Origin of the sequence: Paenibacillus lautus (assembly GCF_050482385.1) — a bacterium.
GTDB lineage: Bacteria > Bacillota > Bacilli > Paenibacillales > Paenibacillaceae > Paenibacillus_AQ > Paenibacillus_AQ lautus_B.
Genome location: NZ_JBCNHV010000021.1, coordinates 57,672 through 115,342 on the forward strand (window position 1 = coordinate 57,672; position 57,671 = coordinate 115,342).

The 57,671-nt window shown below is 50.5% G+C and carries 57 protein-coding genes (1 of these 57 only partly in view); 23 read left to right on the top strand and 34 right to left on the bottom strand.

The features are described from left to right. A protein-coding gene (gene acnA / locus ABEW73_RS24605) for an aconitate hydratase AcnA (protein WP_430173187.1) crosses the window boundary here: on the top strand, positions 1-1,517 show its 3' portion. The gene continues 1,201 nt to the left of window position 1, outside the view; only the last 1,517 of its 2,718 coding nucleotides appear in the window; the start codon falls outside the window, past its left edge; it ends in the stop codon at positions 1,515-1,517. Between the two features lie 183 nt (positions 1,518-1,700). Further along, entirely contained in the window at positions 1,701-1,856 is a 156-nt protein-coding gene (locus tag ABEW73_RS24610; RefSeq protein ID WP_430173186.1) for a hypothetical protein, read from the top strand. A gap of 283 nt (positions 1,857-2,139) precedes the next feature. Here ABEW73_RS24610 and ABEW73_RS24615 read toward each other — a convergent pair whose 3' ends face one another. Further along, positions 2,140-2,880 carry an IclR family transcriptional regulator gene (locus ABEW73_RS24615; protein ID WP_076325898.1) on the bottom strand — a complete coding sequence of 247 codons (741 nt, stop codon included), beginning with the start codon at positions 2,878-2,880 and terminating at the stop codon, positions 2,140-2,142. A 221-nt stretch (positions 2,881-3,101) separates the two neighbouring features. Between ABEW73_RS24615 and ABEW73_RS24620 the strand changes: the two genes are divergently transcribed. The 6 genes from ABEW73_RS24620 to ABEW73_RS24645 all read left to right on the top strand — a co-directional run bounded on the left by ABEW73_RS24620 (position 3,102) and on the right by ABEW73_RS24645 (position 8,134). After that, a complete protein-coding gene (locus ABEW73_RS24620; protein ID WP_430173184.1) occupies positions 3,102-4,094 on the top strand; it encodes an alpha/beta fold hydrolase in 993 nt (330 codons plus the stop codon). Positions 4,095-4,253: 159 nt separating this feature from the next. Then, positions 4,254-5,432 (top strand): Fe-Mn family superoxide dismutase, encoded by a 1,179-nt coding sequence (locus tag ABEW73_RS24625; RefSeq protein ID WP_430173182.1) that lies wholly within the window; start codon positions 4,254-4,256, stop codon positions 5,430-5,432. A gap of 152 nt (positions 5,433-5,584) precedes the next feature. Further along, on the top strand, positions 5,585-5,911 hold the full coding sequence (locus ABEW73_RS24630) for a hypothetical protein (protein WP_430173180.1): 327 nt from the start codon (positions 5,585-5,587) through the stop codon (positions 5,909-5,911). A 292-nt stretch (positions 5,912-6,203) separates the two neighbouring features. Continuing rightward, on the top strand, positions 6,204-6,482 hold the full coding sequence (locus ABEW73_RS24635) for a hypothetical protein (RefSeq protein WP_215160398.1): 279 nt from the start codon (positions 6,204-6,206) through the stop codon (positions 6,480-6,482). A gap of 72 nt (positions 6,483-6,554) precedes the next feature. Further along, complete coding sequence (locus tag ABEW73_RS24640; protein WP_430173178.1) at positions 6,555-7,829, top strand: lipase family protein; 1,275 nt, start codon at positions 6,555-6,557, stop codon at positions 7,827-7,829. 32 nt (positions 7,830-7,861) lie between these two features. Next, complete coding sequence (locus ABEW73_RS24645) at positions 7,862-8,134, top strand: hypothetical protein (protein ID WP_194540905.1); 273 nt, start codon at positions 7,862-7,864, stop codon at positions 8,132-8,134. Positions 8,135-8,240: 106 nt separating this feature from the next. Here the strand turns inward: ABEW73_RS24645 and folE are convergent, their stop codons facing one another. The 9 genes from folE to ABEW73_RS24690 all read right to left on the bottom strand — a co-directional run bounded on the left by folE (position 8,241) and on the right by ABEW73_RS24690 (position 18,732). Then, a complete protein-coding gene (gene folE / locus ABEW73_RS24650) occupies positions 8,241-8,834 on the bottom strand; it encodes a GTP cyclohydrolase I FolE (protein WP_098741935.1) in 594 nt (197 codons plus the stop codon). A 123-nt stretch (positions 8,835-8,957) separates the two neighbouring features. Then, positions 8,958-9,194 carry a YneF family protein gene (locus ABEW73_RS24655; protein ID WP_098741934.1) on the bottom strand — a complete coding sequence of 79 codons (237 nt, stop codon included), beginning with the start codon at positions 9,192-9,194 and terminating at the stop codon, positions 8,958-8,960. A 151-nt stretch (positions 9,195-9,345) separates the two neighbouring features. After that, positions 9,346-11,184, bottom strand: coding sequence for a tRNA epoxyqueuosine(34) reductase QueG (gene queG, locus ABEW73_RS24660; protein ID WP_430173176.1), 1,839 nt, complete (start codon positions 11,182-11,184; stop codon positions 9,346-9,348). Positions 11,185-11,226: 42 nt separating this feature from the next. Further along, complete coding sequence (lepB, locus tag ABEW73_RS24665) at positions 11,227-11,829, bottom strand: signal peptidase I (RefSeq protein ID WP_430173175.1); 603 nt, start codon at positions 11,827-11,829, stop codon at positions 11,227-11,229. A gap of 204 nt (positions 11,830-12,033) precedes the next feature. After that, a complete protein-coding gene (locus ABEW73_RS24670) occupies positions 12,034-12,456 on the bottom strand; it encodes a GNAT family N-acetyltransferase (RefSeq protein WP_076325907.1) in 423 nt (140 codons plus the stop codon). Positions 12,457-12,901: 445 nt separating this feature from the next. Continuing rightward, a complete protein-coding gene (locus ABEW73_RS24675) occupies positions 12,902-13,990 on the bottom strand; it encodes an efflux RND transporter periplasmic adaptor subunit (RefSeq protein WP_430173173.1) in 1,089 nt (362 codons plus the stop codon). A gap of 33 nt (positions 13,991-14,023) precedes the next feature. Then, positions 14,024-15,301, bottom strand: a complete 1,278-nt coding sequence (locus ABEW73_RS24680; RefSeq protein ID WP_430173171.1) for an ABC transporter permease — start codon at positions 15,299-15,301, stop codon at positions 14,024-14,026. A 68-nt stretch (positions 15,302-15,369) separates the two neighbouring features. Continuing rightward, positions 15,370-16,137: an ABC transporter ATP-binding protein gene (locus ABEW73_RS24685; protein ID WP_053490009.1), complete on the bottom strand. Its 768-nt coding sequence runs from the start codon at positions 16,135-16,137 to the stop codon at positions 15,370-15,372. Between the two features lie 27 nt (positions 16,138-16,164). Then, positions 16,165-18,732 (bottom strand): hypothetical protein, encoded by a 2,568-nt coding sequence (locus ABEW73_RS24690; RefSeq protein ID WP_430173169.1) that lies wholly within the window; start codon positions 18,730-18,732, stop codon positions 16,165-16,167. 318 nt (positions 18,733-19,050) lie between these two features. On the opposite strand from ABEW73_RS24690, the gene ABEW73_RS24695 reads away from it, so the two are divergent. Next, positions 19,051-19,659: a superoxide dismutase gene (locus ABEW73_RS24695; protein WP_430173167.1), complete on the top strand. Its 609-nt coding sequence runs from the start codon at positions 19,051-19,053 to the stop codon at positions 19,657-19,659. Positions 19,660-19,761: 102 nt separating this feature from the next. Here ABEW73_RS24695 and ABEW73_RS24700 read toward each other — a convergent pair whose 3' ends face one another. Genes ABEW73_RS24700 through acpS form a run of 3 tightly spaced genes read right to left on the bottom strand, consistent with a single transcriptional unit; the run spans position 19,762 to position 21,556 of the window. Next, positions 19,762-19,965: a hypothetical protein gene (locus ABEW73_RS24700; protein WP_430173165.1), complete on the bottom strand. Its 204-nt coding sequence runs from the start codon at positions 19,963-19,965 to the stop codon at positions 19,762-19,764. A gap of 21 nt (positions 19,966-19,986) precedes the next feature. After that, the gene (mutY, locus tag ABEW73_RS24705; RefSeq protein ID WP_430173163.1) at positions 19,987-21,135 is read right to left on the bottom strand and encodes an A/G-specific adenine glycosylase; all 1,149 of its coding nucleotides are present in this window, start codon (positions 21,133-21,135) and stop codon (positions 19,987-19,989) included. Positions 21,136-21,160: 25 nt separating this feature from the next. Then, complete coding sequence (acpS, locus tag ABEW73_RS24710) at positions 21,161-21,556, bottom strand: holo-ACP synthase (protein WP_430173259.1); 396 nt, start codon at positions 21,554-21,556, stop codon at positions 21,161-21,163. Between the two features lie 190 nt (positions 21,557-21,746). Between acpS and ABEW73_RS24715 the strand changes: the two genes are divergently transcribed. Beyond that, positions 21,747-22,298: a dihydrofolate reductase family protein gene (locus tag ABEW73_RS24715; RefSeq protein WP_430173161.1), complete on the top strand. Its 552-nt coding sequence runs from the start codon at positions 21,747-21,749 to the stop codon at positions 22,296-22,298. A 69-nt stretch (positions 22,299-22,367) separates the two neighbouring features. Here the strand turns inward: ABEW73_RS24715 and nadE are convergent, their stop codons facing one another. The 3 genes from nadE to ABEW73_RS24730 form a co-directional block, all read right to left on the bottom strand. Further along, a complete protein-coding gene (gene nadE, locus ABEW73_RS24720; protein WP_430173159.1) occupies positions 22,368-23,177 on the bottom strand; it encodes an ammonia-dependent NAD(+) synthetase in 810 nt (269 codons plus the stop codon). Between the two features lie 112 nt (positions 23,178-23,289). Beyond that, on the bottom strand, positions 23,290-23,724 hold the full coding sequence (locus ABEW73_RS24725) for a BrxA/BrxB family bacilliredoxin (RefSeq protein ID WP_076325917.1): 435 nt from the start codon (positions 23,722-23,724) through the stop codon (positions 23,290-23,292). A 324-nt stretch (positions 23,725-24,048) separates the two neighbouring features. Beyond that, positions 24,049-25,773, bottom strand: a complete 1,725-nt coding sequence (locus ABEW73_RS24730; RefSeq protein ID WP_430173157.1) for a two-component system sensor histidine kinase NtrB — start codon at positions 25,771-25,773, stop codon at positions 24,049-24,051. A 211-nt stretch (positions 25,774-25,984) separates the two neighbouring features. Here ABEW73_RS24730 and ABEW73_RS24735 point away from each other — a divergent pair, with 211 nt between their 5' ends. Then, positions 25,985-27,259 (top strand): NAD(P)/FAD-dependent oxidoreductase, encoded by a 1,275-nt coding sequence (locus ABEW73_RS24735; RefSeq protein WP_430173155.1) that lies wholly within the window; start codon positions 25,985-25,987, stop codon positions 27,257-27,259. A gap of 55 nt (positions 27,260-27,314) precedes the next feature. On the opposite strand, the gene ABEW73_RS24740 is transcribed toward ABEW73_RS24735, so the two are convergent. From ABEW73_RS24740 to ABEW73_RS24750, 3 genes are all read right to left on the bottom strand, one after another. Next, positions 27,315-28,577: an ABC transporter permease gene (locus tag ABEW73_RS24740; protein ID WP_430173153.1), complete on the bottom strand. Its 1,263-nt coding sequence runs from the start codon at positions 28,575-28,577 to the stop codon at positions 27,315-27,317. A 14-nt stretch (positions 28,578-28,591) separates the two neighbouring features. Continuing rightward, the gene (locus ABEW73_RS24745) at positions 28,592-29,323 is read right to left on the bottom strand and encodes an ABC transporter ATP-binding protein (protein WP_430173151.1); all 732 of its coding nucleotides are present in this window, start codon (positions 29,321-29,323) and stop codon (positions 28,592-28,594) included. Positions 29,324-29,405: 82 nt separating this feature from the next. Next, positions 29,406-30,746, bottom strand: a complete 1,341-nt coding sequence (locus ABEW73_RS24750; RefSeq protein ID WP_430173149.1) for an MFS transporter — start codon at positions 30,744-30,746, stop codon at positions 29,406-29,408. 213 nt (positions 30,747-30,959) lie between these two features. On the opposite strand from ABEW73_RS24750, the gene ABEW73_RS24755 reads away from it, so the two are divergent. Then, the gene (locus ABEW73_RS24755) at positions 30,960-31,430 is read left to right on the top strand and encodes a MarR family winged helix-turn-helix transcriptional regulator (RefSeq protein WP_430173147.1); all 471 of its coding nucleotides are present in this window, start codon (positions 30,960-30,962) and stop codon (positions 31,428-31,430) included. A gap of 72 nt (positions 31,431-31,502) precedes the next feature. Here ABEW73_RS24755 and ABEW73_RS24760 read toward each other — a convergent pair whose 3' ends face one another. The 5 genes from ABEW73_RS24760 to ABEW73_RS24780 form a co-directional block, all read right to left on the bottom strand. Continuing rightward, positions 31,503-33,023, bottom strand: a complete 1,521-nt coding sequence (locus ABEW73_RS24760) for an MDR family MFS transporter (RefSeq protein ID WP_430173145.1) — start codon at positions 33,021-33,023, stop codon at positions 31,503-31,505. A gap of 195 nt (positions 33,024-33,218) precedes the next feature. Further along, positions 33,219-34,784: an ABC transporter ATP-binding protein gene (locus ABEW73_RS24765; protein ID WP_430173144.1), complete on the bottom strand. Its 1,566-nt coding sequence runs from the start codon at positions 34,782-34,784 to the stop codon at positions 33,219-33,221. Between the two features lie 4 nt (positions 34,785-34,788). Further along, positions 34,789-35,379, bottom strand: coding sequence for an ECF transporter S component (locus ABEW73_RS24770; protein ID WP_372238824.1), 591 nt, complete (start codon positions 35,377-35,379; stop codon positions 34,789-34,791). A 120-nt stretch (positions 35,380-35,499) separates the two neighbouring features. Continuing rightward, positions 35,500-36,258, bottom strand: a complete 759-nt coding sequence (locus tag ABEW73_RS24775) for an energy-coupling factor transporter transmembrane component T family protein (protein ID WP_430173142.1) — start codon at positions 36,256-36,258, stop codon at positions 35,500-35,502. Between the two features lie 20 nt (positions 36,259-36,278). Continuing rightward, positions 36,279-36,836 carry a GNAT family N-acetyltransferase gene (locus ABEW73_RS24780; RefSeq protein ID WP_430173140.1) on the bottom strand — a complete coding sequence of 186 codons (558 nt, stop codon included), beginning with the start codon at positions 36,834-36,836 and terminating at the stop codon, positions 36,279-36,281. A gap of 224 nt (positions 36,837-37,060) precedes the next feature. Between ABEW73_RS24780 and ABEW73_RS24785 the strand changes: the two genes are divergently transcribed. Beyond that, complete coding sequence (locus ABEW73_RS24785) at positions 37,061-38,083, top strand: alpha/beta hydrolase (protein WP_430173138.1); 1,023 nt, start codon at positions 37,061-37,063, stop codon at positions 38,081-38,083. A 105-nt stretch (positions 38,084-38,188) separates the two neighbouring features. Here the strand turns inward: ABEW73_RS24785 and ABEW73_RS24790 are convergent, their stop codons facing one another. Continuing rightward, a complete protein-coding gene (locus ABEW73_RS24790; RefSeq protein WP_430173137.1) occupies positions 38,189-38,494 on the bottom strand; it encodes a hypothetical protein in 306 nt (101 codons plus the stop codon). 187 nt (positions 38,495-38,681) lie between these two features. Between ABEW73_RS24790 and ABEW73_RS24795 the strand changes: the two genes are divergently transcribed. Together ABEW73_RS24795 and ABEW73_RS24800 are read left to right on the top strand one after the other, a co-directional pair. Then, on the top strand, positions 38,682-39,167 hold the full coding sequence (locus tag ABEW73_RS24795; RefSeq protein WP_430173135.1) for a GAF domain-containing protein: 486 nt from the start codon (positions 38,682-38,684) through the stop codon (positions 39,165-39,167). Positions 39,168-39,242: 75 nt separating this feature from the next. Further along, positions 39,243-39,605 (top strand): AMP-dependent synthetase and ligase, encoded by a 363-nt coding sequence (locus ABEW73_RS24800; RefSeq protein WP_098741910.1) that lies wholly within the window; start codon positions 39,243-39,245, stop codon positions 39,603-39,605. A gap of 61 nt (positions 39,606-39,666) precedes the next feature. On the opposite strand, the gene ABEW73_RS24805 is transcribed toward ABEW73_RS24800, so the two are convergent. From ABEW73_RS24805 to ABEW73_RS24820, 4 genes are all read right to left on the bottom strand, one after another. Further along, positions 39,667-40,272, bottom strand: coding sequence for a hypothetical protein (locus tag ABEW73_RS24805; RefSeq protein WP_430173133.1), 606 nt, complete (start codon positions 40,270-40,272; stop codon positions 39,667-39,669). Positions 40,273-40,443: 171 nt separating this feature from the next. Next, entirely contained in the window at positions 40,444-40,641 is a 198-nt protein-coding gene (locus ABEW73_RS24810; protein WP_053490029.1) for a YwbE family protein, read from the bottom strand. Between the two features lie 188 nt (positions 40,642-40,829). Continuing rightward, positions 40,830-41,684, bottom strand: a complete 855-nt coding sequence (locus ABEW73_RS24815) for a C40 family peptidase (RefSeq protein WP_430173131.1) — start codon at positions 41,682-41,684, stop codon at positions 40,830-40,832. A 366-nt stretch (positions 41,685-42,050) separates the two neighbouring features. After that, positions 42,051-42,815 (bottom strand): pirin family protein, encoded by a 765-nt coding sequence (locus tag ABEW73_RS24820; RefSeq protein ID WP_430173129.1) that lies wholly within the window; start codon positions 42,813-42,815, stop codon positions 42,051-42,053. 238 nt (positions 42,816-43,053) lie between these two features. On the opposite strand from ABEW73_RS24820, the gene ABEW73_RS24825 reads away from it, so the two are divergent. From ABEW73_RS24825 to ABEW73_RS24860, 8 genes are all read left to right on the top strand, one after another. Then, entirely contained in the window at positions 43,054-43,740 is a 687-nt protein-coding gene (locus ABEW73_RS24825; RefSeq protein ID WP_430173127.1) for a response regulator transcription factor, read from the top strand. Then, positions 43,737-45,239 carry a sensor histidine kinase gene (locus ABEW73_RS24830; protein ID WP_430173126.1) on the top strand — a complete coding sequence of 501 codons (1,503 nt, stop codon included), beginning with the start codon at positions 43,737-43,739 and terminating at the stop codon, positions 45,237-45,239. Before ABEW73_RS24825 ends, ABEW73_RS24830 begins: the two co-directional genes overlap by 4 nt. 159 nt (positions 45,240-45,398) lie before the next feature. After that, positions 45,399-46,100, top strand: a complete 702-nt coding sequence (locus ABEW73_RS24835; protein WP_430173124.1) for a response regulator transcription factor — start codon at positions 45,399-45,401, stop codon at positions 46,098-46,100. Beyond that, complete coding sequence (locus ABEW73_RS24840; RefSeq protein ID WP_430173122.1) at positions 46,097-47,104, top strand: HAMP domain-containing histidine kinase; 1,008 nt, start codon at positions 46,097-46,099, stop codon at positions 47,102-47,104. Before ABEW73_RS24835 ends, ABEW73_RS24840 begins: the two co-directional genes overlap by 4 nt. 184 nt (positions 47,105-47,288) lie before the next feature. Continuing rightward, positions 47,289-48,059, top strand: a complete 771-nt coding sequence (locus ABEW73_RS24845; RefSeq protein WP_430173120.1) for an ABC transporter ATP-binding protein — start codon at positions 47,289-47,291, stop codon at positions 48,057-48,059. Further along, positions 48,034-49,983, top strand: coding sequence for an ABC transporter permease (locus tag ABEW73_RS24850; protein ID WP_430173118.1), 1,950 nt, complete (start codon positions 48,034-48,036; stop codon positions 49,981-49,983). The genes ABEW73_RS24845 and ABEW73_RS24850 overlap by 26 nt, the downstream gene beginning before the upstream one ends. A gap of 42 nt (positions 49,984-50,025) precedes the next feature. Next, positions 50,026-50,637, top strand: a complete 612-nt coding sequence (locus ABEW73_RS24855) for a DedA family protein (RefSeq protein ID WP_430173116.1) — start codon at positions 50,026-50,028, stop codon at positions 50,635-50,637. Positions 50,638-50,711: 74 nt separating this feature from the next. After that, the gene (locus ABEW73_RS24860; protein WP_430173114.1) at positions 50,712-51,554 is read left to right on the top strand and encodes an undecaprenyl-diphosphate phosphatase; all 843 of its coding nucleotides are present in this window, start codon (positions 50,712-50,714) and stop codon (positions 51,552-51,554) included. A 170-nt stretch (positions 51,555-51,724) separates the two neighbouring features. Here ABEW73_RS24860 and ABEW73_RS24865 read toward each other — a convergent pair whose 3' ends face one another. The 5 genes from ABEW73_RS24865 to ABEW73_RS24885 all read right to left on the bottom strand — a co-directional run bounded on the left by ABEW73_RS24865 (position 51,725) and on the right by ABEW73_RS24885 (position 57,549). After that, positions 51,725-52,369: an N-acetylmannosamine-6-phosphate 2-epimerase gene (locus tag ABEW73_RS24865; protein ID WP_430173113.1), complete on the bottom strand. Its 645-nt coding sequence runs from the start codon at positions 52,367-52,369 to the stop codon at positions 51,725-51,727. Positions 52,370-52,398: 29 nt separating this feature from the next. Then, positions 52,399-53,889, bottom strand: a complete 1,491-nt coding sequence (locus tag ABEW73_RS24870) for a PTS transporter subunit EIIC (protein WP_430173111.1) — start codon at positions 53,887-53,889, stop codon at positions 52,399-52,401. A gap of 234 nt (positions 53,890-54,123) precedes the next feature. Then, positions 54,124-54,936 carry a MurR/RpiR family transcriptional regulator gene (locus tag ABEW73_RS24875; protein WP_430173109.1) on the bottom strand — a complete coding sequence of 271 codons (813 nt, stop codon included), beginning with the start codon at positions 54,934-54,936 and terminating at the stop codon, positions 54,124-54,126. Positions 54,937-55,558: 622 nt separating this feature from the next. After that, positions 55,559-56,554 carry a Gfo/Idh/MocA family protein gene (locus tag ABEW73_RS24880; protein WP_430173107.1) on the bottom strand — a complete coding sequence of 332 codons (996 nt, stop codon included), beginning with the start codon at positions 56,552-56,554 and terminating at the stop codon, positions 55,559-55,561. Next, on the bottom strand, positions 56,551-57,549 hold the full coding sequence (locus tag ABEW73_RS24885; protein WP_430173105.1) for a Gfo/Idh/MocA family protein: 999 nt from the start codon (positions 57,547-57,549) through the stop codon (positions 56,551-56,553). The genes ABEW73_RS24880 and ABEW73_RS24885 overlap by 4 nt, the downstream gene beginning before the upstream one ends. Positions 57,550-57,671 lie beyond the last annotated feature (122 nt).

A 57,671-nucleotide genomic window follows, 5' to 3' on the forward strand; every position in this document is an offset into this window, starting at 1 on the left:
CGCCAATCGACAAAGGCGGATACGGCCTCAGCGATGAGAAAATCGCGGAAACCGTTAAAGTCAATCATAAAGACGGCTCTACCAGTGAAATGGGAACGGGTGCGGTTGTTATCGCAGCCATCACCAGCTGTACGAACACGTCAAACCCAAGCGTTATGCTCGGCGCAGGTCTCCTGGCGAAGAAAGCCGTTGAACGCGGCCTGACAAAGCCCGGCTATGTGAAGAGCAGCTTGACTCCAGGTTCCCTTGTCGTAACCGACTACCTTGAGAAGTCCGGTCTCTTGCACTACCTTGAAGCTCTCGGCTTCTATGTTGCAGGCTATGGCTGCGCAACTTGTATCGGTAACTCCGGTCCTTTGCCGGATGAAGTGAGCGAAGCGATTACCGACAACGACATGACGGTAGCCGCCGTATTGTCGGGTAACCGTAACTTCGAAGGCCGCGTGCATGCTCAAGTCAAAGCCAACTACCTGGCTTCGCCGCCGCTGGTTGTGGCTTACGCCCTGGCAGGCACAGTGAACATCGACCTGCAGAACGAGCCGATCGGTTACGATCCGAACAATGAGCCTGTCTATCTGAAAGACATCTGGCCAACGAGCGCGGAAATCCGCGAAGCGATCGGTCAAGCCGTTAGCCCTGACGCTTTCCGTGAGAAGTACGAGAATGTGTTTACCGCCAATGAGCGTTGGAACAAGATTCCTGTTCCTGAAGGCGAGCTGTACGAGTGGGATGATCAATCCACTTACATTCAGAACCCGCCGTTCTTCGAAAACCTCGGCAACGGCTTGAACGACATCCAGGACATCAAAGAAGCGCGCGTGCTTGCTCTCTTGGGCGATTCCGTTACAACGGACCATATCTCCCCTGCGGGTAACATTGCAACCAACAGCCCTGCCGGCAAATATCTGAGCGACCGCAACGTTGAACGCAAAGACTTCAACTCCTACGGCTCCCGCCGTGGTAACCACGAAGTCATGATGCGCGGTACCTTCGCTAACATCCGGATCCGTAACCAGGTAGCTCCAGGTACGGAAGGCGGCGTAACCACTTACCTGCCAACGGAAGAAGTGATGTCCATCTATGATGCTTCGATGAATTATCAAGCAGGCGGACAGAACCTCGTCGTTATCGCAGGTAAAGAATACGGTACAGGAAGCTCCCGTGACTGGGCGGCAAAAGGTACCTATCTCCTCGGAGTCAAAGCTGTCCTGGCTGAAAGCTTCGAGCGTATTCACCGCTCCAACCTTGTGGGCATGGGCGTTCTTCCGCTCCAGTTCCAGGAAGGTCATGGCTGGAAGAGCCTTGGTCTGAACGGCCGCGAGACATTCGATATCCTGGGCCTCAGCAATGACGTGAAGCCAGGCCAGGAATTGACGGTTATCGCTACGCGTGAAGACGGAACGCAATTTGAGTTCCCAGCCATCGCTCGTCTCGACAGCATGGTGGACGTGGACTACTACCATAATGGAGGTATCCTCCAAACGGTACTGCGTCAAATGATCGCATCGAACCAATAAGACACTCCCTATGGGCGCTTTGGCCTTAGGAACAAATCCCCATCATCCGCTAGTGGATGATGGGGATTTTGCTATGATCCGGTACTTCTTTCCTGAATATTGGAAATTTCGTTTCGAATGATGCCATGGAGGTTAATGGGTAAAAAACATTCGCGGAAATCCAGACCTGGGAGGAAGGTACCTATGATCAAAATACATACGATGACATCGCTCCATTATCAATACCAACGGCCGCAGCCGGTGGCTGCACCCAAAAGAGAGGAAGCGAAGGATAAACCCCTCACCTTTCAAGAAATCCTCAATCAGAAAATGAAGGAAAAGAATGTGAAGCTGACCTAAGCGACGCTTTCCTATTATATAGTTGAGCCGTCACAACAAAAGGACCGTGTCCCCAATCGCCAAGATTGTAGGGAACGGTCCTTTTTATTGGAATGAGGAGTGAAACCCATTTCCTTCATATTCTATGGCCTTGCCATATATCCTATCGTATCGTTTCGTTTCAATTCCCGTTTTTGAACGGTTGACCCTCGCATAAAAATAACCGGACAGCTGTATCACATGGAGCCCCCCGGTCATTCAATAACTTATAGTGATGCTGTCCGCATTCCGGCAATAGAATGAATTAAATCATCATTCCCATTTCCCGTGCCGCCTCCATCAGGATTGGCGCATGTTCGCGGAGCGTTTCCGCTGACAGACGGGTGACTGGCCCTGACATTGACAGTGCTGCCGCCACTTGACCATTCCGGTCAAAGATCGGTACGGATACCGCAGCGGCCCCAGGCTCGCGCTCTTCGATGCTGATCGCGTATCCCTTCTCCAGTATTTCGGCCAGCTGCTGCCGGTAAACGATCCTATCAACTGACTCCGGCCAATCCGGCGCATTCAGCAGCTCCTCCTGATCAGCCGGTGGCGCAAAGGCCACCAGAACCTTGCTAGAGGCGCCAACCGATAACGGCAGTCGTACTCCGACCTGGGCGACCCGCCGAATGCCCTGGTTGCTCTGAACCGCTTGAATCCGAAGACGGTCCGAACCGTCTCTTAAATACAAACTCACCGTTTCCCCAAGCCGATCCCGTAAGGCTTCCATCGCGGGCAGAAGGCGAATCGCCGGGTCGTCGCTTTGGGACAGATGCATAGACAGCTCCCATATTTTCAAGCCGAGCCGATATTTCTCCGTTTCTTTATTACGCACAACGAATCCTTTGTCTTCCAGCGTTGTTAACAGCCGATGAACCGTACTTTTATGTAAACCGATAAGGGAAGAAATCTCCGTGAGGGCAAGTTCACTTTCTTTCGTAAAACACATCAATATATCAAGCGCCCGCTCTACAGCACGCACCGTTAATTTGCGATCTTCCATCCCGACCAGCTCCTCTCCTGTTTCATTCTATGAAACCTGGTTACAAGAATTATATGAGAATTCTTCTCAAAAGTAAACCATCGAGACAGGGACTTTACAGTTGTCTTACAATCTATGGATTTGCATTGACTTTATAGGCATCCGGGCATACGATTATTATAATTTCAACTCTTTCATGTTAACGAAAAGTATCCAGACTATATGGTAAGGAGGGGCCACTTATGAGCACAACGACTGGTAGTAATGCCCCACTCTCCCAATTAAATGACACGCCGGCCGAGCTGTCGACGGGCTTGGTTCGTTTAAAGCATATTATATTAGCGTTGTTATTATCTGTCGTTTTTTTCCTTGTTTTCTGTTTTATTGCTCTTCATGCCTATATTGCTTGGGTTTTGTCGAATCCAACGGTTGCTCCGCTCTATTCCAATCCCAAGCTTGCTAAAGATATGAATTACGAGAATGTCACGTTCCACTCGATTGACGGCAAACGAAATATAAATGGATGGTATATCCCGGCCGAAAATTCCTCCAAAACCATCGTGCTCAGCCATGGTTACGGCGCTAACCGGGAGGAGACTTGGGTTCCGATGTACGATATCGCCCATTACGCGCACAACATGAATTTTAATGTGCTCATGTTTGATTACGGTTTTGCCTCCCAGACCAGCAAGGAAGTGGCGACCGGAGGCAAGGAAGAGAAGCGCCAGCTTCTTGGAGCCATTGAACATGTGAAGCAGCGCGGCGCGAAGCAAATTGTCGTTTGGGGTTTTTCCATGGGGGCTGGCACCGCACTGCAGGCAGGGCTTGAGACCAAGGATGTGGATGCCATGATTCTGGACAGCGCCTTTTTATTGGAGCCGGACACGCTTTACCATAATATTCACAACCAGATCAATCTCCCGCGTCATCCGTCCCTGGAGATTCTGGAGCTGCTCTTCCCGGTGCTCAACGGCACAAGCCTGGATCAGATCCCTTACAATGAGGTGAAGAAGCACGATTATCCGTTCCCGATCTTATTCATCCACGGAACGAAAGACGATAAGGCACCTTACCCGATCGCCGAAAAGATTGCTTCCAATCAAACCCATACGGATTCGGATTCCTGGATTGTCGAGGAAGCGCATCATGAGCTTATCTTCCGTGAGCACCCTAAAGAATATCTGCGTAGAGTATCCACCTTTCTAGGCAAGCTTGAGACTCCGGATGAATCCTGATGCTTTTACAGATGCACTCATTATATAAAAGTCATTCATCATATGATCCATCTCCCCCTGCTGCTTGATGCAGCGGGGGGATTTTTATTTTCCCCTCATAATACAGGCCGCTTGATGAATATAGTGTGTTTAGTGAACCTGATACTGGAGGGAACGGACATGTTATTTATTTATGGAGCGAAGCTCCCGGTACGATTACTTGAAGAGATTCGCTATTGGAAGCATCAGGAAAGAAAGCATACCGGACTCATCAAAGCTATTGTTCCGGATCTGGAGCCGGTCTATGTCAAGATGCTGGATCAATGGGCCGTGGTGTTCGCTGACACGGAAAAAGCGGCAGACGAACTTCTGCGCCACATTCTTCGTTATGACGCACCTCCTTCGCCTCAAGTGCTGGCCCAGGTCGAGCAGCTGTTGCGCGCTTCCTGCGACCAATCCAGAGAGTTCATCCGCCAGCTTCACGGATTGAAGGAGAATAGTGAGGCTGTTCGGAAAGTACCGCTCGCCGGCACGGTCCTGCACCATGTGATTCGGGAGTCCGAATACTTCCTGAACACGCTCGAGACGCTCAACTCCGCCGGAGCGCTGGAAAGATTCATGGATGTGGATATGCCGATGCAGTCGATGACGCTGCACGAGTCCACGTCTCCTCCGCCGTCTCACCCCGAGGCCGAGCTATCCATTCAAGGCATGGGAGACAGCGACGGCAAGGCTGTTCCGATTGGCGGGCACCGCCTTCCTCCACTGCCTTACGCTTATAATGCGCTGGAGCCTCATATTGACGAGAAAACCATGCGGATTCACCACGACATCCATCACCAAAGCTACGTCGACGGTTTGAACAAGGCAGAGAAGAAATTGGAGGAGGCCAGAAAAAGCGGCGATTTCGAGCTGGTGAAGCATTGGGAACGCGAGCTGGCATTTAACGGTGCAGGCCACTATCTGCACACGATCTTCTGGTACATTATGAACCCGCGGGGCGGTGGCGAGCCTGGCGGGGAACTGGCTCAACAAATCAAGAAGGATTTCGGAAGCTTCGATCGTTTTAAAAAGCATTTTAGCGAGGCTGCAGAAAAAGTGGAGGGCGGCGGCTGGGCAATCCTCGTCTGGAGTCCGCGCAGCCATCGACTTGAAATTTTACAGGCCGAGAAACATCAGAACCTCTCCCAGTGGGATGTTGTCCCTCTACTCGCTCTGGATGTATGGGAGCATTCCTACTACCTTAAACATCAAAGTAAACGCAAGGATTACATCAACGATTGGTGGAACGTGGTCTACTGGCCGGAGGTTGCGGAGCGCTTCAAGCATGCCAGCAAGCTGAAATGGAAGCCTTTTTAATTCAAAGCCTTACTGGGCTGCTTCACATTGGTTAATACTGGGTATGATGTCTATAGCCCTCCTTACTTCATTTTGGAGTTTAAGGAGGGCTTATCATTATTCAAGGGGGTGACTCTCTGTACACTGGAGCACATGGGATAAAGGGATCGGGATTGTTTATATTACTCATCTTCCTTTTTGTATTCGTAGGATGCGGCCATCCGTCTTCCATCAACAATGACGACCGCCTTGGCCATGAATCCGCTGATGTTGCAAGCGATGCTGCAATTCAATACTTCAAGGAGACGTACCATCTAGAGGTTCAAATAACGAACCAAAATAAATTACCTACATATGTCGCCGATGAAATTGATGTTGAAGGTTTTGTCATAGGGCATCCCGATCAGACTTTCAATATATCTGTAAACCATAGGACGCTTGAAACCGGGCACTTGGTCATGAGTCCAGAATTAAAAAAAGTAATTCAAGCTAAGGAATAACCCGATCCTATTGTTAGGTCTTTTTTACCATATATCTGGTTATTTATTCGGTTGAACGCTACCATATGCTGGATTATGATATGACAGTGAGCTTCATATGTAGCTTCTACATTGCCTAGGCAAAAGGAAGAGAATCTTATGCGATCCATGCTAAGACTGCAAGATTCAGTTTCCCTGTAAGAGCAGAACATCACCACTGAAGGGATGGGTCAGTGTGAACAGTAGGTTCAAATCACGTGTTTTTATTTTTGCTTTTGTGCTAATCATTTTAATTGTTGGAGGATGTCAGCCAGTGAACAATAACCAAGCTACAACAGACGACAGCTCGGACGAAGTCATAACGAAGGCTAAAACCACAGCCGTTGAGCATTTTAAAGAGAAATACGACTTGGATGTAGAGATCACCAAAGAAGAGATGATGCCTTCGATCGTAGCGGACAAGGTCAACCTTGAAGGGTTTGTCGTAGATCATCCTGAACAAACCTTTAAAATATCCGTTGATTTCAACACAGGCGAGACATCCAACTTCGTGATGAACCCAGAGCTCAGAAAAGCGATTAAGGGCGAGTGATGGGTTGTGGCTGCCTTTTGGCTGTAACTACAGGTTCTAATCCTGCTGAGTCATGTTAAGGAGGGAGTATATTTGAGTTCACCACAAGTGGATGACGAGACATACCGATTGATGTCAGAAGCGGCTTATCTCGATCTAAAAAAAGAAGATACGGTTGAGGACTTGCCTGGATGGGAGGTCCTTGAGGACTATAAGAGCAACAGCGTATCAGGTTTTGATGCGGTAACTTTCTACAACAAGGAAACGAACCAGGCCGTTATCGCATACCGGGGCACCGAGGCAGGCAAAGATTTATCCCATGCTCTCCCCGATTATTTGGCTGATGCGGATATTGGCATTGAAGAGATCAATCGAAAAATCCCGGAATTTCGGCCACCTTGGGCGGACCATGTGGACAAAGTCAAAGAAGTCACCGGGATTAACGATGTCACGGATTGGTTCGGTGAACAATCGAGGAAGATCGATAAAAAAACGGATATATGGGGAACTAACCAATTGTACCAAGCCGAGGATTATGCGCTGGAAATGAAGGAGAAATACAAGGGCGTTGATTTCACCCTCACGGGTCACTCCCTAGGGGGAGCTAACGCGCAATATGCTGCCGCCTATACGGGCATGTCCGCTGTCACCTTCAGTGCTCCATCGGTTATCGGAAGCCTCTCCCCTGAAGCCAGAAGAAAGGCAGAGAACGGGGAATTCGACTCTCAAATCATAAACTTCGCCCATCCTGGCGACATTATTGCCAGCGGTGCGCTCGGCGGCTTCGATGGCCACGTCGGTTCTACCTATTACATAGACTCCAGTTATAAAGACGCCAATGATGGGCTTAGCATAAAAGAAAAAATTGATAATACACTGGGCGGCCCCAATTATCATCAGCTTGACCGCTATCGATTCGAGGATGGCTACATCTCAAATCCTCTGTACGACGGCGCTACGGACAAAGCCGCTGATTCGCCCAGAATACCTGCCCATAGCAGTCTTTTGTTCGGCCTGGGTGGGCCAATGAGCGGTTTAGGTTTAGGTTTAGGCGGCTCGCTGGCAGCTGTAGCCGGTTCCGCAGGAGGCTCAGCTGGAACCATTCAGGTCAGCCCTGCCGAGCTGCGAAGCGTAGCCGAGAAATGGAGAGCACACGCCCATCAAAGTGACGCCGAAATCCAAGGGATCCGGCAGCGCCTCTCCAAATACATGTTCTCCAGCCACAGCAGACGTCTGCAGCCGATTGTCCAGCAGCTAGATACATCCATCATGTCGATGAGTCAATGGCATCTGCAGCATACCACCGACATCGTTCAATATATTAAATTCAAGGCGGATTTATTTGAACGGACAGACAACAGCGGATAAACATCAATACGCAACCACCGGGAGGGATGGAGATGAGTCGAGAGATTCTGCTGGAGCTTGATGATTTGCTTCAAGCCGAACGCGAGCTGTCAGGACTGCTGGCAGCCATTCGGGCCGATGAACAGGAGGCACGGGTCATGTACGCCCGTCTGCAGGATTGGAAGGGACAATCCGCCAATGTGCTGCGCGATCAGATTGAAACCTTCTTTATGGAGATGTCCCGCCGCATCCGGGATATCGAGGAGCAAAAACAGGCACTCATCCAGTATGTGCAATATATGAAACAAGTGGATGGGGCTTCTTGAGGAGCCCTTGCCCTGCATCGATTAACATATGAGCTCACATTCTTGTTGAGCACAAAAAAGGCTTCGCCTCCGTGGGCGAAGCCTTTTTCAATTGTCTGAATCCTATTTAGTCTTTAATCAAAGACAAAAATTCCGAACGCTGTGCAGAATCACTCTGGAAGGAACCGCGTACAGCTGACGTGACCGTCTTGCTGCCCGGCTTCTTCACACCGCGCGCGCACATGCACAGATGCTCGCCTTCCACAACGACCATTACGCCGTTTGGCTGCAGCGCCTCCACCATAATGTCCGCGATTTGCGAGGTAATGCGCTCCTGCACCTGAAGACGGCGGGTAACCGCCTCTACCAGACGTGCCAGCTTACTCAAGCCGGCAATTTTGCCGCTAGGGACATAACCGATATGGACTTTGCCAAAGAACGGCGCCATATGATGCTCGCACTGGCTGTAATATACGATATCCTTCACGATAACCAATTCCTCATGATTTTCGTCAAAGGTAACCCCCAGAACATCCTTGGGATCCACTTCGTATCCGGCAAAGATCTCTTCATACATCCGCGTTACACGGGCCGGTGTCTCAAGGAGTCCCTCACGCTGGGGATCTTCACCGATCAATTTCAATATTTGCTCTACATGATACTCGATCTGCTCCCGGTTATCGCCGACTTTATTATTTACATAATCCTTTACACCCGCCACATTACATCCCCCTTTCCGTTCCATAAAAAAAGCAAACGGTTAACTTATAGCCGCTGTTAGCGGCCTTTTTAAATAGAAATGCCCCTCCGTCATTCCATTTAGACGGGAGCGGGCTTTTTTTCATTATGATTTGCGTTTACGGCCTTGCCCTTTACCCGGCACAGGCTGATTCTTCATCATTTGCTGTGCGCGCTGCATTTGCTTGCTGTTCATGTTATAGCCCATTTGTTTGGCCATCTTCTGCAGCATTTGCGGATCATTCTGCATCTTCTCCAATTGCTTGCGGAGATAGAATACGCCGATGAAAAATCCGCCAACCAGACCCACGATCAATGTAATAATCGGAATGACTATATCCATCACTTGACCACCTTCTACTATACTAATATCTACCATTTAATGGCGCATACACGAACCTATCATAGCATGTCCTTTTCGCCACAGCAAATGAAAATAACGGATACATGGTAGCAAGCGGCCCTAGGCATGCATATTGGATCCATTACGACCCTTATCGGCCTGGCATAGCTCCTTCAATCGATAACAGAGTGCGTTTGATCTCCGGCCCGCCGGCATAGCCGATCAAGGCTCCATCGGCCCCTACCACCCGGTGGCACGGCACGATGATCGGAACGGGGTTCTTGTTGTTCGCCCCGCCTACGGCACGAACCGCTTTAGGACGCCCGATGGATTCGGCTACATCCTTATAGGAACAAACCGTTCCATAAGGAATGGACTTCAGCGCTTCCCATACCTGCAATTGGAATGAGGTCCCGCGCATGTCCAGCTGTACGTCGAACGCCTTCAGTTCCCCTGCAAAATACTGCTTCAACTGCGTGATCGCAGGAGCTAATCTTGCCTCGTCACGCTGATAGCCGCCGTTGCCGGCCCAGGTCCGTGACCACTGCTGGATGACCGCTTCCTTCACATAGAAGCTGCCAAATTCAATAAGACATAATCCCTTCTCCGTTGCGCAGACCGTCAGCGGTCCAATCGGAGATTGAAGTTCATCGTAATACAGCATTTCGGGCCCTCCCTCAGGGACGGCCATCGGCTCGACTCCCTGAATAACAGGACTTTCCTTTCCCGGCTTGTCCCCATTAGAGGAACCTGCAACAGGAGTGCTAGCGGAAGAAGCATCAGCCGCAGCCGCAGCTCCGGCAGGCGCTTCTTTCTCACTCGGTTCATTCAGTTTATTCAAGGCTTGCTGCAGCATATCTCGTACTTGGGAATCCCCTTCTGATTTCATGCTTTTCTCTAAGTTGTTCAACGCTTCTTCGCCTCCAATACGGCCCAGAGCCCATGCAGCGGTTCCCCGCAGCTCCGGGCGCGGGTCTTTCAGCAGTACTTCGCTCAGCTTCGGTACGGCTGAAATATCTTTAAAGTTGCCTAGCGCGATGACAGCATTGCGCTGAATCGGCTTTCGGCCGCGCCATGCGGCTGACGTATCTCCGAATGCCTCCTTGAATTCCCGGTTGCTCATATCCAGGATGGGCAGGAGCAGCGGCTTGGCTTTTTCAGGATCGGGCTTGAAGTCCTCTTGATGAGTCCAGCTCTTGCCCCGGTTCTTCGGACAAACAATTTGACAGGTATCGCATCCATACAGCCGGTTGCCGATCTTGCGCATGGCCTCTTCGTCCAGAAACCCTTTGGTCTGGGTCAGAAAAGAAACGCAGCGCTGGGCATTCAGCTGCCCGGGACCGACAAGGGCGCCGGTTGGGCAAGCATCGATACATTTGGTGCACTCCCCGCAATCTTCGGTTACCGGCGTATCCGGCGGAAACGGAATGTTCGTTACCATTTCGCCAAGGAATATCCAGGAACCGAATTTCGGGGAGATAATGGCGCAGTTTTTGGCGCTAAAGCCAATCCCGGCGCGCTGCGATACCGCCCGGTCGACAAGCGCGCCGGTGTCCACCATGCTTTCAAGCTTCGCATCCGGCACGCGTTCTTTAATGTACTCCTCGAGACGGCTCATGGCCTCCCGGAGCACCTGATGATAATCCCTTCCCCAAGCCGATCGCGCCATAATCCCCCTGTACTTGCCGGGCTCCGATTTGGGCGGGTTCTCCATCTTGGAGTGGTACGTTATTGCGATGGCGATGAGGGACTTCGGCTCCGTTCCGGGAAGGGCCGGAGTAACCCGCTTATCCAGATCTGACTCCTCAAAGCCCGACTCATACCCTTTATCCCGATGGTTTTGCAAAATCCCCTTCAAGGATTCGAACGGCTCCGCCGAAGCGAAGCCGATATCATCAATGCCAAGCTCCGGCGCAACGGCCTTGAGCTCCTGCTTGAGCTCCTCCCATACCGAAGGCGGAGGAGCGTACGAGCCGAGTGTGTAGGTCATTCTCCAGCGCCTCCTTTCCTGGGATGATGTTCTGTCTTTCAGTTACAGCTTTTTGATCTCGGACAACGGCCAGAAAATAAATTCGGCTCTGCCCACAATGTCGCTTTCCTTCACGCTGCCGAACATGCGGCTGTCCTTGCTCTTTCCAAGATGGCGGTTATCTCCCATAACGAAGTAGCGGCCCTCTTCCAATACTATAGGCTCAAAGCCAGGATCCTCTATCGGAACATCGGTATATCCTTCCTGCTTTGCAACCCCGTTAACGTACAGCTTCTGGCCCTTTACCTCAATGGTATCTCCAGGTACGCCCACGACACGTTTTACCAGAAACTCCTTCTTATCCGGGCCATCACTCGGGTCCTTAAGTACAATTACATCGCCATGGCTCGGTGCTGAAAAGCGATATACCACTTTATTAATAAATAGCCGCTCCGATGCTACCAGTGTCGGCTGCATAGATTCACCTTTAACCATTGACAGGTTGAACACAAACATATTTAGAAGCACCATAATAACAAATGCAATCGCAATCGTCTTTACCCAATCCCAAAGCTCGGCAGCCCAGCCGTTTTTCTTGCCAGGTTGATTCTGAGGTTCGTTGTTCTCGCCATGTTCAGTTGAATCCGGAGAAATCACTTGTCCCATGCTACACCTACTTTACTTCGATTTCACCTCCGGAAAACGAAGGCGGTACCTTCAAAAAAGGTACATTAATAGAAAAGCATATCTCCCACCCATTTGCAACGGCTGAAAGATATGCTTCATATCGAAAAAATGTCGTTTCTTATCTCTGTCGAAGCTTAAAGCCGCCGTTTGCGTCGCTCGTATGTACCGCTTTTGTCATTACGACTATTGACCAAGGATACTGAGCTTCTGGAACGACCGCAGGATTTGGCTGGCACCGTATCCCATGGCTTCATAAAATGGCATGGCTGCGGCGTTGTGCTCGTCTCCGGCTACCATAATCCGACTGACTTTCCGTGATTGAAAACGCTGTTCCATTGCCGAAATCAAAGATTTGCCAATCCCTTTTCTACGATAGTCGGGATGAATGGCAATGCGGTAATAACAACCATGATTGCGTTCGATCGTACCGATTAAGGCACCAACGATTTCACCGTTTTCTTCAGCCACCATAATCAGATCGGAGTCCCAAGCAAGCTGCCTGGAGAAAGGCTCCATCGTGTTTTCGTAGCATTCTTCCGATAAAGCAATCTGAAGTAGCTCGGTTACGGGGTTACAGTCACTCAACTGAAAGGAACGAACATGCATTTCAAAATCTCCCTTTTCGTTAGCATGATGCGGTTTACCCGGTTTACAAAAATCCAGTATTCCGTTTACGCAAACCTGACATTTATATTACTACAAAAAACCCGAAAATCCTCTTTCCTTGTCCATTAAACCACATCTTTCTCGTAAATTCACGAGTTTTCTTCTGAAAGCGCTTTATAGGAAGCGTTTTCATTATTTTGGATGGATAAAATTCCATATTTTTGTTGAATCCTAGGTTTGTTTCCTGCTGCTAAACCATTAGCTCACTGTAAAAACAGGCCCATTAATTCCCAGGTATTTTCTTTCTTATCTGAGAATTATATTTCGATAAAATAACCAAACTTTCCTAGTTCTACCGAGGATAAAGACAAGCAGTAAAAAACAACAGCGTCCTCTCGGCGATGTGCCTCTGAGGAACGCTGTGTTTTTTGATCATGATATTTACTTACTGGAGAACGACGGTGTCGCCCACTTTCAGCCCTGACAAAACCTCGACTTTATCCAGCGTCTGCAAGCCGGTCTCGATATCCTGCCGTTCAATCTGGCCGCCTCCCTTGTCCACCATGACATAGGAGGTGCCTCCGTCTGTCATAACGGCAAGTTTAGGAACTACAACCGCCTTATCCTTCCGTTTGGTTACAATGTCTCCGTTTAGCGTCAGCCCACCGATCAAACGCTCTTCCTTCGGCAGCGAGATGATCACCTTAAACTGCGGTGCCTGGGAAGTTTGCTTCTCCTGGGCCGTCGTCTCGGCGAATTTAGCTACTTCCAGCACCTTTCCCTTCAGCTTTAGATCCTTGATGGACGGCATCTTAACCTCAACCGCCATGTCCGGCTTAATACTGAATATATCGTTTTCGCCGACAAGTGCCACTAATCGAAGGGAATCCAGGTCGACGATTTTGCCGATATACTGGTTCGCCGTCACCGATTGCGGCCGCTGCTGCGTCGGGTCGAACAGAAACAGGCCTGTTGCAGGTGATAAGTATGTAGCTTTCTTCAGCCTGTCATTCAAGTCGGCCATCGTCTGGCGCTCAATATCGTTAGTAACCTCGTCCAGCTGACTGCTCAGCCGAGCATTTTCCTGATCTGCCAGCATTTTAAGGCGTTCGGCCTCCGTCGCTAAAGCCGGGGCGCTGTCGAGGTCCTGATTTAACGTAAACTCCTTCAGCTCCTTCTCCAGCTTCCGCTTCTGCAGCTCGGCTTCCTTCTGCTGAAGCTGTTGTCGAATGGCCGTTTGCTCTAATTTAAAAAGCGCATCGCCTTTCTTAATCTGCTGACCGTTCTCAACGTTCCAGGACTCCACTTTCGCTTCAAAAGGTGCGTACACATTGGTCTCCCGCCCGTATTCGGACGTTCCCTTGACCTGCACGGTCGAGACGATGGTTTCCTCCGTTACGGGAAATGTGATGACCTGCGGCTCTTCCATCATGGGAATCTCGGGTTCTTTCGGTTTTACCTGTCCGTATCCCCAATATCCCACCAAGCCCAGCACGGCAACGATAACCGTCCATTTTATGATTTTTTTTATCATACCGATTTAGCTTCCTTTCCGATGCTCATTATCCTAATCCCGCTTGATGGCCAGAAGTGCATTCGTTCTTGCTGCGCTGATCGCCGGATAGATCCCCGAGAAGATTCCGGTCATCACAGCGAATGCGATGCCGATGGGCAGCGTCTCCAGTGTAACCGCAATTTGCAGCCCTGACATGCCCGCCGAAGCCAGAATGAATGAATTCAGTCCCTTGATGATCAAAAATGCGAATACGATGCCAAGCAATCCGCCAAGCAAACCGAGCAGACTGGCTTCTACGATGAACATGTTGCGGATTTGCGGCATATTCGCCCCAAGGACCTTCATGATGCCGATTTGCCTACGGCGCTGATGCGTAGACATCGTCATGGCTACGATGATTGATATTGAGGCCAATAACAGGATAAATACGCCTATGCCGAGAGCGATCGCTTTGAATGTATCCAATTGGGAAGCGACTTGATCACGCATAGCCAGATTGTCGCTCGCATTCAGCGCAAGTTTTGAGATCAAATCCTCAAGCGGTTTAATACTCTGCAGATCATCCACTTTGATGGTTAGACTATCGTATACCCGCTGTTTCGAAGTTGTTCTATTTTGCAGGTTCAAACTGTTTGTTAGCCATTCCGCCGTATCAAAGGAAATATAGGCCTGACGATCGTAGAACGCAAACTGGGCATCTCTCCCCGTAGGCACGTCCAGCACGCCTCCAACATAAAGCTGTGGGCTAAGCTGTTTCTTGTCTGCGTCCATCGACTCCAGCTGAATATTTTTGCCGTTCAGTTCCGAAACGGTGCTCTCATACTTCTGATATTCTTCCCATATCTGCGGGTTATTAGGGTCAGAACTTATCATATTCATCAATCTTTCGCTCGTCTCTGCATCCTTCCATCCGGTTGTTGCTCCGTAATTGAGCACCATGGCACCGATCTGTCCAAGCGCGCCACCTTCCTTGAACCTGTTGCCCTGCTCTTTGAGCTTCGACAGGTCCACGGCCACGACGTTGAAGCCGTCGTTGATCAGGTTATCGGACGAAATGGCTCTAAAATACCCAAGCTGCTTGGAGGCTATAACGGATTTGACATGATCAAAGCCCTGAATCACCTGAACTTTATCATCCGTCAGCAATCCCCGGTCAGCTCCGGCCGCGGGGCCGCCGCCTTCTCCTTGCCCGCCTGAACCCTGTGGAGTCACCGTAATTTCGTCAAGCTTCATACCGCCTATAATTTCCGTTTCCAGATAACTTTGGGCGCCATTGCCAATGCTGATCGCTACGATAATAGCCGCGCAGCCAATTGAAATACCGGTCATGCACAGGGCTGTCACCACTTTACGGCGTTTGATCTGTCCCCATGCCAGCCGTATGCTGTCTAAAATTATCAGCTGACCTCACCTGCCCCCTCCGTATGAACCGGGACCCCTGGCAGGGACGAGGGGCCGTTTGGCCCCCGTTGACCTGCTGCTGGCGTTGTATAGTCCTCCGGCTGAACCAGATAACCGTCACGGAGCATAATCGTTTTTTTCATTTGGGCAGCGACTTCCATCTCGTGAGTAACGATGACAAATGTCGTTTTCATGGACTCGTTTAGCGCCATCATAATTCGGATGATTTCTTCTTCCGTTTTGGTGTCCAAGTTACCCGTCGGCTCGTCCGCAAAAATAACGGAAGGCTCGGTAATCAACGAGCGTGCAATACTAACGCGCTGCTGCTGTCCGCCTGACAGTTGGGACGGGTACAGTGAAGCCTTATCACCGATCCCCGTCATCTCCAGAAGCTCCATCGCTTTCTTCCGGCGCTTGGACGGAGAAACGGATTGAAAGACCAGGGGAAGCTCCACATTTTCACGAATCGTGAGCGTCGGGATCAGTTCATAGGCCTGAAAAATAAAGCCGATATGCTTGCGCCGGAAGACAGCTAGCTTGTTTTCCCCGTACTTGACAATATCCTGATCGGCAATATAAATATGGCCTTCCGTTGGCTTCATCAGTCCTGCCATCAAGTTGAGCAGCGTGGACTTGCCCGACCCGGAGCTGCCCAGCAGGGCAATCATCTCTCCCTTCTGGACTTCGAACTGGATATTATGGAGCACCTTTAACACTTCGTTACCGTTCTTAAAGCTGTGCGATACATTTTCCAAACGCAACATGTTCGCTATTCCTTTCCGGTTCTTAATTTAACTCTCCTCGTCAGGAACTGCTGTAGGCGTGAATATCAGATTGTAGCTTTGACTGCCCAGCGTGATCCGCTCATTCTGGAATTCATCCACCAGGGTCAAGTTAAACCAACCGCCTCGAAGTTTTTTGTATTGCTCATCCGACAGCTCGATCGACATCGACCGGGTGCCTGGGACCTGGATATCGGTTCCTGGCGTGAGCGTGCGCTCCTGTGTCTGCCCGAGGTTGTCCTTGATGATTAAAATCAGCTTGTGGCCGGAGTCCGCCGCAATGATGCTCTCGCTGCGTTTCACATCAATCGTGATATTCAGCGGAATGGAAGAGCTGCCTTCTTGCAGATGTCCTACCGCTTTCGTAACCGAAACGTGGTAAGGATACCAATCAAGGTTTGTCAGTCCAGAGCTTATGGCAGGTCTGATCGGATTCAGCATCAATTTTTTCATACCCATGACACCGGTAGCATCTTTACCCGTTTCAGCAAGCTTGCCTCCAGTCATCGCCGTACCCAGAGCAAGCCCCAGTTCGCTTGCAGCCCCCTTCGGCACTCTGGCCCAAAAGACGATCGACTGCTTGGACCCCGGCTGAAGCGAGGCTTCAGGCTGAATGGTTTCCGCTTCATAGATCTTTCCATCCGCGCTTTGGAAATACCCCTTCAGCACCGCTGCTTGAACGCGGCGCTGTTCATTGCTGGTCAGCAAGAACTCAGAATAGACAATATCGGAGTCCACACCTTCATAGATGACCGTCCGCCGTTCCTGCGCCTCTGCGCGCTTACCAATCGCGGTAACGGTATACGGCTTCCCTTTCTCCAAAGTGCTGATCGACTGCGTCATGCCGGACGTGGTCATGGTTAGGAACGACGTTTTGGCCGTATCCTGCTGCGTAAACAGCTCGAAGCGAAGAGAACGGATATCCTTGGTATACGGGATCCGCGCCATGACATATACCTCGGTTGATGACCCCGGGGAAATCAGGGAACCCTGCTCCTCCGCAATAACCTCCGAACCAGCCAGACTTGTTTTTTCGTCCGCTGTGACATTCACTTTAAGCTCAGGCAGCGGCAGCGATTTGGATTCCTGCGTATTCCGCAGACGCAGCTTCGCAACGATTAGATCCTGATCCTGCCATGGCAGGCGCTGGATGGATTCCAGCGTGTACGCAAATCCTTTGGCCGTCTGCGCGTCGTACTCCACACCGATAGATGATTTGCGTTCCGTTTGATAAGGGATGGCAAAGTATGCAATCGGCAGGGTCAATGACTCCTGGACCTCGGTGGTCGGCTCACCGGCCGGTTCACCCGAGCTCGCCGGCGGTTTAGATGAGCTGGCTGGTCCAGATGTCCCGATCATTTGCAGCTTCAATCGGTCCTGCTTGAGATCTAGAGGGAGCGTTATTTCCATCACCATCGTTTTCTCTTCCCCGGGACGCAGCGTCAAACCCGCTTTGTTATCCGGAGTGTAAGGATGGAAGGAGCCTTCGGATGCTTTAATCGCAAATTCGTAGGCCGGAACCTCCACCGATTTTTTTCCTTTATTCTTGAAGGCCATCTCGATATTCCATATGCCCTGCCCCCCTGAGGCACGCAGCGAAGCTTGGCGGATTCTGGCATCGACCGGAATCCCCTTGATGGTCAACTTCTTGGCCGCGCCCGCCGCAACATCCCACTTTGGAGCTGTTGCTGCAGGCAGCTTGAAGGATGCGACCGGCAATGACAGCTTCAGCGTTTCATCGTTTTCGGTCCACAAGAAATGCAAACCGGTCGTTTTAAGATAAGAGGGAACTTCTGTTATGTAATAAACCAGTTTCTTCTCTTTCGGCTGAACAGGCACACCCTCAGCTCCTGCCTCATGACGCAGGAGGAACGAACTGCCGCTTGCTGTCGCCAAATACGGTTCGAACCCCCGATCATTCCATACCTTTCCACCATGGTTCGTCATATACATCCCGACTTTGGCGATGACTTTGCCGTCATACTTGATGATCTCCAGAGATTCAGCCTGTACGGTAACCGGAGTGCCGCCCAGATTCAGCTTGGAGCTCGAACCAGATGGTACGGCTGCTGTATAATTGGCGGGCATTCTGTACGTTCCGACGCGCTGCAGGTAGCCTTTGACTTGCGGATTCCATACGTCCATCACCAGCTTGATGCCGGACAAGGAGCTGCTCTCAGTCTTCGCATAGTAGGTTACACTCAGGCTTTGCCCAGGCTCTACCTTCTTCTTGGTCAAATCCTTGGATATGGGATTGGCCGCCGTCACGGAACCGCCGGGAAGCACCACCTTGGGAAAATAAGATACCAGGCGCGCTGCACTTTTCCCCCCGTTTTTATAAGTCAGTGTAAATACCGCCACATTCGTGCCGGTTTGCTGCCATACGTCGGCATGGTCAAGCTTTGCCGTGACGTTGTTCCCAAGCTGCACGCTCCAGGCCAGCGCTGCACCCTTCTGTGCAGTCGACTTCGTGATTTGCGATGGCTGGGTCTTAGTTGCCGCAGCTTCCACTTGCGGTGCCGCAGCCAGAATGGCAGCCATCAGAATGGCAGTCACTCTGAGTTTTGTACTATTCATGTTATGTACCGACTCCTTTCTACCTCGACATATCCCTTCTATATCGACGTTTCGATCATAGATTTGTTCAAGACTATATATATAACGACAAATTTCACAGAAAAGTTTTCCATTAATTTTCGATGTCACAACTTTCCTTCATGCAATAAATCAGCCCTCTTGGACTTTTCAAACATAAAAGTTGATTTAATCACCCAAAACGGTTTAATATATGTATGTAGCCGGAATACATATACGTCTCCGGGATGATAAAGACTTCCTGATGAAGGAAGACCCTTTCATCATAACCAAAAACTAAATTTACAGGAGGTTTTTACTATGGCATTTCAATTACCAGCACTTCCTTACGCAAACGACGCGCTCGAGCCTCATATCGACGCACAAACGATGGAGATCCACCATGATCGCCACCATAATACCTACGTAACCAACTTGAACGCTGCTCTTGAGAACGCTCCTGAGCTTCAAGGCAAATCCCTTGAGGATTTGATCGCTAACCTTGACGCTGTACCGGAAAGCATCCGCACAGCGGTTCGCAACAACGGCGGCGGCCATGCTAACCACTCCCTGTTCTGGGAAGTTATCGGACCAAACGGCGGCGGACAACCGACTGGCGCATTGGCTGATGCCATCAACAGCGAGCTGGGCGGCTTCGATAAATTCAAAGAAGATTTCGCAAAAGCGGCTACAACCCGTTTCGGCAGCGGCTGGGCTTGGCTCGTTGTTAAAGACGGCAAACTGGCAGTAACCAGCACACCGAACCAAGACAGCCCGATCATGGAAGGTCAAACCCCTCTCCTCGGCCTGGACGTTTGGGAGCATGCTTACTACCTGAAATATCAAAACAAACGCCCTGATTACATCTCCGCATTCTGGAATGTAGTGAACTGGGACGAAGTCGGCAAACGTTACGATAACGCGAAATAATATCGCTTAACTAAAAACCGATATCATACCAAAAAAGGCTGCTTTCAGCTGTAGACCCTGTCTACTGCGAAAGCAGCCTTTTTCTATATCTATATCATGCTGTTACGTGTTATTTACCGCTGCTGAAGGGCCAGACTCATAATACCGGACCTTGGATGGTGCATAGATGACCACCAGCAGAATGACCGAGATCAGGACGGCTGCACCTGCACCGATCAGGCATATAGCCTGCAGCGGCCAGACATCGGCCGCAAAACCGAGAAGTGTTAAGAGAATCTGTAGCATCCCTTCCAACAAGCGGGTCACACTCGTAAAGCGCCCACGGCTTTAAGATGAGAAATACGCGTTTAGAATCCGAATGAACACATTCGGAAATGCGTAGCGTTCCATGTCATGAACGTGAATCCAGCGAAAGTTCTCTTCGCCTGTCTCATAAGCCGCTGCACTTTCTGCTGCTTGCAGGGCTACCGGCGGCACATCCTGCCACTTACAGCGGTACACGCCCATATTCCATTGAATATGGCTAAAGGTATGCTCGGCGTCCATCACATGGCCGATCGGCAGAACCGGAACCCCTTCTTCCAGTAGGGCATCCCTCAAGCGGCTCATCGCCGTCTCCTCGGTCATCACGGCCGGTACGCCGCTCCCTTCGGACGATACGATCACATGCGGCAGCTCCCACATCCCAGCCAATAAACCGGTGGATGGACGCTTACGGATTAGAATCTTCCCTTCGTGCACGCCAGTGCCCTCTACAATGGCCGTAAGGCGGTATTCAGGACGCGGCGGCTTGGCCTTCGTCTTAATAGGAAGGGACTCCTCTTTGCCCTCAAATCGCGCTGTACAATGCTCCATCACCGGGCATACCAGACATTTGGGGGACTTCGGCGTACAGATCAACGCTCCCAGTTCCATCAACGCCTGGGTGAAATCCGATGCTCGCCCATCCGGAACCAGCGTCAGCACCAGCTCCTCCATCTTGGTCCGGGTTTTCACCTTCATAATATCTTCTTCAATCAAAAAATAGCGGGACAGCACACGCATGACGTTACCGTCCACTGCTGCGGCAGGAATATTGAATGCAATGCTGCGAATGGCACCCGAGGTATATGGACCAATGCCCTTAAGTCCCGACACTTCATCTTTGCCGCTCGGCATAACGCCCCCATACTGCTCTGTCACCTGCCTTGCGGCAGCCTGAAGGTTGCGTGCCCGGGAATAATAGCCAAGGCCCTCCCAGCACTTCAACACATCGTCCTCCGGCGCATCCGCAAGCGACTGAATCGTTGGAAACCGCTCGATAAACCGGTGGAAATATGGGATTACCGTGTCCACCCGGGTCTGCTGCAGCATAATTTCAGATACCCATATATAATAGGGATCACGATGCCGGCGCCATGGCAAATCTCTTTTGTTGATCTCATACCAATCCAGCAGCTCGTGGCTGAAGTATTGTTTCTGTTCCGTATTATGCATCTATAAGTAATCTCCTTCGTCATCCTTACTTTATCTTCTCAACCACGGCGAAAGCGGAAGCCAGCGTGGCCTGATGCGAAATCGTCAAATGAATCGCATAATGAGCGGACTCCTCCATTCCGAGGCGATCCCAGGCTTCCTGGGATAAACGGGTCTCAGGCCTGCCAAGTGCACCCGGCAGCACTTCAATGTCACGGAACCCGATTATACCTCCGATTCCGGAGCCAAAGGCTTTGGATATCGCCTCTTTGGCAGCAAAGCGCCCGGCAACAAACTCCGTCCGATTCGCCCCCTTACCGGCGGCAATGACCTGCTCACCCTGCGTAAGCACGCGCTTCATGAATCTTTCTCCATGCGGGCCTGTCATCAACATCTCCATTCGCTTCATGTCCAGCACATCATGTCCGATTCCGTAGATCACAACCGTCCGCTCTCCTTCATGGATCCAGTCTTCCTGTCCCAAAAATATATTCCTACTTATTGTATCAGTCGATGTACATCAACGCGAGACCAACGGTGTTACAACAACATGAATTAAATAAATTTGTTGTATTTCAAATTTCATCCATATAGACTGTACAAAATAACATGATGAAAGGGGGAATCATATTATGGGCTCATTGATTTATCACGTGGCCGTTTCGCTTGACTATTTTATCGCCGATCAAGCCATGATGGATGGAAGGATCGACCGCACTCTCTTTTTATTCGATGGGGAGCATGTTCCGGACTTCTTGGCTGAAATTCAGGAGTTTGAGGCTGTGCTGATGGGCGGTAAAACGTATGAGTTTGGATTTAAGATGGGGGCTAAGCCGGGTGAGCCTGGTTACAAAGGACTCAAGCATTATATATTCTCACGGTCATTAGAATTCGAATCCAATGATGAAGTTGAATTAGTCAAGGAGGATGCCATCCCGTACATCCATAATCTTAAACAACAGACAGACGGCAAGCTGTGGCTGTGTGGCGGCGGGGAATTGGCAGGAAGCCTGCTTCAGCATCAACTGATCGATCAGCTTGTATTAAAGGTGAACCCGGTAATGGTTGGTGACGGCGTTCCGTTGTTCGGCAGTGTCAAGCCGCGGCTAAGGCTCGAACTGGTCGATATGAAGCAATATGCCAACGGCGTTCTCAAACCGACCTACAACATCATGTATACCTAGTGCCTCGATAAATAAATAGCCTTCCGGAGGGTATTCCTCCAGAAGGCTATTTGCCTGGATATTCGTATGTTAGATGCCTGGAATCGTATTGCGCTTGTGCGCGGTTTTGACGTAATAACTCTCGAGTTTCTGCTGAACATCAGGATCGATCGTCTTGCCTTCCAGATAATCGCTGTTATCCTCGTAGCTGATTCCGAGCTCTTTCTCGTCTGTCTGACCTTCCCAAAGTCCGGCAGAAGGGGCCTTGTCCAGAATCGATTTCGGAACCCCTAAATAGGATGCAAGCATACGAACCTGGCGCTTGTTCAGGGAACTCAGCGGCGTAATGTCCACTGCTCCATCGCCCCACTTGGTATAGAAGCCGGTAATCGCCTCGGAAGCATGATCCGTACCGACAACGATCAAATTCTGTTCGAATGCCAGCGCATACTGTACCACCATACGTACTCTGGCCTTCACATTGCCTTTACCGGGAATACTCATATGCTTATGGACACCGATATTTTTCAGGCCATGCTCAACCTCCAAAGCAATTTCGTTCACCGTTTCCTCGATATTCGTCTCGACGGTATGTTTCAAATCGAAGGCCTTCGCTGTCGCGTAGCTGTCGGAAATATCAGCCTGCTCGCCGTATGGCTGGAACACCCCGAGTGTCTTGTATTCCTTGCCATTCTCCTCCGTGAGCTCATCGGTGGCCCGCTTGCACAGACCGGCAGCCACGGCCGAATCAATCCCGCCGCTAATGGCGATCAGCAGTCCGGAAGTGCCCGAGTTCTTTACATAGGTTTTGAGAAAATCAACGCGCTTGCGTACCTCTTCCTCCACATTAATGGTAGGTTTGACACCCAGCTCTGCGATAATTTGTTCTTGTAGGCTCATGATATATGACTCCTTTCAGTATGTTCTCTCTATCTGAAGTACTTCCTTCCTAAAACAAAAGCCCCGCGGCTTCGGAATATGCCGAATGCTTCGGGGCCTATGTAACTGCCGATTACTGGCAGTAGCGATTGAATGCGTCGGTCAGATCCGCCGCGATTTCTTCTGCAGAACGATTCTCCACTTGATGACGCTCAATAAAGTGCACCAATTCCCCGTCCTTCAACAGAGCAATCGATGGGGAGGATGGAGGATACGGAGCAAAATACTCACGTGCTTTAGCCGTTGCTTCCTTATCCTGTCCGGCGAAAACGGTAAACAATTGGTCCGGCTTCACCTGGTTCTCAAGCGCTATGGCTACACCAGGACGCGCTTGCCCTGCTGCGCAGCCGCATACGGAGTTTACAACGACCAGCGTTGTCCCTTTCGCTGTAGGAAGAACCTCCTCCACCTCTTCAGGTGTTGTCAGCTCCTTGATTCCCAAGCTGGTCAGCTCATCCCGCATCGGTTGAACCATATCGCGCATATATCGGTCAAAAGACATACCCATAACTCTTCACTCCTTATATAAACAAGATTATTCGAATTATAACAGCTCATCGATATCTATATTATACAATCCTAAAGAGTGAAAGCAAGAAAATACAAAACGAGCAGCATCACAAAATAGGATACCGCCCGTTTTTCATTGTTCCATTGGTTGAACTAGGTAGCAGGATAGTTTACCCCATCTTTTTTCTTGTCAACGATGGGCTCTCCACGGCGATCTTTGTTTTCACGCTCCTGCTGCTCCTGTTGCTTGGAATCATTTTTACTCATCCGTATCCCTCCTTTACCCTAAGCTCTGGCTTATGATGCCTAATTACCAGTCTGTTTATTCGGAAGCGGCAGCGCTCTGGGATTCCGTCAAGCCTTGCGGGTACGAGTGAAGAGGAAGAGAAATAATGAAAACTGTTCCCTCGCCAAGCTTCGACTTCACATCAATGGTTCCATGATGACGCTGTACAATGCTCATGCACAGGGCGAGTCCAAGCCCCGTTCCCTTGCTCTTCGTCGTAAAGAATGGTTCAAACAAACGCTCCAGCTCATTCTCCGAGATGCCGATTCCGGTATCCGCAACGTACAGCTGCGCCCGATCTCCTACCATCCGAGTTTCAATTGTCAACGTTCCCTTATCGTTCATAGCCTCCATCCCGTTTCGGCATAAATTCAGAATCAGCTGTTTCATTTCCTTGGTATTCAGGTACAGATGGGGAATTTCGGTTCCGAGTTTCAGCTCAATGCTCTGTCCGCGCAAATTCGCATCGGCCCACAAGAGCGGATTGAGCTCATGGATAATGTCATGAAGGTGACACTCTTCTTTTTCTGCCACCCGGTTTTGGGCGAGGGATAAAAAATCGCTGATGATACCGTTGGCCCGATCAAGCTCCTCCATGACGATCCGGTAATAATGGTCCAGCGTATCCGGACTCTTCTCCTGCATCAGCTGTAAAAATCCGCGCACGACAGCCATCGGATTGCGAATCTCATGGGTAATGCTTGCCGCCATTTGGCCAACCAAACTTAAACGCTCTACATTCATAAATTCCGTGCGAAGCCTCTCCAGCTCCGTAATGTCTTCCATAATGCCTACCGCACCCAAGATGTTCCCGTTCCCATGATGTATAAGCGGATAGATTCCGGTGGAATACACCCGGGTAGCACTTCGCATAATCTCGCCGGTGCTTTCGATTCCATCTATGGCTCTCTGAAACCGGCTGCGCAGATGCTCCTTTTGAATCATGCCGTCCAATAAGTCGAATAATGGTCTGCCGATGACATCCTTGGTCGTCAGATTAGGAAAGACGTTTCGAAAGCTGCGGATAAGTGGTTGATTAAAGGCAATGATATTGCCGCTTCGATCCACCGCAACCATTCCTAAAGGAATCATCTCCATCATTTTTGTTAAAGATGACCACTCTTTGACCTTCACATCGTATTGACCTGCGCCTAGGCGCTCACATGTTAATTCGATCCAGTACACAATCATTCCAGAATAAAAAATACCGATCAGCATATACAGAATGGTTACCAGAATTGTATCCGGATTCAGAGCATCCTGGTTAACCTTTCCTTCAATCGCGTGGGAGGCTACAATAATCAGCATGGCCGGAATAAGTGCGCTCCACAGCCAACAAATCTTTTCGGTCATGGAGCCTTTCTTGAAATTGGAGGTAATCCAGGGTAATAGCGAGTACCCTAGAACCAGCATATACAGAATGAGGCCGATCGTGGACCAGCCGTTCATCAGCCCATAGCTTGTGATATATATAGCTGCAAGACATAGACCTGAACGCCGACTTCCATATAATATGCCTAAAAATAACGGGATTACGCCAAGATGGATCGGAACGTAATAATCGTTCATAGCCGAGATCAAGACGCATAATACAGTACTGATTCCGCATGCAATGACAATATGTTGGCGAAATCGAAGCAGATCATCCGGATTCTTCTTGTTCAGGCACTTTAGATGTCTGTCGAGGAGAAGCGGCAGATGAAAGATGAGTGTACCAGACAGCAAAACTTGCAGCAAAATATCTTTCCATAGGCTCAGCACAGCGATCGATCACCTCAATTGGACAACGCATCTAATATTTCTGATTAAAGCATAGGCGACATCATATTACAATATCTTGTAATTTCTCATTCGAAGCCTGGGGAAACTCCATCCTATGTCCTATTCATGAGGTTTGGGATAATTCGCAAATATCCTATATAATAAGATTTATCTATTAATTGATATACCCCCAAAGGAGCTATGAGCAAACATGCTTGATTATGATATTATTGTCGTCGGCGGCGGACCTTCCGGATTGATGTCCTGCGTTGCTGCTGGGGAAAGAGGAGCTTCCGTTCTGCTGATCGACAAAGGAGATAAACTAGGCCGTAAACTTGGCATATCGGGCGGCGGAAGATGCAATGTGACGAATGCCAAAGATCAGGATGAATTGATTGCCAACATCCCGGGAAATGGCCGTTTTTTATATAGTGCTTTTCAGCATTGGAACAACAAGGATATCATGTCTTTTTTCGAGGGGCTTGGCATTCGCCTCAAAGAAGAGGACAATGGGCGCATGTTTCCTGTGACGGATAAAGCCTCAAGCGTTGTGAATGCCTTGATTGGCAAAGTGAAGGAGCTCGGTACCGATATCCGGACAAACAGTCCGGTGAAGAGCGTTCTCTATGAGAACGGCCGAACGGCCGGGGTCGAGCTGAAATCCGGGGAAGTGATCAAGTCTTCCTGCGTGATTATTGCAACGGGCGGACAATCCGTGCCTCAAACCGGTTCCACGGGGGACGGCTATCCATGGGCTGAGGCGGCAGGACATACCATCACGGAGCTATATCCAACTGAAGTGCCTATCGTCTCAACCGAGCCTTTTATTGCCTCTAAAGAGCTGCAGGGCTTGTCACTGCGGGATGTGGAGTTGTCCGTCTGGAATCCGAAAGGGAAAAAAGTAATTGCCCACCGGGGAGATATGCTGTTCACCCATTTCGGGGTGTCCGGACCAATCGCGCTGCGCTGCAGTCAGTTCATCCGCCAGGTACAGCGGAAGTTTGATATCGTGAATGTGGACATGGGCATCGACATGTTCCCCGACCGCTCCCAAGCGGAGCTTGAGGCCGAGCTCAAAGGGCGACTGGAGGATGAGCCAAGAAAGAGCATCAAAAATGTGCTTAAGGGCATGCTCCCGGAACGAATGATCCCCCTGCTGCTATCCAAGTCGTCCATCGACAGCGACATGATCTGCAGCGGTATCTCCAAAACAGCGCTGACCACTTTTGCCTCCATTCTCAAAAAGTTCACGTTCCGCGCTTCGGGCACCCGTTCGCTGAAGGAGGCCTTCGTGACAGGCGGCGGCGTTAGCCTCAAGGAAGTGCAACCCAAAAGCATGGAATCCAAGCTGATGCCCGGGCTCTTCTTCTGCGGTGAAATTCTGGATATTCATGGATACACCGGCGGTTACAATATTACGGCCGCCTTTGCAACCGGTTATACGGCAGGCAAGCATGCAGCCGAAGCCGCAGTGATAAACAAATAATGAATAAAAAGCGCGCTGTATGCCCCATCCATTGGAGCATTCCAGCGCGCTTTTATTATTCTTCCGGGTGTCTCTCCTCCTTGTAGACCGGCCAAGACATGAGCGATGGTGCGACCATAACAGCCAGCACAGTCAATACAAGCGCAGCGAGCCATCCCATTCCCCCTTGTAAAAGCGTTAGCCCTGTCATGAGCGAATAAAGAAAGGCGGGAAGAGCAAGTAAGGTTCGGACCGCGAGAACACCAGCCGAACGATGCTGCTGATTCGTAAATGGGAGCACCGTCATAAATTCGGCTTTGGCGAACAACGCCCACCTTGTATTCAGCCAATACGACATCATCAATACCAGAGCAAGATATACGATGATTTTGATGATCGGCGGGGGCAGCCAGACGGCCAGGATGCCGACAAGCGTAATCTGAATATATAATAACAAGCTCTCAGAGTGGCGCAAAATCGCCTTTAACCCCGCATCGGCAAGCCTTTTCTCCGCCGTACCTTTGAACAATCGGCCGGACTTGCGCATAAACCAGGTTTTACTTCGTACGCTGGGAGGTTTACCGACAGCTTGAATGAGCAGCTTCTCCGTCAACTGGATCCTTGTCTTCGCATCCTCACGCGCATCTGCGATGAAGGTCCCTTGCATAGCAAGACGCTTGCGGCTAAGGAGAAACAGGACCAAGAGCAGAATCAAGGAAGCTGCCCACAGTACAACATAGGACTCTAGCCAAAATGTAACCAGCAGCGCCAGCAGTCCGAATGAGAGCCAGCGTACGATATAAGTCAGCACATGTTTCCGCCAGCCTTTATAGCTGGAGCGAATCATAGCGGTTAATAGGTTCGCGCACCAGGCGCATACAGCCGTAATCATCAGCAAGGTCACCAGGACAATACCGGTTATCCCATGTTCCCTGACCAGGATTGGCAGCGCAAGCACTGTAACGACCAATCCCTTGATTGCTGAGACCGTATGGCTGTATACCATGCCTCTGATCATTAAGCCCTTCATCCATTCCCCCTGCTGCCGAAGAAACAACACGTCAGCCTCTTCCAGGAACAGCAGCACTCTGCCGGAGAACATAAGGAGCAGGATGCCTACCACCGCCTGCAGCGGGAAGAACTGTGCCCATCCGGGAAGCGGGCTCGTCCATAACTCGCGGTAGAGCCCGCCTCCCAGCAGCAGACCCGGAACAATGATGTACAGCATCACGATCCAGTCGACCACGGTTGCCAGATTGTCGCGTTGATTCTTCCAATGAGCAGTTACCCTGCGCCAAAAGAGGGCGCCCGGATGGCTAAAATGAGAGGATCGATCCATATCCATCACCTCCCTCATGTGAGCGCATCGAAGCAATCAAACAACGATGCGCCGGGAAGATCAGCGGCCTGGCGGATTTGATCCAACGTGCCCTCCGAAGCAATCCGACCTCCGGATATGAGCACAAAGCGATCGCAAATTTTCTCTGCGGTATCCAGCACATGGGTGGACATCAATACACCGGCTCCCCGACGTCTCTCCGCAAGCAGCAGATTCAAAAAATCTCGGGTGGCCCGGGGATCCAATCCGATAAACGGTTCATCTACAATATAGACGTCTGGCTTGGAGAGAAAGCCGATCATCAGCATCATCTTCTGCTTCATTCCTTTGGAGAAGCCTCCCGGCAGTTCATTGCGCACCGACTCCATTCCAAACTGACGGAGAAGCTGATCCGCCTGTGCTTCGAAATGTTCATCATCCATTCCAAATGCGGCAGCTGCCAAATCCAGATGCTCCCATAACGTCAATTCCTCGTAAAACACCGGCTGCTCGGGAACGTAAGCATATCGGGGAGGATGGCCTGCAATAAAGACGTCGGCTTTACTATCTTTAAGCAGCCCCAGCACCGTCTTAATGGTCGTGCTTTTTCCGGCTCCATTCGGTCCGATCAACCCCAGCAGTTCGCCGGGTACCACTTGAAACGATATATCCCGTATGCGTGGGCGACCTGGTTCGTAACCCGCCTGCTGAATATCCACCTTCAGCACCGGCTCGGGCTCAAGTCCATTCTCTTGAATCCTATGCATCCTAACACCCCATCCATTCATCCTATTCTTAGTATTACGCAGATGGACGGGGATTCGTTGCATTTAGTGAAACACTCTTACATTACATCGTAGAAGTTTCAGGGACCCTATGGACTCCATCCCCTATGGTAGAGGCTTCATCCTTCCGTTCGATTCTGCCTTTGAACAGCAGCAGCACGGCACCCACTGCAGCAGTTCCAAGCCCTGCAACAATATAAGTTGGTACAGGTCCCAGGCCTGTAACGAGCGCGCCGCCGAGCGTAGGCCCGATGATTGCCGCACCGCTGGTAAGACTATTGACTGTTCCGAATACGCGGCTCGTCATATGCTCCGGGGCCCTCTTCATCAGCAGCATCTGGAACGGTACAAGCACGAACCCTCCGCCTGCACCTGCTAGAAAGAAGGATCCGAACAGCACCACGCTACGCAGCAGATGCGGCATTTCGGTCACGACGACTACGGCACATACGGCAAACACCAAACCCGCTGCGGCAGCGCCTATTCCCATCTTGGCAAGCGTGCTCCAGCTCAGTTTGCGGACAAACATGGCTGCGATTAACGTGCCCAAGCCGCTGGCGGAAATACAGTAACCAAGCAGATCTTCGGATACATTAGGAATCAACCGGAACAAGGTGACAATCTGAGAATCAGCCATTTGCAGCACCAGTACTACTGCGCATATCGTAACGACGCCTCCCAGCAGCAGCGGTATGCCATAGATCAGCTGCACTCCTTCCCCGATTTCCTTGAAGAAGGATTTTTTTCGTCCGTCATGTCCACTTCGCCCTTCATTTGGCGACTCACCGGTCAGTCCTTTCTGCTTAAGCTGCTTCCGACCCGGCACGCCAAGCAGAAACAGCGCCGATATAACGAAGGCCCCGGCATCGATAATGAAGCATAACTGAATGCCGAACAACGCCATTAATAAACCGCCCATGGACGGCCCGATGATCTTGGACAACTGCTCGATCGATGAACTGATTGTCACCGCCTGATCGATGTGCTTCGGATCTACGATCTCTTTGATCTTGCCGCTCTTGGCAGGAGAGAACAGGACATCCATCAGGCCTTTAACGATCAGCAGTATATAAATTTGTATTAGATTGCCTGCAAACAAAACCCCAATCAAGATAAAAACTCTGACCACGTCCGATATCACCATGATTTTTTTGCGGTCATACCGGTCACCGATCCATCCTGCCACAGGGCCGCCAATCAAGACGGGAATGGCCATGCATAATGTCATCGCCGTTATTTCCCAGGGCGCGGCCTGCCATTTCAATCCGACAAGCGTCAAGAGCGCAATGATATACAGCCACTCTCCCAGGTTGGACACCAGCTGAGATCCCATCAATAACATATAGTTCCGATTGCGCAGCAGCGGCTTTAATCCCTTTGATTCCACGGTTTGTGCTTGATTCATGTTCCCCACCCTTTTCATCCCATCTGAATAATTTCATTATAAAATCGGCGTTCAGAAGGCGTATCGGTCTGGAGGTGTAGTTGATACGGAGCCGGAGAATGAAAATGTTTCGGCTGCATTGTGACAAATCACATGTTGAATTTATTCATTTCAGCGTAATCTTAGATTTGAAGTAATTCAGGACATGAGTCCATATCAAAGGCGGGAGAATGTATGAAGGTCTCACATGAACGCGATACACAGCTTGCTATGCACCTGTATCGGGTGTTTGCCAAGTCATTCAAGAGCGTCAACGAACATGTCGTGAATGGCAGTAAAATCGAAGGCTTTAATCCAACTTCATTTGCCGTAATGGAAGTACTGTTCTATAAAGGCCGCCAACCCATCCAGCAGATCGGGGCACAGCTGCTCCTGCAGAGCGGAAACGTAACCTATGTGGTTGATAAGCTCGTCGAAAAAGGATATGTACGCCGCAAACCCTGTCCCGAGGACAGAAGAGTGATTTACGCCGAGCTGACTCCGCCCGGAGAACAATTGATGCAGAAGCTTTACCCCCTGCATGAACGTCACATCCAGCATGCCCTGGGTGGATTGGATGAGGAAGAGAAGTATCAACTGATTGGGCTTCTGAGTAAAATGGGCAAACATGCGGAACAGGTGCAAATCGTACACCAGCAAGGCTGAAAAAGCAAAGAGAAGAACCCTTCCTCCTTCTCGGAATCAGGGTTCTTCTTATTATTAATAAGAGTCTATCCATCATTTCATTGAAGTCTGCGCCTCTTCCGTTTCCGCCTCCGGTTCAGGAGGAGCATTGCGGAAGGCGGCCACGATAAACAAACAGATCACGGCCATTACGGCCATCACCACAAACAGCGAATTCAGACTGCCCTCCAGTATTCCGCTCAGCAGACCGCCTGACCCTTCAGGCAGTTCAGCGATTCCATGAGGAGAGAGCAATTTGTTGATGTCATCGCTGGTAATGCCTGCAGCATCCGGCTCCGCCGCAAGTCTGCCCGCAATTCCCGCGTTGACCCATAATCCGAACACCGCTACGCCCACGGTCTGACCGAACGTCCGAATGAAGGAGTTCAGCGCCGTGGACGCTCCCCGAACCTGATAACCCACCGAGGATTGTGCAATGATCTGGAACAAAGTCGAGATGTATCCGAAGCCGACGCCATAAATGAAAGTAAAGACCAGCAGCACGCCCAGCGCCGTATCCTTATGCATATAAGCCAATCCCACCGCTCCGATCATTAGGAATACGACGCCGATAATCGCCGTTTTCCGGGAGCCGGATTTAACGATCAAACGGCCGCTGATAATCGAACCGATGAGCCATCCGATCGACATCGGGGCCAATGTCAGTCCCGACAAGGTGGCGTTGCCGCCTCGCACGCCTTGAATCCACAGCGGCAAATACGTGGTCAACCCGATGATAAGCGCACTGACCAGAATATTGGCCACCGTCGATACCGTAATATCCCTGATCTTAAACAGATGGAGCGGCAGCATCGGTTCCTTCACCTTGCTCTCCACCACCAGGAACGCAACCAGCAGCACCACGGAACCGATGATCAGACTGAGCATGAATGGAGACGTCCACGAATAGGTCTCTCCGCCGCCTACCGCGAGCGCAAATAACAGCGCCGTCATCCCTACGGTAAACAGAGCCGCTCCCCCGTAATCGATCGACACCTCGCGGGTGGTGCGTTCCTCTTTGAAATAACGGAAAATCAGCCATATCGATAACAGCGCAAACGGTACATTAAAGACAAAGATCCAGTGCCAGGACAGGTAATCGACAAAATACCCGCCAAGCAGCGGGCCGATCAGAGAGGAGATTCCCCATACGGAGCTGATCATCCCCTGAATTTTTCCACGCTCCTCCAGATTGTAAATATCCCCGACAATCGTGAAGGTCACCGGAATGACGGCGCCCGCCCCGATCCCTTGGATCGCCCTGAATATGATCAGCTGCGTCATGTTCTGCGACAAGCCGCATAGCAATGAGCCAACGAGAAAGATCAGCGAGCCGTATAAAAATACGGGCTTGCGTCCATATAAATCGCTTATTTTACCGAAGATCGGCGTCGTCACAGCCATCGTCAGCAGATAGGCTGTAAAGATCCAGCTCATCAGACTCACGCTGCCGAAGCTGCTGATAATCGCCGGGCCCGCCGGACCGACAACCGTTCCTTCAATCGCAGCCATAAAGGTGGATAACAAAATACCAACCAAGATATAACCGCGTTTGTCTTGTTTTAATACACCCACGTTCCTTCGTCCCCTTTACTCTAGACAGCCCCGGTATAATCCCAGCCCTGCTGCAACAGGTTTCTGGTATGTATCCTTTATAGAGAAAATAAGGCGCAACCGGGGCCAACAGCATAAAAAGCGCCTCCCGATACCAGGAGCGCTTTCATATCATGTAATATTTCTATTATAAAGGTTACCTTGAAGGTTGCACAGTCACTTTTTCCCGCTCTTCAGATGAATGAACGATGTAGCATGTTCCTTCATCAGCTCGGGATCGTGTGTAATCATCAATATGGCCGAGCCTTCCCCAATGACAAAATGACACAGCTCGATCACCTTATCGATGGCGGCATAATCCATTCCCGAGGTTGGTTCGTCCAGGATATACAGCGATCTCTCCAGCATCAATTGGCTGATGATGCTTAGAAGGCGCTTCTCACCCTGACTGAGCAGGTAGGGTGACATCTGAAGCCGGTCCGCAAGTCCCGCCTTCTCCAACAGGAACCTCGCTCGCAGCTGCTGGCTGGGGGACAGCTCCGGACGCTTCATCACGGGCAGCCCTCCATGAAGACTGTAGATCAGCTCCTCCCATACATTCGGGGCGGTAAACATATATTCCGGCTGCTGGAACACATAGCCGATCATCTCGGCTCTGCGGTAGACGGCCATTCCCTTCGTATCTTCCCCTTGCCAGCGTATACTGCCTGCCGGAGCGGGCAGCAGCCCCATGATCAGACGGCTGAGAGTCGTTTTGCCGGAGCCGTTCTCCCCCGTTAGCAGCACCCAGTCGCCAGGGTAAATATTCGCATGGATATCGCACAGCGCCTCACGGCCCCCGGGATAGGTAAATGTTAGCGAATCGACCTCAAGCAATGGGGAGGCGGCAGACTCCCTCGCGCCTTCTGCATGGGGTACCGCGGCAGGCACGGAACCTGCAGCGATCGGCTTGCCCGCATGGCGTTCAGCCGGATGCGGAGGAGTTGCCGCCGGGACAGGGTTGTCCCCGGCGGCGGCACCCCCTGCCTCGCCTGCGGGACGAGGCAGCAAGCCCAGCTGCACCAGCTGCTCCCCGCAGCGGTGCAGAAGCTCATCTGGCGGCCCGTCGAGCACGACGGTCCCGCCGTCCAGGACGATGACGCGCTGCGCTGCGCGCGCGACATCGTCAAAGCGGCCGGACGCGGTGATAAGCGTCCGGCCCTCCGCCTGCAGCTTATCGCACAGCTGCAGGAAGTTCGCCTGCGCCGCGGCATCCAAGCTGGCGCAGGCGTCGTCGAAGACGAAGAGCCGCGGGCGCAGCGCCAGCACTGCGGCAATGGCCGTCCGCTGCCGCTGTCCGCCGGACAGGCTGCGCACCGGGTCCATCCGGCGTTCTAACAACCCGACCGCCGTAAGGGAGTGCACCACCCGCTCCTCGATCTCCGCGGGTGAAACCCGCATATTTTCAGGACCGAAGGCCGCCTCGTCCTCTACGATGCCCGAAACGAGCTGCGCATCGGGATCCTGAAACAATACTCCTACCGCCTCAGCCACGTCGGCAATTGGCGCCGCTGCGGGATCCATGCCATCCAGCAGCACTTCCCCTGTTCTTGTGCCTCCGCCGCTCCGCGGAAGAAGACCGCACAGCAGCTGGCAAAGCGTCGACTTCCCGCTGCCGCTTGCCCCAAGGATAGCGACCCACCCGTTCTGCTCGATCTCCAGATGGAGATCCTGAATAACCGGGCGCTCTTCTTCATCATAGATAAACCCGAGTTCCCGGCATGTTACCGTTGTTCCCGACATGGAACTATCCCTTCACGGCGACGGCAAACCGGCGAAGCAGGCCTGTCTTCACTAACGCCTCTCCTAACACTTTGGTTAACAGACCGCAGAGAAGCACGCCGCTCAGAATGCGCACAACCAGCGCGATGCCAAGCACTTCAAGCGGCCAGGACGTATATCCGAACATATTGGCCGCGAACAGGAACCATAACGGTACCATCGCGCCGCCAACCAGCATGAGCACGCCGGCACTCCACTTTTTGTGGCGGTAGATGGCAAAAATCGTCTCTGCCACGATCATATAGCAGCCTGCGGCCACAAAACACGAAGCGATGCCGTATACCGTGCCCGTCAGAGCCTGTATGGTGCCGCCGATCGCAAACGTGACAACCGCCGTTCCCGGTTTACGAATGATGTAATAGGCCAAGAGCCCATATACCATGTAGATGCCCGTCGTCGTCGAGGTTGCGATGGGTCCGCCAAGACTGTTCAGCAGTTTGTTAACCGGCCCTATGTATACTGTTAGAACAGCATTGACGGCAGCGAGCATCGCCATCAGGATAATTTCCTGCGTCGTAAAAGCAAACCATTTTTTTGGGGATGATGATGAATTCAAATGTAGTCCTCCTTATTTCCAGCCATGGGCGGCTGTACTAGCTTTCGAATGCTTCATTTCATATTTTGCATGCTTCCGCCCTTAACGTCAACCTAATTTTTATTGTTATTGGTTGACAATTTAGACAATCCACCACACGAAAACCGTTGCCAGTATATACATGACAGCCGATATGACCGCCCAAGTTGGAATGTTAACCTCCGTACGGTACGTTCGGTCCGGATACGCGCCAAAGCCTTTGGACTCCATGGCACCCGCCGTTTGCTGCACACGCCGTAGCGCATTGAGCAGAACAGCCGATACAAACTTCAAGCCGTAGCGGATACGGTTACCGAGGCCTTTTGGCGGTCGATGGCCCCTTACTTGCTGGGCAGCCAGAATATGAGTCCCCTCTTCCTCCAACAGCGGGATGAAGGTTAGCGCAGCAGATATGCCAAACGCAAACCGGTAAGGGATTCGAAGACGTCGGGTTAATTCAGCTACCAGTTCTCTCGGATCTGTCGTCAAGATATAAGCCATCGAGGTTAGAAACAAGGTAAACATCCGGAGCGTCATGGCACCCGCAGCGTTCAGCGCCTCCACCGTCAGGGAGATGGGTCCCCACTGCAGCCATACCGTCTCTCCTTTGACCGTCAGGCTGGTCAGAATGAAATAGGGCACCGCAACCATCGCAATCAGCCGGATCCCACCCAGCAGCCGATTGCCTGATACCTGGCCTGCAAATCGGGCTTGTCCGATGCATAGCAGGAGGAATACTGCCTGCTGCCAGGCCTGATCAAGCAGCATGGCTATCACAGCGGTACAAAATAATATCACCAGCTTGCTTAGTGGATCATATCGATGAAGAAGCGTGTTACCCTTCTCATATTGAATCAGCATATTACAACTCTCCTGCCTCTCTATCGCCAATCTTTTCTTAATCGTGAAAAAACGACGGCATCCACATAACCGCTTGGCGTATGGCGATATTCCCGCAATAGTCCTTCGCGCGTATAGCCGATCCCCGTAAACCATCGACATGCCCGTTCATTTCTCGGATCAACAAAAGCCTCGATCCGGTTTAGTCCCATGGATGTGTACCCAAATGCCGCAACCATTTCGGCCGCTTCCGACATGAAGCCCTGCCCCCAATAAGCGCTTGTGAGCTCACAGCCGAACTCGCCCTTGAATGCGCCCTCCAGCTGCCAAATATTAAACCCGCAGCTGCCGATCAATTGGCCGGTGTCGATGACTTCGATGCCCCAGCGGATGGCTTCGTCCTGCTCGGCAAGCAGATGCAGCCAATGAATCAATGCCTTCGCGTCCTCAGCAGAATGCATGGCGGGCAAATCCAGAAAAGCGGTCGTCTTTGGATCGGACCAGCAGCGAAGCATCGCTTCCGCATCATCGGCCTCCATTCTTCGCAGCCGTATCCGCCCGCCTTTTATTTCCGGAATGATTCCCTCGCAGACGTACATGGTTTTTGCACCTCCTTGCAAAAAAACTGACTTGTATGCGCTGTTTCCGGTGATACTATGTCGTGTATAAAAGAGTATAGCGAATATTTAATCCGTGTCCTGGTCATCCATCTGCATCTTAGAACCTAGATGTATCTATATTGATGGATTCGGGAGGCTTCCGTCAATATGCATGTTACGGCCCCCCTTGTACAGTACGGAAGAAGGAGGAAAATCATCTGAGTATGTATATCGCGATTGTCTTGCTGTTCACCGTCGTTTTCATTGCCACTGCCATTACACAGATCGGATATCTGCAGATTACAAGGATGAGAGTAAAGAACGATCTCAAGCTGTTCACCGTTTTGGAAAAAGCCGGACTATACAGCAGAAAGCAATATGAGTCGCTTCAGAAGAACGAAGTGGTTATCACGAGTTTTGACGGATTGAAGCTGTGCGGCGCAGCCATTGAGAAGAATCCCGGCTCCAAGCACTGGATGCTTCTCGCTCACGGCTATACCGGATCCCGAGCCGTATCCACTCAATTTATCGATTTGTTCACAGAAGAGGGCTACAATGTACTTCTCATCGATCAACGTCGGCATGGACGAAGCGAAGGTCGTTATACTACCTACGGGTATTATGAGAAACACGATGTGCAAGCGTGGGTGCGCTGGCTTATTCGGCAGTATGGCCGGGATGTAGCCATCGGACTGCATGGTCAATCACTGGGAGGCGGAACCGTGCTTGAATATTTGTCCATTGCCGAGCCGCAGGTCAAGCTTGTCATCGCCGATTGCCCGTATTCTGATTTGACGGATTTAATGCGGCATCAGCTTACACGCATTAACAAAATCCCTTCGGTGCCGTTCCTGTCTTGGGTGAACGCCAGAATTCGGCGCAAAGCCGGGTTCAGCCTTGATCAAGTCAGTCCGATCCGTGCTGTTCGGAACAGCACGCTGCCGGTTATGTTTATCCATGGCACCAAGGATAATTACGTGCCTACCCGGATGAGTATCGAGATGTTCGAAGCTAAACCGGACCCGAAAAAACTTCTTCTTATCGAAGGCGCTATCCATGCGAACGCTTATCATATTGATCCCAAGTTATATCGGGAAGGCGTGCACTCTTTCCTTCGTGAGCATATAGATCAACCCATGAGAGCACCGCAGCCGGAAGTTGAACGAGTATCACAGCCGGAAACGGAAACTGCACCTGCACCCCATCCTTTCCAGCTGGAGTTGGACGGCTCGCTTGAAACGATATAGACCGCTGGCCCAAACCCTTTCCTTATCTCTTCAAAAAAGCCCCCGCCTGCACGCATACAAACCAGCGTGAGTCGGGGGCTCTTCTCATGTTATGCTGTTATCTGCTTACGCCATGGAGTCTGCCTTCTTCGGATTCACCGGTTTAAGCACTTCATCGCAAAGCTCCTTAAGCCTGCTCTGAATTTCCTTGAATTCCTCGATCCCGGCTCCCGTGAGGCTGTATCCTTCACCGTGCGCCGTCAGGAAGTTCTCCTCGGTCAAGCGTTCGAGTTCACGCTTAACCTCCCGGTCGCCAACCTTATATCCATGACGCTCCAGCTCGGGCTGCATCTCGCTGATCGTTAGGTCCCGCTCATGGGCGTGATAAAGCATATGAATACCGATAAACAAATTCTGTACATCTGCCCGCATTAACGTTCTCTCCTTCCACCTGATTAAATTGATACCTGGTCATGTCATACATTACCCTTGCGCCTGCAAGAGGAATCAGTCGGCTTTACTTGGAGCTTTCTTCCTCATGGCTTGTCCCTTGACGAATATCATATACTTATACTAAGGTGATTGAACCAACGCGAATAAAGGAAGGGCGGTTGACCACATGTTTCAAAACACACCCTATGAAGGCACCCGGAGCGAGCAATACGCCCAGGTCCTGAACCAGTTAAAAGCACTTATACACGATGAGCCCAATGCCATTGCCAATTTGTCCAATGCCTCGGCGCTGCTCAAACAGTTTCTGTCCGATACGAATTGGGTCGGCTTCTATCTGTATGATGGCAAAGAACTGGTGCTCGGGCCGTTCCAGGGGCTGCCCGCTTGCATCCGGATTCCGATGAATCGTGGCGTTTGCGGCACGGCTGCGGCTGAACAAACGACTATGCTTGTTGCCGATGTACATGAATTCCCCGGGCATATTGCCTGTGATGCAGCTTCGAACAGCGAGATTGTTGTGCCGATGATGGTCGACGGCGCATTGTATGGCGTTCTCGATATCGATAGTCCGCTGAAGAACCGTTTCGACCAGGAGGATCAAGCTTTTCTGGAGGAGTTTGTCCACATATTGGAAGGGCAACTCACTTTATAATCAGGATGTTTTTACGTATTCTTCCGTACACTAACCAAGAATTTGAAACCACAATTCTTAGGAGGAATACAAGCTATGTATCAAATGAATAACAACAACTCGCAAATTTCGCAGCAAATTCGTCAGTGCGAGCAAATTCTTCAGCAGTTAACCCAGCAAACGCAGCAGGGTTCGGCTATGTACCAGCAGCTGATGCAGCAAGAACAGCAAAATGCAGCCCGCTTGGAGGAGTTAGCTCAGCGTGAGCGTCAAGCGGCACAGATGATCCAGTCTGCCCTTCAAGGACATCAACAGGCGATGCAGCAGTATCAGCAAATCTCCCAAATCGTTAGACAAGTCGAGAATTCCGTGCAAGCTCACAACCAAACACAGCACATTCAGCCTTCGTTTGGCCAACAGGGTTTTCCTAACACACATCAAGGCCAAGGCTTCCAATAAAAATGCTAAAAGGGGTATCTCATAGGTCGATAAGACCTATGAGATACCCCTTCTACATTATCTACTTCTTCTCTGCCCTTACTCTGAATTCGATCTCAGCTTGTATCTTATACCTCTTTGGCTCTTCCCCGTTCGAACCGCCCTCATCCACGCCTTGCGACTGTGAATCCATCACGAAATCCGCGGATCCATAGACGACGTAGTCCCCAACCGGAAAGCCATTCTCCAGGGAACGGATAAAATCTTTGAACCTCTTGTCGTCACTGCTGTCGTAACCACCTCCGATTTGATAATATTCGCGCAGCGGCTCGCCCTTTTTCAGCGCGGTTGTAATATAGGGCTCATTCATGGCATAACTGATGTTGTAGTCCCTTGTGAGCTCTTTCATCGGGAAATAAAAGGCAGAGGCCGCATGGCCGATCGTAACCTCATCCAACTCGCCGACATACTCCAGCTCCGCGTATACTCGAACCTGATCTCCATGCTCGTACTGCCCCTTCTCGCTAACGAGGCGATACACGAAGTCCTCATCAGGAACTTCCGCATGATGTCCCCTGGCAGCTATATTCAATGGAGGATCAGACGGAGCCGCCCCTAGCGTCTCCTGCTTCACACAACCTGTTAGCATCAACATCAAGATAAACCCCATATAAAGGTATCTTTTCATCTTCATTTTCACCTCAACTTCCAGACGGATGGTCAGAGGGCAATGTTGCACAGAACTGCAAAAAAGCCGCATCCAAAACTCCTCAGCATTGCGAAGTTTTGGATCGACTTATAGTCAAACTTTCTATTCATGGCAACCTGAGTTGTGACCGCCACAGGACTGCATCGGATTTCAAGACTCGTAAATGTTCTTTACCCGTCCCACCTGGCCATCTTGAAGGCGTACTTTAATGCCATGCGGATGGTTCGGGGAATTCGTCAGAATATCCTTGACCACGCCGCGGGTTAATTTGCCCGTTCGCTGATCCTGCTTCAATACGATATCGACCTCAAGTCCCGGTTTGATATTGGAACGCTGCCCACCGTTCATCGTCGTCCCTCCTGTCCATTTCTTGATGCTGTCCGTTCTCTATTGTCCACCTTACTGAAATCAAGGTTGAAAAGCAAATTCCAAACAACAAAGGACTGCCCGTTAAAAGATCATTCAGATCTTCAATCGGACAGTCCTTCTATCTCATTCTAAGTATAGATATACACTCAATGAAAAATGATGATGCGCTACAGGACGCTTCCGCCATGCATGAAGCGATTTTTCCAGGAATCACCGAAGGTACCTACAAGGACACCACCGGATTGTTTTGAGTACGTATGCAGCAGCTTATTGTCTCCCAAATAAATAGCTACATGGGTGATCCGCTGTTTGGACTTGTCCAATCCGGCATAAGCGGATGCCGATGAACCTCTGTAACTCATAAAGAATACAAGATCCCCGCGTTTTAATTGATTCACGTTATAAACAGCTGTTCCTTTGTCCTTGACGTATTGCCCTTGCGCACGGGAATCGCTTGGCAGCGTAATGTTAGCGCCTTCCATAAATGCGCGGCGAACAAAGGCCGAGCAGTCAAAGGTTTTCGTTGAATTACGGTTAGAACCGAATTCATATGGCGTGCCCAGATACTTCATACCTGCACTGATTACTTTTTCAACGCTGGCATTGGCAGAGGGCGCGGTACTTCCCGAATTGCCGGAATTGTTAGAAGAGCCATTACTTTGGTTAATATATTTAGACGAAGCATAACCTTGCTTGCCGTTCGAAGTTTTGATCTTATACCAGCCTGAGCTGCTGCCCAGAATTTGAACGCTGTCACCTTTATACACACGGTCCAATACTTTACCCGAAGTCGAAGGCTGATTGCGCATATACACATTCGAGGCTGCTACACCCTTGGTTGTTGATTGCACGCTGGCAGCAGCTACTTCATTCACAGACCCATATCCGTAAGAGCCAAGAACAGCTGCTGATAGAAGCGCTCCGGCCATCAATTGTTTAAAGCTTTTTTTCGAGAAAATAATGATCTCCCCCATCTCGTTAGATTGTGGAATGACGAAATTGTCATTTTCGTGATCCCGCAATCATTATAGACAAGCCATGTCTCGGGACGCATGCAACCATCCTCACAAAAACGCATGCCAACTATTGGTAAAGAGGGGGACTATAGTCTCTTTTTATGCTTGAATTTAGTATAAATAGATTATTATAGAAATAAAACATGCCAAAATAACCCAACCAGCCCGGTGTAACGAACGCCGGAATTCTCTGTTGGGTCTTTCTACTTACCATATATACCTATTTTTTCTTACTATTGTTGCATGGGAGTATATATTCCGATCCTTCCTACAGCTAAAAAAGCCTGTCCAGACGGGTATCCCCATCTGACAGACTTTAGTTTATCGTACCTCCTAAATTTCGTTCCACTACATTTTTGTAAACTTTTGACCTTATGGCCTCTTGGAATAGAGCGGATACCCAGGGTTTTCCGGTACGTCAATGAGGATGACCCTGACATTGTCTTGCGCCTTAAGGCTTAACGTCTCTCCCAGCTTTGTATCCATTACCATAAAGTCCCGCTGACGAAATAGAAGGCTTTCCTCTTCGGCACAAAAGCTGCCAGCCCCCCTTACGGCAAGCACAGCCGCTCTCCTGCCGGACTTCAGTTCATACTGAGCTTCGTTACCAGCCAGAATCTGAATATCCAGCATCCTCACATCTACGGATAAATCGGTCGGTGCAGAACCGCCAATCATCGTTTTAACCAGTCCACCCTGTATGCGGGTTACCGGGAAGGAATCCGGTCGATACTGACGACAGGCAGGGTTCTGTTTCAATGAATCGCGAAGATACGGCTCGAACCAAATCTGAAATCCTTCTGCATCCGGTCCAGTCAGACGTTCCTCGTGTGTTAGCCCGGAACCGGCCCTCATCAATTGCAAGCCTCCAGGCCCCAACTCACTGTGCGTGCCATGCGAATCCTTATGAACGCCGTTTCCTTGAATCATATAAGTCACGATTTCAAAACCCTGATGGGGATGAGGCGCGATATAACCTTCGACGGGCGAACGGAACCAGGACCAATAGAAAAGCGGCCCCACCCGGGTCACGGCAGACCCTTCTCCGGAGAAACCGATCGGTTTCTGCTCCGTTATCCTTCCTCCATCGAGAGAGCCCGCGCTCTGATTCTCGGGTGGATATACATTTCCTATCATGTCCAGTCTCCTCCTTTCACCCATCCATGATGGACCTTGAACAGGTGCTGCATTGATTATCTCGGCTTTAAGATAGTATCAACGATAACAGAATATATATCAACATCCTTAAATTCCCTTCTTGCGGATGCATATTTGCGAATCACTTTTCAGTTTATTTTCAGTTCACGTTCAGTCTTCATTCAGCTAGAGCACGTATGATGAAGTTGAAGGAATGAGATAAGGGGAGTTTTGTGCTATGGAATCAATGCATCGTATTCGCGTTTTGCTAGTGGACGACGAGCCGCATATCCTGCAGTTTCTGGAGCTTGGTCTCCAAAATGAAGGGTTTGAGGTGCGGACGGTCCCCGATGGGGAACGTGCGATAATGGAAGCAAGCCGCTTCGAGCCGCATATCATCGTACTGGATGTGATGATGCCGGGAATGGACGGACTTTCCGTATGCAGACGGATGAAGGAGGAGGGGCTGGATGTCGCGATCATTATGCTTACCGCGAAGGACGAGATTGATGACCGTGTAAAGGGCCTCATGATCGGAGCGGATGATTACATGGCCAAGCCCTTCAGTTTCGAAGAGCTGCTTGCCCGAATGCAAGCAAGGCTGCGCAATCAGTTCCCGAGCCTGCTGGGTGAAATCCGGCTTGGCCCGTTCACCATCGATGACCGGAAGAAGGAAATCGCATACCTGGGGGAGGCCCTTGAGCTGTCGCCCACGGAATATAAGCTGCTTAAACTGCTTGTGACCAAACATGGCAGCGTTTTGAGTAAAACGAACATTTTGAATATTGTGTGGGATTATGATTTTGGCGGAGAGGATAACATCGTTGAGGTTTATATCCGATCCCTGCGCGAGAAGCTCGGTGATAAAGAACACCGGGTCATTCGCACGCTTCGCGGAGCCGGCTATCGGGTCGATTTGCCATGAGTTTGCGAAACCGTACGCGTTCATCCGAGCCTACGTCTCTACGTACGCAGCTCCTGTCACGATCCCTCATCGTCTTGGCGCTTCTGCTCGTGCTGATCGGCGCATTGCAATATGTGTTAATGAAAAATGCCCTGTTCCGCAATCAAGCCGAGGCGCTTTCCCTTCAGGCTCGCTCGATCCCTGTGGAGTTATGGGAGCCTGATCGGGAGCCGCGTAACCGGCCTGCAGGGCGAAATAACGAAGCCCTTCCGGAAAACCCGCGTCAGGGAGACAGACCTATGTTCTTTCTGCCGAATATGTCGCTTGCCAAGATCGAAACCGACGGAAGCTACACCGACCTGGCCGCTGACCATGGTCTGTCCGCGCCAAAGCTGACAGCAGAAGCTTATTCAGCCATTCTGGAGAAATTCCAGGAGCGTCAGCCTATTTCGTATGAAGTGATCGACAATGCCGAAGGCACCGAGCAGATCATTGTCTTTCGCCTTTACGGCAATCCAAGCAGCCCCTCGGGTGTGCTGCAGCTTGGATTGGATACGCAGCCGCTGCATGCTGTTCTGCTGCGGCAGCTGCTGATTTTTGCCGTACTGGCTTTACTGGCCATGGCTGCAGGCGTTGCACTGTACCTGCCTTTGCTGCGCCGGACGCTCCACCCGCTGAACCGAATGGTCGAAACGGTAGAGCGCACAGACGCTGGAAACTTGGCGGAGCGTTTTCCTGCCGTGCAGGGTCAACGAGAGATTGACCGTTTGGCCGAATCGTTTAACGGCATGCTGGAAAGGCTCGAAGATGCGTTTGAAACGGAACGCGAAGCCAAAGAGCAGATGCGGAGGTTTATTGCCGATGCTTCCCATGAGCTGCGAACGCCGCTCACTTCCATTCACGGCTTTCTGGAGGTGCTTGGCCGCGGCGCTGCCGACAACCCGGAGCAGCTGCATGCTGCACTATCCAGCATGCACGGGGAATCCAAGCGCATGAAGAAATTGGTCGAGGATTTGCTTCTGTTAGCCAAGCTTGACCGCAAGCCGGAGCTCCATCTACAGGAAACCCTGCTGGATCAGCTGCTGCTTGAAATGGAACCCCATCTGAGGATGCTTGCCCAAGGCAGGAGTGTAACGATTCAAGCGATACCGGTACTATGCCGGTGTGACCCCGATAAGATCAAACAGGTCGTCTATAACCTGTTTCATAATGCGGTACAGCATACTGACTCTGCCACAGGGCGGATTACTGTAACGGTTCATCAAACCAAGGACCATGCCGTACTGCTGGTTGGTGATAATGGAGCCGGGATTCCGAAGGAGCATCTGCCCCATCTGTTCGAGCGGTTCTACCGCATCGATGAATCCCGGACCAGACAGCATGGCGGTGCGGGTCTTGGATTATCCATTACCCAATCCATCATTGCCGCGCATGGCGGTCAGATGAGTGTGGACAGTACGGTCAACCAAGGAACGGTTTTTCGTGCCGAGTGGTCGGGTATCATTCATTCCTTAGCCTGAAATCTCCTTCACAAGCCCCGGCAGGACCACCGTCAATGACGAAAACATCCGCCGTCCGTTTGACCCACTGTCTTTACTAACGTATTTTTTCCTTATATCCTGACAATTTGGTACAATACAGTCGGTACTAGAATGTCAAATGAAGGGGCTATGATCGATATGTTCAAAATCTTTATTGTCGAAGACGATACCGGGCTAGTCAACCTGCTGAAAGAGTATCTTCATAAATTCGGTTACATGACGCAGTCCGTTCATGATTTCGAGACGGTACGCGATCAATTTGAATCGTATGACCCCCACCTTGTGCTTCTGGATATCAATCTGCCAAAATACGACGGCTATTACTGGTGCCGCCAGTTCCGAAGTCTCTCCACCTGCCCGATCATCTTCATCTCCGCTCGCGACGGGAAAATGGATCAGGTGATGGCGCTGGAGAACGGTGCCGATGATTATATAACCAAACCCTTTGACTACGAGATTGCCATGGCCAAAATCAAGAGCCAGCTCCGGCGTGCCTACGGCTCTTATGCTGTCGCTCAGAATGAGCGCGTGCTCAGCGTCGCCGGACTCACGCTGGACGTTGAACGTCTCTCCCTGTCGCTTGGGCAGAACCAGACGGAGCTCAGCCATACTGAAGCCAAAATATTGGACGAGTTAATGAAGAAGCCCGAGCAGATCATCAGCAGGGACCGGCTTCTGGAGAAAATATGGGATGATCAGGCCTTTGTGGACGATAATACGCTGAACGTATACATCACCCGCGTCCGCAAGAAACTGGCTGCCCTCGGGATCGAGGAGGGTCTTCAAACCGTGCGCGGTCGCGGCTATCGACTGGTACCGAACTGGGGGGACCAAGCATGAGGCTATTTCTGCAAGAACAGCGTCCCTTAATGATTGTCTACATAGCCCAGCTTCTCGTGATAACACTCATTTACAGACTGGATGGCTATCGCAATTTGATGGTCAGTCTGTACGCAGGCATCATCAGCTTGCTGCTGCTTCTCGGCTACCTGTCCTTTCGATTTATTGCCAACCGTTCGTTCTATAAACGATTAGAGCAGCCGCTCCCGGGAGAATCCCTCACCGGCGAATCCTCGGAAGAATCCTCCCATACGCCGCTCGCCGAAGCGCTTCATCAACTGCTGAAAACCCAGTTCCGGCATTACACCACGGATCTGCATAACTATAAGCATAAGATTGAAGGCCATCTTCAGTTCATCAACCAATGGGCCCACCAGATGAAAACGCCGATTTCGGTCATTCACCTGATCCTTCAGGATGACGATGATCCCCGTTTTGCCGCGATCGGCGACGAGCTGGATCGACTCAAAAAAGGGCTTGATCTGGTGCTGTACACCGCCAGGCTTGATACGTTCGAGCATGATTTTCACGTGGAGAACCTGCCGCTTCAGCGAATCGTCCGAAATGTCACCTCCGAGCAAAAGCGTCTGTTTATCCGGCGGAGAATGTACCCGTCCATCCGGATCGATTCCGGATTAATGGTGGCCACAGACGAGAAATGGCTCTCTTTTGTGCTGACGCAGTTGCTGACCAACGCGGTTCGATATACGCTAAAGGAACAAGGGACCCTCTTTTTTAACGGCTACACCCGGGAGAATCAAGTTGTGCTTGAAATCCGGGACGAAGGCATCGGCATTCCCCAAAGCGACCTGCCGCGAGTGTTCGACCCCTATTTCACCGGAGAGAACGGGCGCAGGTTCCAGGAATCGACAGGCATGGGGCTGTTTCTTGTCAAACAAATATGCGATAAGCTTGGACATGCCTTCGAAATCCAATCCAAAGTAGATGAAGGAACGACGGTCCGGATCATTTTTTCGGATTACTCAGGGCACATTGCGAATTAAGTTCAACGGCTAGGCAGGGCAGCGCTTTTTGCCTATTCGGAAACGATAACAGTGGCAGTCCCTGAACTAACTTACGGCAGTTAAAGAAACCTTACAAGGTTGTAAGGTAACTGTAAGTTACGAATATGGCATGAATGCGAACGAATCTTTTACAATGATATCATCGTTATAGAGGAGTGAAGATATGCCCATCCTGAGCGTCAAGCATCTATCCAAAATCTATGAGGGCAAAGTGGCGTTCCAAGCGCTGAACAATATTCACTTCAACGTCGCCAAAGGGGAATTCGTCGGCATTATGGGTCCTTCTGGCAGCGGAAAAACCACGCTCCTCAATCTGATCGCAACCATTGATCAGCCCACAGCCGGAGAAGTGATCATAGGCGGGCGCAATCCTCATCTTCTCAGCAGAAGTGACACCGCTCTGTTCCGGCGCCGGGAGTTGGGCTTCGTCTTCCAGCACTTCAATCTGCTGGATACGCTGACCGTCCAGGAAAATATCGTTCTCCCGTTGACGCTGGAGGGCATGCCGCTTGACGAAATGGGCATCCGGCTAAGCCGGATCGCAGATCGACTCGGCATCGGGTCCATTCTGCACAAGCATACCTATGAGATTTCCGGCGGACAGATGCAGCGCACCGCTATTGCCAGGGCGCTCATTCAGGAGCCCTCCCTGATCCTCGCTGACGAGCCCACCGGCAACCTGGACTCCAAAGCCTCCAAAGAGGTGATGCAGACGCTTTCCGCTTCGAGTAAAGAGGCTTCCGTAACGATTCTCATGGTCACTCATGATCCGGTGGCAGCCAGCTACTGTGACCGCGTCTTGTTCATCAAAGACGGACAACTTTATAATGAAATGTACTGCGGTGACAACCGCCAAGCCTTTTTCCAGAAAATCATCGACATGCTGGCTTTACTGGGAGGAGGCAGTCATGACCTTTCGACAATTCGCTTTTAGGAATGTCCTGAGGAATAAGCGGACCTATGCTGCCTATTTCTTAAGCAGTGCATTCTCCGTCATGATTTTCTTTGTATGCGCGCTGTTCCTGTTCCATCCTGCGATAGCAGACGAGATGTTCTATCCGGTTGTTATCCAGGCGATGCTCGGAGCCGAACTGATCATGTATGTATTCTCATTTTTCTTCGTGCTGTATTCCGTGGGGGCTTTTCTAAAGACGCGCAAGCGCGAGTTCGGCATTCTGTTCATGCATGGCATGACGGATCGCCAGTTTAACAAGATGGTTTTTCTCGAAAATATGATCATCGGCGTAAGCGCCATTGCTACAGGCATCCTATTCGGCATCATTACAGGCAAGCTGTTTCTGATGGCAGGCTCGGCCTTTCTGGGAATCCCGCCCCTGCCGTTTCGATTGCCCCTGCGTGCGCTTGGACTGACGGTTGCAAGTTATGTGCTGCTGTTTATCATTATCTCGCTGTGCACCTCTAGGCTGCTGCGTCCTAAAGCGTTGATCGATCTGTTTCAATCCGGACAGCGGCCTAAAACCGCGCCCAGGACAACGCCCTGGTTATCGATATTGGCAGCCGTGCTGCTGGTGGTCAGCTACAGCTTGGCCGCCACGACAAGCGCGTCAACCCTCGCGCTGCGCATGTTCCCGGTTACCTTAATGACGATGATCGGCACCTATCTGTTGTATACGCAGCTAGGGGTTGCTCTCGTGCGGAGGTTGAAGCAGAGCCGCCGGTTAGCCTGGAGAAGGACCAGGCTGGTCTCGCTATCCAGCCTGCATTACCGGCTTAGGGATCATGCACAGATGTTCTCGATGGTAACGATCGTGCTGGCTGTTTCCTTTTGCTCGGTAGGCGTATTTGCCTCCATCCCCGTGCTCACGAAGCAATTCAACGAGGATTTCCCTGCTGCCATCGGTTATCTCGCCAAAACGGGAGACACCTTAGAGAAGCAGCATTTACATGAAATCCGACAGGAGCTTGAATCGAAAAAAATACCGTTTGAAACGCTATCGTTTCGCGTGAAATATACGGAAGTTGAGCCAACTTCCGCACAGGTCGGGCAGTTGCAAAATCCGTTGGCACTGATCTCCTTCTCCGACTATAAGACGGCGGTGCTGATGGCGGGGTTACCCTTTGATGAGCAGCCGCTGAGCGGTGAGGATGCGCTTGTCCTGATTGCTTCGCAAAATGACAGGGCTTATATCCGCGATCGGGAGCACGCTTCATACCGGATTAATGATTCCGAAATCCTCCTGCATGAAATCGGTTATTCCGATCATGTCGGCGTACCGGAATATTTGCTGCCGGAAATGGACAACGATTCTCGTTTCGGCGGGCTTGTGGTCAGTGACGAAGACTTCGCCGCCATCACAAATCCGGTCCGGTTAGAGCGGTACACCGGCTTCTATGTGGATGATTTCACAGAGACCGAGGGCATCGTCCCCCATCTGGCCCCGCGCGGGGCGGTGCGTTATGAGATGGGCCAGCCTTATGCGCTGGCGGTCAGCGGCACGCTCTTTGCCCTTCGGGACAGCCTGTACAATATGCTGCTCTTCGCGGCACTGCTTGTGGGCACGGTGTTTTTTATCGCGGCAGGAAGCTTCCTGTACTTCCGCCTCTATGCCGATCTGGATTATGACCGCAGGCATTATGCCACGATATCCCGGCTTGGAATGACCGATAAGGAGTTCCGGCGGATCGTCACCGGACAGCTGGCGCTGCTGTTTTTTGTACCGATCAGCCTTGCAATTGTACACAGCATCTTTGCCTTTATCGCGCTGCAGAGCTACTTCTACTTATCCATTGCGGCTGAAATGGGCATCGTACTGATCAGCTTCCTGATGATGCAGGTCCTGTATTTCTTCTTCATCCGCAGTCAATATCTGCGCAAGCTGAAGCAGACCCTTATATAAAGGATGACAGCAGCATCCTTATCTTTGAAAGAGGTGTAACTCTTGGAAAACTGGATTACGGATATAATGGAGCAGTTCGGCTATATCGGCATCCTGCTGATGATTGCCCTGGAAAACGTGTTTCCTCCGATCCCCTCCGAGGTCATTCTTACCTTCGGCGGATTCATGACCACCTACACGAAACTGACGGTGCCCGGTGTCATTATTGCAGCTACCGTCGGGTCTGTGGTCGGTGCCGTCATTCTGTACGGGATTGGCCGACTGCTCGATGTCGAGCGGCTTGAAAAAATCGTGGATCGCTGGGGTCATATCCTCCGCGTCAAAAAAGAAGACATCCGCAAGGCGGATGCGTGGTTTGATAAATACGGCTACTGGACCGTGCTGTTCTGCCGCATGATTCCGCTGATCCGGAGCCTGATCTCCATCCCGGCGGGGATGTCCAACATGAAGTTCGGCATGTTCCTCCTCTTCACGACCATCGGTACCCTGATCTGGAACGTTATTCTGGTATGCGTGGGAGCCGCTGTCGGTGATTCATGGGAAAATATCGTGGCCTTCATGGACGTCTATTCCAATATCGCTTATGCTGTAATAGCTGTGGCCGTGATTGCGTTTCTGTTCTTTTTCTTCCGCAAGCGGAGAAAGTCAGCTTAAAGTTACGCATTTCATGCCACTTATCATTCATATCATTACATTTCACATTTTTTGTAAGGGAGAGACTATAGGTCATGGATTTTTTAACCATCCTCAAAGCAATTATTCTGGGTATCGTCGAGGGACTGACCGAGTTCGCTCCTGTATCCTCTACCGGTCATATGATCATCGTTGATGATATGTGGCTGAAATCCGAGGAGTTTCTGACGAAATACGTAGCCAACACGTTCAAGGTCGTGATTCAGCTCGGCTCCATTCTCGCCGTCATCGTGGTGTTTAAGGACCGCTTTCTGGATCTCTTGGGACTCAAGCGCAAAAAGCCTGAAGCCGGCGTACCGGCGGTTACGGGCAGACTAAAGCTCAGCCAGGTTATCGTCGGTTTGATTCCGGCCGGTGTTCTGGGCGTCTTGTTCGAAGACTTCATTGACGAGCATTTATTTTCTACCGAAACGGTGCTGATCGGACTCGTGATCGGGGCCATCTTCATGATCTTTGCCGATAAAGTCAGCTCGAAAAGAGAGCCGAACGTGGTCACCGTCGACCAAATTACGTACAGACAGGCATTCAGCGTCGGCCTGATTCAGTGTCTGTCGCTCTGGCCGGGCTTCTCCCGCTCCGGCTCCACCATCTCCGGAGGCGTCATGCTCGGCATGAGTCATCGCGCGGCGGCTGACTTTACCTTCATTATGGCCGTGCCGATCATGTTCGGAGCCAGCTTACTGTCGCTGCTGAAGAACTGGGAATACTTCACGGTGGAGGCTCTTCCGTTCTTCATCGCCGGTTTCGTGGCCGCCTTCGTCTTCGCCTTGGTCTCCATCCGCTTCTTCCTGAAGCTGATTAACCGGATCAAGCTGGTGCCGTTTGCGATCTATCGGATCGTGCTTGCCGCTGTTATTGCGTTGGTGCTTTATCTGTAAAACCGTTCTATAAGTACCGTTTACAATCCTAGATGCCCTTGCGCATGTAAAGGGGCTGTCCCAAAGTCATCTTTAATGACTTTTGGGACAGCCCCGTTTTATTAAAAGTGCGCGGATGGATATGGTATTAACAGACTACATTAAACAAATGTTCCTCTATCTCTCTTTTGTTATAGAGCTTCGTTTACCTCATTCGAGAACCATTTCGCGATGATTTGCGGCCTTGTTATGGCGCTGCCTACAACCACACAATGAGCCCCCATTTTGATCGCTTTTGCAGCCTGTTCCGGTGTGTTGAAGTTGCCTTCTGCAATGACTGGTTTCTTACACTGCTTAATCAATTCTTCCAGCACGGTGAACTTCTCCACATGCTGAGACTGCGGGGTATAACCAATAAGTGTCGTTCCAATGTAGTGGAAACCCAATCGATCTGCTCGCAACCCCTCTTCCGTGGTGGAGATATCCGCCATGAACTTCTGCGAAGGGTATTTTGTAAAGATCGATTTCAGGAATGCCTCATCCTGATCCATCGTCGCTTGCACAGCAATAATTTCAACCCCCGTACCAACAAGCGCATCCACTTCGGTCATGGTCGCTGTAATGAACGATTGCATACCCGGATATTCTTTTTTGATAATGCCAATAATGGGCAACTCCACTTGCTTCTTAATCTCTTCGATGTCTTCAACGCTATTCGCACGGATCCCCACCGCATCGGCTTCGGCAGCCGCAATGGCCATACGTCCCATAATAAATGAACTATGCAACGGTTCGCCTGGCAAAGCCTGACATGATACAATTAATCCTCGATTCACAATATGTTCCCTCCATGCCCTATCCTGTTTTATTCTTCTCCAATAGCCTCATTTATCTTTTGTTTAATTAAGTCGGCTTTGGCGCCAAATACAGCCTGAACCCCACCTTTTACTTCCAATACCGCGGTAGCACCCAGTTCTTTGATTGTATCCTTATCTACTTTCGATACATCTTTGACGGCAACACGAAGTCTTGTAATACATGCATCAACATCTTCCAGGTTCTCCTTGCCGCCAAGCGCACTCAGCACTTTCATCGCGGTCTCTCCAATACTGTCCTTGGATTCGACCGATACGCTCTCCCCTTCACTTTCACGTCCAGGTGTCGCCACATTGAATTTCGTAATTAAGAAGCGGAACACAAGGTAATAGATGATCGCCCAGATGACCCCCATAATGATGACATAGATCCAATTAGTCCTGGCATTCCCCTGCAGAACCCCGAAGAGCAAGAAGTCGATGGCCCCGCCAGAGAAGGTATTCCCGATTCGAACGGATAACATATCCGCGATCATAAAGGATAGACCGTCCAGAGCCGCATGAACCACATATAACCAAGGAGCAACGAATAAGAACATAAACTCAATCGGCTCCGTAATCCCTGTCAGAAACGATGTCAGCGCTGCACTAAAGAACAAACCAAACACAAGTTTGCGGCGGTTCTTCGGAACGCAATGATACATCGCAAGACATGCCGCAGGAAGACCAAACATCATCGTAGCAAAACGCCCTGCAAAAAAACGGGTTCCTTCGGAGAACATTCCAACATGATTCGGATCAGCCAGTTCGGCAAAAAAGATTTTCTGCGCACCCACCACTTGCTGACCTGCAACCGTGGCGACACCGCCCAGCTCTGTGAACCAGAACATCGGATAAATCATATGGTGCAGACCGACAGCACCTGTAAGGCGAAGCAAGAATCCGTATAAATAGGTTCCGAAATATCCCATTCCGGCAATAGCAGTCCCTGCCGCTACCAGCCATCCTTGAAACGTAGGCCAGATTAAGAAGAAGATCCCGCCAACAAAAATAGCACTAAACGATGAGACGATCGGAATAAACCGCGAGCCCCCAAAAAATCCTAGAAAGGAAGGTAATTGAATCCCCCGGTATCGATTGTTCAAATAAGTAACCAGGATACCAATGACAATAGCCCCTACAACCCCGGTGTCAATGGATTCAACGCTTGGATTGAATACCGTGATCATTGCACCAATCGATGCATTCATAACCAGGAACGATACGGCTGCTGCCAGTGCGGCAGTACCTTTATCTTTTTTCGCTAATCCCACGGCAAGGCCAATACACATGATTAGCGCTAAGTTGGCAAACACAACGTTGCCGGCTGCTGACATAATTTGAAAAATAGCTTGTAAAAACGGCGTATTCAGAATCGGATATGCCGCAATCGTATTCGCATTCGATAAGGATCCGCCAATCCCAAGCAGCAAACCCGCAGCAGGTAGGATTGCAATCGGTAACATAAATGACTTACCAAGCTTTTGCAGCTGTTTAAACATGGATGTTCCTCCTATTAGATCAATCATTGTACTTCCATCGCGATATGTCAATTCTACATCATGAAATTATTTTAGTAAATATATTTTTATTAAAATAATTTCATTATTACTTGGAAATTAATCCATGACAAGCCTTAGTATATGAACAACTCACAATAAAAAAACCTGTGTCCCTCCAGTAGACGAAAAACACGTCAACTTCTGAGGTTCACAGGTACGATGAAAGCTTTATTGTTAATCCATTCGATTATGTTCAAGAATCGTATTCACTGTAATTTGCATCCGACTATTCAAATCCGGATCCGCGAGTAAGATCATACATAAAATATCGATCGCATACATGACGGAAAATTGACTATTTACAAACCTTTCTTTATCAACAAACAATGTATTGGGGACCAGAATAAAAGAGTCCACTTGCTGCGCCAGCGTACTCTCGGAGAAGCTGGTCAGACAGATGACTTTGCACCGATTATTCTTTGCAATTCTGGTTGCGTCGACAATGACAGACGTTTCCCCTGAACTGGAAATCGCAATAACGAAGTCATTCTCATTCACTATCGAACTATTGATCAGCATTAAATGCGAATCCGTAATACTCTGCACATTGAAGCCCATTCGCAGCAAACGAAGCATCATTTCTTTCGCTGAAAGTCCCGAGCTTCCGATCCCGTATATGAAAATCCGTGCTGCGCCCTTAATCGCTTCAGCAAGCCGATGTAAATATGTAATGTCCAGCAATTGATTCGAACGCTCAATGACCGTCTGATAGAAGTTAGATACTTGAATGAGAATATCGTCATCCACCGAAGGAGCCGTCGCAGTACGCAGCCTGCCCAACTGAACCTTTAATTCTGCAAAATTATTGCAACCAATTTTCTTGCAGAAATGTGTGATTGTTCCATTCGAGACACCAACATGGTTCGCGAGCACAGATATATTCATGTTATTAATCGATTGACCTTCTTGAAGAATATAATTCGCTACCAACTGTTCTTTCTTCGAGAAACTCGGATATAACTGCTGAATAACCATATAAATATCCATTGAATCCACCACCGCCATTTGGGAATTATAACAAAAAAAGCATACGGATTCAATATGGTTGCTATGGGCCTGAATGCTCGTGAATGCTCGTGTATGCTCGTGCCCATCCTGAATCCTAGTTGGTCAGTGAATATCGGGAATGCGGGGACTTTGAGGAGCAGCTTACTACAGTTGGTCCTTTGAATAATACCGCACCTTTTTACCACGACAGCTGGCGTATTCAATCTCACCCCGTGTGCTATCTCCAATATAGCCGTTCACATCAATTATAGGATACCAAATGGGAGAAGAGCATTTTTGATCTTTTTTGCCAACATCAAAAAGCCCCTTCGATTACAAAGATCGAAGAGGCTTATGCAATGATACTATTTCGTTATCGATCACAGGAACGACTCCCTGCCATGAAGAAGATAAAACCGTGCCCCTTACTGCATTCATCTTTAGCGACGTTCCCATCTCCGCGACGAGCGCAGGGGAGCACAAGCCGGTCAGGTTATTCCACAAAGAATTTGCCCCTAGTAACCAGATAACCTAAGTCGCCCCCATGAACCCCCTTGCACTCCCGCCTTACATGGCCGAGCCGAACCTGCATCCTGCTATACGCCTAAAGCCGCAAAAACCATTACCCCAGCGGCTTCAGCTGAACGGTGCGCTTGGTGCTTGCGGATTCGTACGCTGCAATGGCGACCCGGGCGGAGAGGTAGCCGTCTTCCCCGGTAATTTCGACCGGCTTACCGTCGCGGATGCTCTCGACAAAGCTGTTGATGAGGCCTTCGTCCATATCATCGCCCCAGAAGCTCCACGACGCTTTCCCGGTCACATCGCTGTATACATCGTTCTTCTGGGCAAAAGAATCAATATTCAGCACACCCTTGGTGCCGATGATCTCAAGCGTTACGTCCCCCCATGTCGGGAAGGTGCGGTTGCGGGACCAGCTTGGGTCCAACACGGCCACGACGCCGTTTGCGAACTTGACGTGGACCATGCCGGCATCGTCAATCTCCGTGTCATGGAAGAGCGTTTCCGCATGGGCGTATACTGCCTCTGCCTTGCTGCCGGTAAACCAGTGCATCAGGTCCATCACATGGACGGTATGATCCAATACAGCTCCGCCGCCCGATTTCTCCCGTTCGATAAACCAGCCACCAGGCATGCTTCCCCGGTTGGTTCCCTTCATGGCCAAAATTTCGCCGATCTGCCCTGCGTCAATCGCTTCCTTCGCCTGACGAACGGACGTAATATAACGGCAAGGAAAAGCCGTCATAAGCTGCACGCCATGATCCTTGCACACTTGAATCATCTCCAGCATCTCGGACTCGGACAAACCTAACGGCTTCTCGCACAGCACATGCTTGCCCGCCGCAGCGGCAAGTTTGGTAAATTCCGCATGACGCGCATTTTCCGAACAGATGACGACAGCATCCAGCTCCTGTGCCAGCAATTCATTATAGTCCGCATAATACGGTATACCTCGGTCGACAGAGTATGGACGCACACGCTCCGCGTTTTCATCGGCAACTCCGACCACTTCGACATCATCCCGCTTCAGCATGCCTAGGAGATAGCTCGCTGCATGCATATGGGCAAAGCTGATAAAGCCTACTTTAACTTTCTTCATGAAACCGTCCCTCCGATCATCACGGGCTGTCCAGTCTGAGCCGATTGCTCCGCTGCCTGAGCGATTTCAACGGCATAGCAAGCATCCTTAATACTTACGAGCGGCTCGCTGCCGTTTCGAATGCACTCGATAAAATGCTGCACCTCGTTATAATAAGGGTCATACAGACTTGGGCTTGAAGGAACCTGCACGGCTGCTCCCTCCCCTGCCTCCGCATTGACCAATCTAATGTCCAGAGACTGCACCTGATTGCTATCAAATCTTATAATTCCTTGATCTCCCGAAATCTCGAACTGCGTCGTAAACGGTCCGGGATACCCCCAATAGCCGGTTAGACTGGCGATTGCGCTATTTTTAAAATGAAGCGTAAGCTGAGCATACTCCATCTCAGGCTCATCCCGCTTAACGATGGAAGCATATACCGACTCCACTTCCCCGAACAGCCAGCAGGCAAAATCGATATCGTGAATCATGAGATCCATGATAACACCGCCGCTCTTGCTTGGGTCGTTATACCATCCATCCATACCCTGCGGATAGGAACCGTACCGCTTAAAGTGAGCCATCTTCGGCGTTCCGATATTTCCAGAGTGAGCCTGCCGGTACGCATTGTGATAGTTCGGGAAGAAACGGACGACATGGCCGATAAACAACCGGACTCCGTGCTTCTCGCAGGCCGCCTTCATCTCTTGTGCATCCTCCAGGCTCAATGCAGCCGGTTTTTCGCAGATGACGTTCAGCCCTTTTTCAGCTAGTTTCAATACAAACGGTTTATGGAGATAGGTGGGCAGACACACCGCAACCGTTTCCAAATCTTTTTGTTCAAACAGCGACTCTACATCCGTGTATGCCTTCGCCCTGGTCAAAGCTGCAGCCCGCTCAGCCCGCCCGGCGTTAATATCGACCACACCCGTCACCGTTACTCCCGGCATTTTCGCCAAATTGTGCGCATAGGCTGTCCCCATCGTTCCGCAGCCCAAAATCGCAATGTTCATGCTTATCCCTCCAGTATACCTATAATGACTTGGACCAAAAAGTGATACCGTATCCGTTATCCGCGAATACTACCCACCCTGTTACATTCTTCATATAACATAACATTCCTGCCTCTTTTTCG

Excerpts from the sequence above, each read along its gene's own strand:
- ABEW73_RS24610 (WP_430173186.1), top strand. The coding sequence starts at position 1,701 with ATGATCAAAATACATACGATGACATCGCTCCATTATCAATACCAACGG.
- ABEW73_RS24615 (WP_076325898.1), bottom strand. The coding sequence starts at position 2,880 with ATGGAAGATCGCAAATTAACGGTGCGTGCTGTAGAGCGGGCGCTTGAT.
- ABEW73_RS24620 (WP_430173184.1), top strand. The coding sequence starts at position 3,102 with ATGAGCACAACGACTGGTAGTAATGCCCCACTCTCCCAATTAAATGAC.
- ABEW73_RS24625 (WP_430173182.1), top strand. The coding sequence starts at position 4,254 with ATGTTATTTATTTATGGAGCGAAGCTCCCGGTACGATTACTTGAAGAG.
- ABEW73_RS24645 (WP_194540905.1), top strand. The coding sequence starts at position 7,862 with ATGAGTCGAGAGATTCTGCTGGAGCTTGATGATTTGCTTCAAGCCGAA.
- ABEW73_RS24655 (WP_098741934.1), bottom strand. The coding sequence starts at position 9,194 with ATGGATATAGTCATTCCGATTATTACATTGATCGTGGGTCTGGTTGGC.
- queG (WP_430173176.1), bottom strand. The coding sequence starts at position 11,184 with ATGACCTACACACTCGGCTCGTACGCTCCTCCGCCTTCGGTATGGGAG.
- lepB (WP_430173175.1), bottom strand. The coding sequence starts at position 11,829 with ATGGGACAAGTGATTTCTCCGGATTCAACTGAACATGGCGAGAACAAC.
- ABEW73_RS24670 (WP_076325907.1), bottom strand. The coding sequence starts at position 12,456 with ATGCATGTTCGTTCCTTTCAGTTGAGTGACTGTAACCCCGTAACCGAG.
- ABEW73_RS24675 (WP_430173173.1), bottom strand. The coding sequence starts at position 13,990 with ATGATAAAAAAAATCATAAAATGGACGGTTATCGTTGCCGTGCTGGGC.
- ABEW73_RS24680 (WP_430173171.1), bottom strand. The coding sequence starts at position 15,301 with ATGACCGGTATTTCAATTGGCTGCGCGGCTATTATCGTAGCGATCAGC.
- ABEW73_RS24685 (WP_053490009.1), bottom strand. The coding sequence starts at position 16,137 with ATGTTGCGTTTGGAAAATGTATCGCACAGCTTTAAGAACGGTAACGAA.
- ABEW73_RS24690 (WP_430173169.1), bottom strand. The coding sequence starts at position 18,732 with ATGAATAGTACAAAACTCAGAGTGACTGCCATTCTGATGGCTGCCATT.
- ABEW73_RS24695 (WP_430173167.1), top strand. The coding sequence starts at position 19,051 with ATGGCATTTCAATTACCAGCACTTCCTTACGCAAACGACGCGCTCGAG.
- mutY (WP_430173163.1), bottom strand. The coding sequence starts at position 21,135 with ATGCATAATACGGAACAGAAACAATACTTCAGCCACGAGCTGCTGGAT.
- ABEW73_RS24715 (WP_430173161.1), top strand. The coding sequence starts at position 21,747 with ATGGGCTCATTGATTTATCACGTGGCCGTTTCGCTTGACTATTTTATC.
- nadE (WP_430173159.1), bottom strand. The coding sequence starts at position 23,177 with ATGAGCCTACAAGAACAAATTATCGCAGAGCTGGGTGTCAAACCTACC.
- ABEW73_RS24725 (WP_076325917.1), bottom strand. The coding sequence starts at position 23,724 with ATGGGTATGTCTTTTGACCGATATATGCGCGATATGGTTCAACCGATG.
- ABEW73_RS24735 (WP_430173155.1), top strand. The coding sequence starts at position 25,985 with ATGCTTGATTATGATATTATTGTCGTCGGCGGCGGACCTTCCGGATTG.
- ABEW73_RS24740 (WP_430173153.1), bottom strand. The coding sequence starts at position 28,577 with ATGGATCGATCCTCTCATTTTAGCCATCCGGGCGCCCTCTTTTGGCGC.
- ABEW73_RS24745 (WP_430173151.1), bottom strand. The coding sequence starts at position 29,323 with ATGCATAGGATTCAAGAGAATGGACTTGAGCCCGAGCCGGTGCTGAAG.
- ABEW73_RS24750 (WP_430173149.1), bottom strand. The coding sequence starts at position 30,746 with ATGAATCAAGCACAAACCGTGGAATCAAAGGGATTAAAGCCGCTGCTG.
- ABEW73_RS24755 (WP_430173147.1), top strand. The coding sequence starts at position 30,960 with ATGAAGGTCTCACATGAACGCGATACACAGCTTGCTATGCACCTGTAT.
- ABEW73_RS24765 (WP_430173144.1), bottom strand. The coding sequence starts at position 34,784 with ATGTCGGGAACAACGGTAACATGCCGGGAACTCGGGTTTATCTATGAT.
- ABEW73_RS24775 (WP_430173142.1), bottom strand. The coding sequence starts at position 36,258 with ATGCTGATTCAATATGAGAAGGGTAACACGCTTCTTCATCGATATGAT.
- ABEW73_RS24780 (WP_430173140.1), bottom strand. The coding sequence starts at position 36,836 with ATGTACGTCTGCGAGGGAATCATTCCGGAAATAAAAGGCGGGCGGATA.
- ABEW73_RS24785 (WP_430173138.1), top strand. The coding sequence starts at position 37,061 with ATGTATATCGCGATTGTCTTGCTGTTCACCGTCGTTTTCATTGCCACT.
- ABEW73_RS24790 (WP_430173137.1), bottom strand. The coding sequence starts at position 38,494 with ATGCGGGCAGATGTACAGAATTTGTTTATCGGTATTCATATGCTTTAT.
- ABEW73_RS24795 (WP_430173135.1), top strand. The coding sequence starts at position 38,682 with ATGTTTCAAAACACACCCTATGAAGGCACCCGGAGCGAGCAATACGCC.
- ABEW73_RS24800 (WP_098741910.1), top strand. The coding sequence starts at position 39,243 with ATGTATCAAATGAATAACAACAACTCGCAAATTTCGCAGCAAATTCGT.
- ABEW73_RS24805 (WP_430173133.1), bottom strand. The coding sequence starts at position 40,272 with ATGAAAAGATACCTTTATATGGGGTTTATCTTGATGTTGATGCTAACA.
- ABEW73_RS24810 (WP_053490029.1), bottom strand. The coding sequence starts at position 40,641 with ATGAACGGTGGGCAGCGTTCCAATATCAAACCGGGACTTGAGGTCGAT.
- ABEW73_RS24820 (WP_430173129.1), bottom strand. The coding sequence starts at position 42,815 with ATGATAGGAAATGTATATCCACCCGAGAATCAGAGCGCGGGCTCTCTC.
- ABEW73_RS24825 (WP_430173127.1), top strand. The coding sequence starts at position 43,054 with ATGGAATCAATGCATCGTATTCGCGTTTTGCTAGTGGACGACGAGCCG.
- ABEW73_RS24830 (WP_430173126.1), top strand. The coding sequence starts at position 43,737 with ATGAGTTTGCGAAACCGTACGCGTTCATCCGAGCCTACGTCTCTACGT.
- ABEW73_RS24835 (WP_430173124.1), top strand. The coding sequence starts at position 45,399 with ATGTTCAAAATCTTTATTGTCGAAGACGATACCGGGCTAGTCAACCTG.
- ABEW73_RS24840 (WP_430173122.1), top strand. The coding sequence starts at position 46,097 with ATGAGGCTATTTCTGCAAGAACAGCGTCCCTTAATGATTGTCTACATA.
- ABEW73_RS24845 (WP_430173120.1), top strand. The coding sequence starts at position 47,289 with ATGCCCATCCTGAGCGTCAAGCATCTATCCAAAATCTATGAGGGCAAA.
- ABEW73_RS24850 (WP_430173118.1), top strand. The coding sequence starts at position 48,034 with ATGACCTTTCGACAATTCGCTTTTAGGAATGTCCTGAGGAATAAGCGG.
- ABEW73_RS24860 (WP_430173114.1), top strand. The coding sequence starts at position 50,712 with ATGGATTTTTTAACCATCCTCAAAGCAATTATTCTGGGTATCGTCGAG.
- ABEW73_RS24870 (WP_430173111.1), bottom strand. The coding sequence starts at position 53,889 with ATGTTTAAACAGCTGCAAAAGCTTGGTAAGTCATTTATGTTACCGATT.
- ABEW73_RS24875 (WP_430173109.1), bottom strand. The coding sequence starts at position 54,936 with ATGGATATTTATATGGTTATTCAGCAGTTATATCCGAGTTTCTCGAAG.
- ABEW73_RS24880 (WP_430173107.1), bottom strand. The coding sequence starts at position 56,554 with ATGAAGAAAGTTAAAGTAGGCTTTATCAGCTTTGCCCATATGCATGCA.
- ABEW73_RS24885 (WP_430173105.1), bottom strand. The coding sequence starts at position 57,549 with ATGAACATTGCGATTTTGGGCTGCGGAACGATGGGGACAGCCTATGCG.